Annotated in this window: 46 protein-coding genes; 22 read left to right on the top strand and 24 right to left on the bottom strand. The window is 71.8% G+C overall.

Features of this window, described 5'->3' with window-relative positions:
- The first annotated feature begins 1 nt into the window (after nt 1).
- Entirely contained in the window at nt 2-1,672 is a 1,671-nt protein-coding gene (ptsP, locus tag ACFVYN_RS30755; protein WP_390004368.1) for a phosphoenolpyruvate--protein phosphotransferase, read from the top strand.
- Nucleotides 1,673-1,743: 71 nt separating this feature from the next.
- Here the strand turns inward: ptsP and ACFVYN_RS30750 are convergent, their stop codons facing one another.
- Nucleotides 1,744-2,637: a hypothetical protein gene (locus ACFVYN_RS30750; protein ID WP_390004366.1), complete on the bottom strand. Its 894-nt coding sequence runs from the start codon at nt 2,635-2,637 to the stop codon at nt 1,744-1,746.
- 135 nt (nt 2,638-2,772) lie between these two features.
- Nucleotides 2,773-4,740: an acetoacetate--CoA ligase gene (locus ACFVYN_RS30745; RefSeq protein ID WP_390004363.1), complete on the bottom strand. Its 1,968-nt coding sequence runs from the start codon at nt 4,738-4,740 to the stop codon at nt 2,773-2,775.
- 212 nt (nt 4,741-4,952) lie between these two features.
- Between ACFVYN_RS30745 and ACFVYN_RS30740 the strand changes: the two genes are divergently transcribed.
- On the top strand, nt 4,953-7,319 hold the full coding sequence (locus ACFVYN_RS30740) for a glycoside hydrolase family 31 protein (RefSeq protein WP_390004361.1): 2,367 nt from the start codon (nt 4,953-4,955) through the stop codon (nt 7,317-7,319).
- Between the two features lie 3 nt (nt 7,320-7,322).
- Here ACFVYN_RS30740 and ACFVYN_RS30735 read toward each other — a convergent pair whose 3' ends face one another.
- Complete coding sequence (locus ACFVYN_RS30735; RefSeq protein ID WP_390004359.1) at nt 7,323-7,859, bottom strand: NUDIX domain-containing protein; 537 nt, start codon at nt 7,857-7,859, stop codon at nt 7,323-7,325.
- Nucleotides 7,860-7,994: 135 nt separating this feature from the next.
- Between ACFVYN_RS30735 and ACFVYN_RS30730 the strand changes: the two genes are divergently transcribed.
- The 4 genes from ACFVYN_RS30730 (at nt 7,995) to glpK (ending at nt 12,549) form a co-directional block, all read left to right on the top strand.
- The gene (locus ACFVYN_RS30730; protein WP_390004381.1) at nt 7,995-8,420 is read left to right on the top strand and encodes a Zn-ribbon domain-containing OB-fold protein; all 426 of its coding nucleotides are present in this window, start codon (nt 7,995-7,997) and stop codon (nt 8,418-8,420) included.
- Nucleotides 8,417-9,607, top strand: coding sequence for a lipid-transfer protein (locus ACFVYN_RS30725; RefSeq protein WP_390004378.1), 1,191 nt, complete (start codon nt 8,417-8,419; stop codon nt 9,605-9,607). The genes ACFVYN_RS30730 and ACFVYN_RS30725 overlap by 4 nt, the downstream gene beginning before the upstream one ends.
- A gap of 606 nt (nt 9,608-10,213) precedes the next feature.
- Nucleotides 10,214-10,939: an MIP/aquaporin family protein gene (locus ACFVYN_RS30720; RefSeq protein WP_390004356.1), complete on the top strand. Its 726-nt coding sequence runs from the start codon at nt 10,214-10,216 to the stop codon at nt 10,937-10,939.
- Between the two features lie 98 nt (nt 10,940-11,037).
- Nucleotides 11,038-12,549: a glycerol kinase GlpK gene (gene glpK / locus ACFVYN_RS30715; RefSeq protein WP_390004353.1), complete on the top strand. Its 1,512-nt coding sequence runs from the start codon at nt 11,038-11,040 to the stop codon at nt 12,547-12,549.
- A 71-nt stretch (nt 12,550-12,620) separates the two neighbouring features.
- Here the strand turns inward: glpK and ACFVYN_RS30710 are convergent, their stop codons facing one another.
- From ACFVYN_RS30710 to ACFVYN_RS30695, 4 genes are all read right to left on the bottom strand, one after another.
- Nucleotides 12,621-13,226: an ATP/GTP-binding protein gene (locus tag ACFVYN_RS30710; protein WP_390004350.1), complete on the bottom strand. Its 606-nt coding sequence runs from the start codon at nt 13,224-13,226 to the stop codon at nt 12,621-12,623.
- A gap of 169 nt (nt 13,227-13,395) precedes the next feature.
- Nucleotides 13,396-13,791, bottom strand: coding sequence for a DUF742 domain-containing protein (locus ACFVYN_RS30705; protein WP_390004348.1), 396 nt, complete (start codon nt 13,789-13,791; stop codon nt 13,396-13,398).
- A gap of 9 nt (nt 13,792-13,800) precedes the next feature.
- On the bottom strand, nt 13,801-14,223 hold the full coding sequence (locus tag ACFVYN_RS30700; RefSeq protein WP_390004345.1) for a roadblock/LC7 domain-containing protein: 423 nt from the start codon (nt 14,221-14,223) through the stop codon (nt 13,801-13,803).
- The gene (locus tag ACFVYN_RS30695; RefSeq protein ID WP_390004342.1) at nt 14,220-17,240 is read right to left on the bottom strand and encodes a nitrate- and nitrite sensing domain-containing protein; all 3,021 of its coding nucleotides are present in this window, start codon (nt 17,238-17,240) and stop codon (nt 14,220-14,222) included. The genes ACFVYN_RS30700 and ACFVYN_RS30695 overlap by 4 nt, the downstream gene beginning before the upstream one ends.
- A gap of 429 nt (nt 17,241-17,669) precedes the next feature.
- On the opposite strand from ACFVYN_RS30695, the gene ACFVYN_RS30690 reads away from it, so the two are divergent.
- On the top strand, nt 17,670-18,209 hold the full coding sequence (locus ACFVYN_RS30690; protein WP_390004340.1) for a hypothetical protein: 540 nt from the start codon (nt 17,670-17,672) through the stop codon (nt 18,207-18,209).
- Nucleotides 18,210-18,276: 67 nt separating this feature from the next.
- On the opposite strand, the gene ACFVYN_RS30685 is transcribed toward ACFVYN_RS30690, so the two are convergent.
- From ACFVYN_RS30685 to ACFVYN_RS30670, 4 genes are all read right to left on the bottom strand, one after another.
- On the bottom strand, nt 18,277-22,959 hold the full coding sequence (locus ACFVYN_RS30685; protein ID WP_390004337.1) for a hypothetical protein: 4,683 nt from the start codon (nt 22,957-22,959) through the stop codon (nt 18,277-18,279).
- A 37-nt stretch (nt 22,960-22,996) separates the two neighbouring features.
- Nucleotides 22,997-23,875, bottom strand: a complete 879-nt coding sequence (locus ACFVYN_RS30680; protein ID WP_390004333.1) for a hypothetical protein — start codon at nt 23,873-23,875, stop codon at nt 22,997-22,999.
- A 31-nt stretch (nt 23,876-23,906) separates the two neighbouring features.
- Nucleotides 23,907-25,436 (bottom strand): hypothetical protein, encoded by a 1,530-nt coding sequence (locus tag ACFVYN_RS30675; protein WP_390004331.1) that lies wholly within the window; start codon nt 25,434-25,436, stop codon nt 23,907-23,909.
- A 158-nt stretch (nt 25,437-25,594) separates the two neighbouring features.
- Nucleotides 25,595-26,287 (bottom strand): GntR family transcriptional regulator, encoded by a 693-nt coding sequence (locus ACFVYN_RS30670; RefSeq protein ID WP_390004328.1) that lies wholly within the window; start codon nt 26,285-26,287, stop codon nt 25,595-25,597.
- Nucleotides 26,288-26,417: 130 nt separating this feature from the next.
- On the opposite strand from ACFVYN_RS30670, the gene ACFVYN_RS30665 reads away from it, so the two are divergent.
- The 5 genes from ACFVYN_RS30665 (at nt 26,418) to ACFVYN_RS30645 (ending at nt 30,831) form a co-directional block, all read left to right on the top strand.
- Nucleotides 26,418-27,713 carry an MFS transporter gene (locus tag ACFVYN_RS30665; protein ID WP_390004325.1) on the top strand — a complete coding sequence of 432 codons (1,296 nt, stop codon included), beginning with the start codon at nt 26,418-26,420 and terminating at the stop codon, nt 27,711-27,713.
- On the top strand, nt 27,710-28,531 hold the full coding sequence (locus tag ACFVYN_RS30660; protein ID WP_390004323.1) for a putative hydro-lyase: 822 nt from the start codon (nt 27,710-27,712) through the stop codon (nt 28,529-28,531). The genes ACFVYN_RS30665 and ACFVYN_RS30660 overlap by 4 nt, the downstream gene beginning before the upstream one ends.
- Nucleotides 28,532-28,592: 61 nt before the next feature.
- Nucleotides 28,593-29,351: a LamB/YcsF family protein gene (locus tag ACFVYN_RS30655; RefSeq protein WP_390004320.1), complete on the top strand. Its 759-nt coding sequence runs from the start codon at nt 28,593-28,595 to the stop codon at nt 29,349-29,351.
- Nucleotides 29,348-29,965, top strand: a complete 618-nt coding sequence (locus ACFVYN_RS30650; RefSeq protein ID WP_390004318.1) for an allophanate hydrolase subunit 1 — start codon at nt 29,348-29,350, stop codon at nt 29,963-29,965. The genes ACFVYN_RS30655 and ACFVYN_RS30650 overlap by 4 nt, the downstream gene beginning before the upstream one ends.
- Nucleotides 29,962-30,831 (top strand): biotin-dependent carboxyltransferase family protein, encoded by an 870-nt coding sequence (locus ACFVYN_RS30645; RefSeq protein ID WP_390004315.1) that lies wholly within the window; start codon nt 29,962-29,964, stop codon nt 30,829-30,831. Before ACFVYN_RS30650 ends, ACFVYN_RS30645 begins: the two co-directional genes overlap by 4 nt.
- An 82-nt stretch (nt 30,832-30,913) precedes the next feature.
- On the opposite strand, the gene ACFVYN_RS30640 is transcribed toward ACFVYN_RS30645, so the two are convergent.
- The 4 genes from ACFVYN_RS30640 to ACFVYN_RS30625 all read right to left on the bottom strand — a co-directional run bounded on the left by ACFVYN_RS30640 (nt 30,914) and on the right by ACFVYN_RS30625 (nt 35,525).
- Nucleotides 30,914-32,077: a glycosyltransferase gene (locus tag ACFVYN_RS30640; protein ID WP_390004375.1), complete on the bottom strand. Its 1,164-nt coding sequence runs from the start codon at nt 32,075-32,077 to the stop codon at nt 30,914-30,916.
- Nucleotides 32,078-32,091: 14 nt separating this feature from the next.
- Nucleotides 32,092-33,225 carry a glycosyltransferase family 4 protein gene (locus tag ACFVYN_RS30635; protein ID WP_390004313.1) on the bottom strand — a complete coding sequence of 378 codons (1,134 nt, stop codon included), beginning with the start codon at nt 33,223-33,225 and terminating at the stop codon, nt 32,092-32,094.
- Nucleotides 33,226-33,413: 188 nt separating this feature from the next.
- A complete protein-coding gene (locus tag ACFVYN_RS30630; protein WP_390004311.1) occupies nt 33,414-34,832 on the bottom strand; it encodes a HEAT repeat domain-containing protein in 1,419 nt (472 codons plus the stop codon).
- Nucleotides 34,833-35,132: 300 nt separating this feature from the next.
- Nucleotides 35,133-35,525 carry an ankyrin repeat domain-containing protein gene (locus ACFVYN_RS30625; RefSeq protein WP_390004307.1) on the bottom strand — a complete coding sequence of 131 codons (393 nt, stop codon included), beginning with the start codon at nt 35,523-35,525 and terminating at the stop codon, nt 35,133-35,135.
- 229 nt (nt 35,526-35,754) lie between these two features.
- On the opposite strand from ACFVYN_RS30625, the gene ACFVYN_RS30620 reads away from it, so the two are divergent.
- Together ACFVYN_RS30620 and ACFVYN_RS30615 are read left to right on the top strand one after the other, a co-directional pair.
- Nucleotides 35,755-35,949: a hypothetical protein gene (locus tag ACFVYN_RS30620; protein ID WP_007380617.1), complete on the top strand. Its 195-nt coding sequence runs from the start codon at nt 35,755-35,757 to the stop codon at nt 35,947-35,949.
- 40 nt (nt 35,950-35,989) lie between these two features.
- Nucleotides 35,990-37,648 (top strand): hypothetical protein, encoded by a 1,659-nt coding sequence (locus tag ACFVYN_RS30615; protein ID WP_390004305.1) that lies wholly within the window; start codon nt 35,990-35,992, stop codon nt 37,646-37,648.
- A 133-nt stretch (nt 37,649-37,781) separates the two neighbouring features.
- On the opposite strand, the gene ACFVYN_RS30610 is transcribed toward ACFVYN_RS30615, so the two are convergent.
- Complete coding sequence (locus tag ACFVYN_RS30610) at nt 37,782-39,281, bottom strand: PLP-dependent aminotransferase family protein (RefSeq protein WP_390004302.1); 1,500 nt, start codon at nt 39,279-39,281, stop codon at nt 37,782-37,784.
- 64 nt (nt 39,282-39,345) lie between these two features.
- Here ACFVYN_RS30610 and ACFVYN_RS30605 point away from each other — a divergent pair, with 64 nt between their 5' ends.
- From ACFVYN_RS30605 to ACFVYN_RS30590, 4 genes are all read left to right on the top strand, one after another.
- Complete coding sequence (locus tag ACFVYN_RS30605) at nt 39,346-40,035, top strand: YitT family protein (RefSeq protein ID WP_390004299.1); 690 nt, start codon at nt 39,346-39,348, stop codon at nt 40,033-40,035.
- Nucleotides 40,032-40,799, top strand: coding sequence for a glycerophosphodiester phosphodiesterase (locus ACFVYN_RS30600; protein WP_390004296.1), 768 nt, complete (start codon nt 40,032-40,034; stop codon nt 40,797-40,799). The genes ACFVYN_RS30605 and ACFVYN_RS30600 overlap by 4 nt, the downstream gene beginning before the upstream one ends.
- A gap of 66 nt (nt 40,800-40,865) precedes the next feature.
- Entirely contained in the window at nt 40,866-42,212 is a 1,347-nt protein-coding gene (locus ACFVYN_RS30595; protein WP_390004293.1) for an MFS transporter, read from the top strand.
- A 268-nt stretch (nt 42,213-42,480) separates the two neighbouring features.
- A complete protein-coding gene (locus ACFVYN_RS30590; protein ID WP_009187548.1) occupies nt 42,481-42,855 on the top strand; it encodes an RNA polymerase-binding protein RbpA in 375 nt (124 codons plus the stop codon).
- Nucleotides 42,856-42,940: 85 nt separating this feature from the next.
- Here ACFVYN_RS30590 and fxsA read toward each other — a convergent pair whose 3' ends face one another.
- The 4 genes from fxsA to ACFVYN_RS30570 all read right to left on the bottom strand — a co-directional run bounded on the left by fxsA (nt 42,941) and on the right by ACFVYN_RS30570 (nt 47,101).
- On the bottom strand, nt 42,941-43,507 hold the full coding sequence (gene fxsA, locus ACFVYN_RS30585; protein WP_390004291.1) for an FxsA family membrane protein: 567 nt from the start codon (nt 43,505-43,507) through the stop codon (nt 42,941-42,943).
- A gap of 71 nt (nt 43,508-43,578) precedes the next feature.
- Complete coding sequence (locus ACFVYN_RS30580) at nt 43,579-44,373, bottom strand: polyprenol monophosphomannose synthase (protein WP_390004288.1); 795 nt, start codon at nt 44,371-44,373, stop codon at nt 43,579-43,581.
- 574 nt (nt 44,374-44,947) lie between these two features.
- Nucleotides 44,948-46,543 (bottom strand): amidohydrolase, encoded by a 1,596-nt coding sequence (locus tag ACFVYN_RS30575; RefSeq protein ID WP_390004286.1) that lies wholly within the window; start codon nt 46,541-46,543, stop codon nt 44,948-44,950.
- Nucleotides 46,544-46,660: 117 nt separating this feature from the next.
- The gene (locus ACFVYN_RS30570; RefSeq protein WP_006136660.1) at nt 46,661-47,101 is read right to left on the bottom strand and encodes an Lrp/AsnC family transcriptional regulator; all 441 of its coding nucleotides are present in this window, start codon (nt 47,099-47,101) and stop codon (nt 46,661-46,663) included.
- 268 nt (nt 47,102-47,369) lie between these two features.
- Here ACFVYN_RS30570 and ACFVYN_RS30565 point away from each other — a divergent pair, with 268 nt between their 5' ends.
- The gene (locus ACFVYN_RS30565; RefSeq protein ID WP_390004283.1) at nt 47,370-47,801 is read left to right on the top strand and encodes a hypothetical protein; all 432 of its coding nucleotides are present in this window, start codon (nt 47,370-47,372) and stop codon (nt 47,799-47,801) included.
- Between the two features lie 619 nt (nt 47,802-48,420).
- Here the strand turns inward: ACFVYN_RS30565 and ACFVYN_RS30560 are convergent.
- Nucleotides 48,421-49,593, bottom strand: a complete 1,173-nt coding sequence (locus ACFVYN_RS30560; RefSeq protein WP_390004280.1) for an acyl-CoA dehydrogenase — start codon at nt 49,591-49,593, stop codon at nt 48,421-48,423.
- A 342-nt stretch (nt 49,594-49,935) separates the two neighbouring features.
- Here ACFVYN_RS30560 and ACFVYN_RS30555 point away from each other — a divergent pair, with 342 nt between their 5' ends.
- Nucleotides 49,936-51,168: a glycoside hydrolase family 18 protein gene (locus ACFVYN_RS30555; RefSeq protein WP_390004278.1), complete on the top strand. Its 1,233-nt coding sequence runs from the start codon at nt 49,936-49,938 to the stop codon at nt 51,166-51,168.
- A 75-nt stretch (nt 51,169-51,243) separates the two neighbouring features.
- On the opposite strand, the gene ACFVYN_RS30550 is transcribed toward ACFVYN_RS30555, so the two are convergent.
- The 3 genes from ACFVYN_RS30550 to ACFVYN_RS30540 all read right to left on the bottom strand — a co-directional run bounded on the left by ACFVYN_RS30550 (nt 51,244) and on the right by ACFVYN_RS30540 (nt 53,609).
- A complete protein-coding gene (locus tag ACFVYN_RS30550; protein ID WP_390004276.1) occupies nt 51,244-51,906 on the bottom strand; it encodes a TetR/AcrR family transcriptional regulator in 663 nt (220 codons plus the stop codon).
- Nucleotides 51,907-51,972: 66 nt separating this feature from the next.
- Complete coding sequence (locus tag ACFVYN_RS30545) at nt 51,973-52,119, bottom strand: SCO1431 family membrane protein (RefSeq protein WP_390004273.1); 147 nt, start codon at nt 52,117-52,119, stop codon at nt 51,973-51,975.
- Between the two features lie 128 nt (nt 52,120-52,247).
- A complete protein-coding gene (locus ACFVYN_RS30540) occupies nt 52,248-53,609 on the bottom strand; it encodes a peptidase C39 family protein (RefSeq protein ID WP_390004270.1) in 1,362 nt (453 codons plus the stop codon).
- Between the two features lie 234 nt (nt 53,610-53,843).
- On the opposite strand from ACFVYN_RS30540, the gene ACFVYN_RS30535 reads away from it, so the two are divergent.
- Nucleotides 53,844-54,464 (top strand): uridine kinase, encoded by a 621-nt coding sequence (locus ACFVYN_RS30535; RefSeq protein ID WP_390004373.1) that lies wholly within the window; start codon nt 53,844-53,846, stop codon nt 54,462-54,464.
- A 431-nt stretch (nt 54,465-54,895) separates the two neighbouring features.
- Nucleotides 54,896-56,761, top strand: a complete 1,866-nt coding sequence (locus ACFVYN_RS30530; RefSeq protein WP_390004268.1) for an AAA family ATPase — start codon at nt 54,896-54,898, stop codon at nt 56,759-56,761.
- Nucleotides 56,762-56,869: the final 108 nt, after the last annotated feature.

Below are 56,869 nucleotides of genomic sequence, written 5' to 3'. Positions count from 1 at the left end.
GATGGACACAACGCTGCGAGGCGTCGGCGTGAGCCACGGTGTGGCGATCGGCGAGGTTCGGCACATGGGGACGGCGGTGCTTGAGCCGCCTGCCAAGCAGATTCCTGCGGAGGACGCGGAGCGCGCACAGGGGCGCGCCCGTAAGGCCGTGGAGGCTGTGGCGGCCGACCTGATGGCACGCGGCAATCTGGCGGGGGGCGAAGCCCAGGCCGTGCTCGAGGCACAGGCCATGATGGCCCAGGACCCCGAGCTGATGGCCGATGTGGACCGGCGTATCGCCGTCGGCAGCACCGCCGAGCGTGCCGTGTACGACGCGTTCGCCGCCTACCGCGAGCTTCTGGCGAACGCCGGTGAGTACCTGGCCGGTCGCGTCGCGGACCTCGACGACGTGCGGAATCGTATCGTCGCCCGCCTGCTCGGGGTGCCCATGCCGGGTGTCCCGGACAGTGACGAGCCCTATGTACTGGTGGCGCGTGATCTCGCGCCCGCCGACACGGCGCTTCTGGACCCGACGCTCGTTCTGGGTTTCGTCACCGAGGAGGGTGGACCGACCAGCCACAGCGCGATTCTGGCGCGGGCGCTCGGTGTGCCGGCCGTCGTGGCGCTGCCGGGTGCCGGTGAGCTCGCCGAGGGCACGGTCATCGCTGTCGACGGCAGCACCGGTGACATCTTCGTGAACCCGAGTGACGAGAAGAAGGCCGAGCTGGAGGCCGCTGCCGCCGAGCGGAAGGCCGCGCTCGCCGCGTCGACGGGCCCGGGTGCCACTGCCGACGGTCACAAGGTGCCGCTGCTGGCCAACGTGGGTGGTCCGGCGGACGTACCTGCCGCGGTCGAGGCGGGGGCCGAGGGTGTCGGTCTGTTCCGTACCGAGTTCCTCTTCCTGGACGACAGCAAGAACGCTCCGTCCGAGGAGAAGCAGGTCGAGGCGTATCGCCAGGTCCTTGAGGCGTTCCCCGAGGGGCGTGTGGTCGTCCGTGTGCTGGACGCGGGCGCGGACAAGCCACTGGACTTCCTGACGCCGTCCGACGAGCCGAACCCGGCGCTGGGTGTGCGTGGTCTGCGGACGCTGCTGGACCACCCTGACGTGCTGCGCACCCAGCTGACGGCGCTCGCGAAGGCCGCCGAGGGACTGCCGGTCTACCTCGAGGTCATGGCCCCGATGGTGGCGGACCGTGCGGATGCCAAGGCGTTCGCCGACGCGTGCCGTGCGGCCGGGCTGCGGGCGAAGTTCGGCGCGATGGTGGAGATTCCCTCGGCCGCGCTGCGGGCGCGGTCGATTCTGCAGGAGGTCGAGTTCCTGTCGCTGGGGACCAACGACCTCGCGCAGTACACCTTCGCCGCCGACCGTCAGGTGGGTGCGGTGTCTCGGCTGCAGAATCCGTGGCAGCCCGCGCTGCTCGACCTGGTCGCGCTGTCCGCCGAGGCGGCGAAGGCCGAGGGCAAGAGCTGTGGTGTCTGCGGTGAGGCCGCGTCCGACCCGCTGCTCGCCTGTGTGCTGACCGGTCTCGGTGTCACCTCCCTTTCCATGGGTGCGGCGTCCCTTCCCTACGTCCGGGCGTCGTTGGCCAAGTACACGCTGGCTCAGTGCGAGCGTGCTGCCGCAGCCGCGCGAGCCGCCGACAGTGCCGAAGAGGCGCGTGCCGCGGCTCAGGCGGTGCTGTCGGGCGAGTAGTCGGAACCGGGTCGGCCGGCTGACGGCTTCCGGAGGGCGCTCCACCTGTGGGTGGGGCGCCCTCCTTGTGTTCAGTGGCTGTGGCGCGGCTCCTGTCCTTCCGGTCCGAGGTCGGGGGGCACGCAGTAGTCGACGTCCGATTCCGGGGAGATCAGATCGCCGGATTCGATGTCGGTGCAGTAGGCGTCGAAGACTTCTCCGGCTGTGAGGGGTTCGAGGCCGTCACCGCGCAGGCGCCAGCCGTAGATGCGGTCGGTGGTTCCCGGAGCGCTGGTGCGCATGACGAGTCCGCCCGGGCACTGGGTGGCGATGCCGAGTGCGAGGACCGTGGTGAATTCGAGGGCCTCGGCCTCGTCGAGTTGTACGGCTCCGTCGGCGTTCTCCTCGGAGTGGAGGACGGCGACGAGGGTTTCCGGGGTGCCCGTGATGCTGCAGACGAGGTGGTGTTCGCCCGGCTGGGCTGTGTCGAGGATCCGGACGAGGAGGCGCGAGGCGCGGACGAAGGCCGCGCGGCCGATGTCCTCTCCGCAGGAACCGCAGGCGCCGAGGCGGGCGAGGAGGGTGGTCGCGTACTCCCAGGTGGCGTGGCGGACTGCCTCGTCGACGAGGGCGGGCACGAGGTCGGTGAGGGGCTGGCCCTCGTACGGGAGCGTCGGTCCGGTGTTGGCGAGTTCGGCGGTGAAGCGTGTGCGGCTGGACGGGACGTCCGGGTCGATGCCCGTCCCCTCGCAGAACTCGGCGTATTCCTGCGGGTCGAAGAGGGCCACGGTGGTGTGGCTGCCCTGGGCGGCACGGGTCTTCAGGAGCTCTTCGACCTGTTTGAGGTAGGTCGTGTGGTCGTCGAAGGTGAAGCTGCGGTAGCGCCGCATGGCACGGAAGTCGTGCTCGTCGGTGAGCAGGCCGATGGTGCCGGCGATTTCGCGGCGCAGAACGCGTCGCATCGTCTGGTGGTCGGTGTGCGCCATGTTTCCCCCTGTGCGCAGTCGATCAATTCTCACTCACAGTAACCGGAGGCACTGACAACGAGGGGTGCGTGGGGCGTCCTCGGGCGGCCGCGGTGACCGTAAGTGAGTCAGGGGCATGGGCGACGGCGAGCTCCGTCAGGCGCGTTTGCGGGCCAGGTCCTCGTAGAAGTGGAGCAGGTCGAGGTTGTCGATGGAGCCCGGGTTGACCGCCTTCTCCAGTGGGGTGCCCTGGAGGAGGCGCTTGACGGGGACCTCGATGCGCTTCCCGGTGAGGGTGTGCGGGATGCCGGGGACTTCGATGACCTCGTCCGGGATGTGGCGGGGTGAGAGGTTTTGTCGGATGGTCTGCTTGATGCGGTCGAGGAGTGCCTGGTCGAGGACGGCTCCCGGGGCCAATTGCACGAACAATGGCATCCAGTAGCCGCCGTCGGGTTGCTCGATGCCGATGACCAGGGACTCCTTGATGTCAGGGAGCCGCTCCACCGCCTCGTAGATGTCGGCCGAGCCCATGCGGACGCCCTGGCGGTTGAGCGTCGAGTCGGAGCGGCCGTGGATGACGACCGAGCCGCGTGAGGTGAGGGTGATCCAGTCTCCGTGCCGCCACACTCCGGGATAGGTGTCGAAGTAGCTGTCGTGATAGCGGCTTCCGTCGGGGTCGTTCCAGAAGTGGATCGGCATCGACGGCATGGGGTTGGTGACGACGAGCTCGCCGACCTCGTCGATGAGGGGCGTGCCGCTCGGGTCCCAGGACTGCAGGTCGGTGCCCAGGCTCGGCGCCTGGAGCTCGCCGATGTGGACGGGCAGGGTCGGTACGGCGCCCGCGAAGCACGAGCACACGTCCGTGCCGCCGCTGACGGAGGCGATCCAGAGGTCCTCGCGGACCTCGTCGTGCAGCCAACGGAAGCCGTCGGGCGGGAGCGGGGAGCCGGTGGTGGCCACGCACTGCACCTTGGAGAGGTCGAAGTCGCGTCCTGGGTGCACCTCGGCCTTGCGGCAGGCCATGACGTACGCGGCCGAGGTGCCGTAGAAGGTGGCGCCAGTCCGTTCGGCGACCCGCCACTGGGCGCCCGTGTCGGGATAGCCGGGGCTGCCGTCGTACAGGACGACGGTCGTGCCCGTGAGGAGGCCGGAGACGAGGAAGTTCCACATCATCCAGCCCGTGGAGGTGTACCAGAAGAAACGGTCCTCGGGGCCGAGGTCGCAGTGCAGGCCGAGCTGCTTGAGGTGCTCGACGAGGATGCCGCCCTGGGACTGGACGATCGCCTTGGGCAGGCCCGTGGTGCCAGAGGAGTAGAGCACCCACAAGGGGTGCGCGAACGGCACCTGTTCGAAGACCGGTTCCGTGTTCGCGCGCGTGAGGGCGTCCCACTCCAGGGCGCCTTCGGGAGCCTCGGTGCCGAGGAGGGGGATGTGGACGACAGCGCGCAGGGAGGGCAGTTCGCGGCGGAGTTCGGTGACCGTCTCGCGGCGGTCGTGCTCCTTGCCGCCGTAGCGATAGCCGTCGACGGTGAACAGGACGACCGGTTCGACCTGCTGGAAGCGGTCCAACACGCTGCGGGCGCCGAAGTCGGGGGCGCAGGAGGTCCAGACGGCGCCCACGGCGGCCGTGGCGAGGAGGGCGACGACGGCCTGCGGGAGGTTCGGGAGGTAGCCGCTCACGCGGTCTCCGGGCCGGACGCCGAGGGCGCGCAGCTCGGCGGCCAGGGAGCCCACCTGGCGGCGCAGCTCGGACCAGGTCACCGGGGCCGGCTCGTGGGTCTCGTCGACGTACAGGAGGGCGGGCTCGTCCGCGCGGGTCTCGGCCGCGCGCAGGGCGTGCTCGGCGTAGTTGAGGGTGGCGCCGGGGAACCAGTCGGCGCCGGGCATCGAGCGGTCGCCGAGCACGCGCGTGTAGGGCGTCGAGAACCGTACGTCGAACCATTGGGTGACGGCTTCCCAGAACGGCTCCAGCTCGTCCACCGACCAGCGGTGGAGTGCCGCGTAGCCGCCGTCGGCCGGGGCGTCGTGGTGTTCGGCCGCCCATGCCTGGAACCTGGTGATCTGCGATCGGACGATGCGCTGCGGATCTGGCTGCCAGAGCGGCTGGGGGTTCACGGTCGACATGGGGGCTCCCGGACTGTGCGCGTCGTGTGCGTCTCCCGCGCACGGGCCAGGGGTGTGCGCGTGACGCGGCTGACAGGGACGATGCCATGTGATCAACTTCTACGCCAGGGTGCGCCACACATAGTCCGTGTCGTGAAGATGTGGTCCCGGCCTGGGTGAACGGCAGCTGAACGGCACACGCGGGTGGGGCAGTGAGTGGCAGGGTGAGCAGCATGAACGGTCGTGACCTGGTGCGTTCGGTGAAGGCGGTCGTTACGGCGGGGGCTCCCCAGGGTTTGCGTACCGTGCGTGCCGCGTGGCGCAGGAGGCGCATCGACGCCGTCGGGCTGCCGGCGCGGGGGGTCGAGCGGGCGCGGGTGCCGGGGCCGGTACAGGACGCGGAGCCGGGTCCCGGCGGGGGTCTCGTCCGGTTCAGCCGCTCCGAGCTGCGGATCGTCGTCGCGGTGAACGGGGCGGTGTTCTGGGGGTGGGACGGCGCAGGACCGGAGCCGTCGTACGCGCTGGCGGGCCGCTGTCCGGAGCCGGATCCCCGGGCGGTTCTGGAGCCCGACAAGGACGGCGGCTGGCGGGTCGTGGCCGAGCGGGCGACCGTCGTGGTGTCGCGGCACGGGGCGGTCGAGGTGCGCACGCCCGGCGGCGTGACCCTGCGCCGGGATCTGCCGCCCCGCTGGTGGGAGCCGGTGGGCGGGGGCGAGGCGCGCTGGGTGCAACGGTCGGAGGTGGCCGCCGACGCCCGGTTCTTCGGGCTGGGAGGACGGGCCTCGGGACCTCGGCTGCGGGACGGAACGTATCGGCTGTGGAACACCGACCCCGGGCGGGCGTTCGGGCAGGGCGACGATCCGCTGTACGTCACGATGCCGGTGCAGTTGGTCGTGGCCGACGCCGCCACCCATCTCGTGTTCCACGACAACTCGTGGGACGGCACCGTGACCTTGCGGGAGGGCGAGGAGGGCGCCGGTTCCGGACACGACCGGGCGGGGGTGTCCGAGTTGCGGATGGCCGGCGGTCCGCTGCGCTGCTGGGTGGTGGTGGGCACTCCCGCGCGCGTGCTGCTCGCCTGGGCCTCGCTGACCGGTGCGCCCGCGCTGCCGCCGTCCTGGGCGCTCGGCCATCATCACGCCCGCTGGGGCTTCGGCAGTGAGCAGGAGGTGCGGCGGATCGTCGCCGGGTACCAGGAGCGCGGTCTGCCGCTCGACGCCGTGCACCTGGACATCGACCACTACGACGAGCACCAGGTGTTCACGGTCGACCAGGAGCGCTTCCCCAAGCTGCCCCAACTGGCCGAGGACCTGCGGCGGGACGGGATCCGGCTGGTGTCGATCGTCGACCCGGCGGTCAGGGCCGCGCCCGGCAACGCCGTCCATGACAGCGGTACGGCCGAGGACGCCTTCGTGCGGGACGCGTCGGGGCGGCTCGTGAAGGGGGTGGTGTGGCCGGGTGAGGCGGTCTTTCCAGACTTCACGCACGCGCGCGCGCGTGCCTGGTGGGGTCGCCTCTACCAGGAGCGGCTCACGGCGGGGTTCACGGGCTTCTGGCACGACATGAACGAGCCGACGTCCTTCAACGCGTTCGGCGAGTCCACCCTGCCGCGGTCGGCCAGGCACGCCCTGGAGGGCCGCGGCGGTGACCACCGGGAGGCGCACAACGTCTACGCGCTGTGCATGGCCCAGGCGGGATACCAGGGTCTGCGCGAACTGGTGCCGGACGAACGCCCCTTTTTGTTCTCGCGCTCGGGGTGGGCCGGCATGCAGCGATACGGCGGCACCTGGTCCGGGGACGTGGCCACCGGCTGGCCGGGCCTGCGGGCTTCGCTGTCGCTCGTGATGGGGCTCGGGCTGTGCGGGGTGCCGTACTCGGGGCCCGACGTGGGCGGTTACGACGGGCACCCGTCGCCCGAGCTGTATCTGCGCTGGTTCCAGCTCGGCGCCTATCTGCCGTTGTTCCGTACCCACGCGGGTCTGCGGGCTGGGCGCAGGGAGCCGTGGGAGTTCGGAGCCGAGGTGCTGGAGCACGCACGCGTGGCGCTCGTGGAACGCCGACGGCTGCTGCCGTACTTCATGACGCTCGCGCAGCTGGCCCGGCGTACCGGCGCGCCTTATGTACGGCCCTTGTGGTGGTCGTCGCCCGAGGACCGCGCCCTTCGGGACTGCGAGGACGCCTTCCTGCTCGGAGACTGCCTGCTGGTGGCACCGGTGCTCGATCCGGGCGGCGACCGGCGCGCGGTGCAGCTGCCGCGGGGGCGCTGGTACGACACGACCACGGAACGGGTGTACGAGGGGCCGGGGCAGGTCCTGGTCGACGCTCCGCTGTCGCGGATCCCGGTGCTCGCCCGCGCGGGCGCCGTCATTCCGGTGCGGGCGGAGGACGGCGGAATCGAACTGGAGGTGTGGGCGCCCGCCCGGGGACGGAGCGGGGGCGGGCTGGTCGTCGAGGATGCGGGCGACGGGTGGGCCGAACCGGAGATCGAACGCTACGTCGCCCGCTGGGAGGGTCGGAAAGTGGTCGTTCAGCGGGAGGGCGAGGACGGCCTGAGCGAGCCGTCCCACCCGGTGCGGCTGCGCGGGCTGGGAGCGCGCTGAGGCTCAGACGTAGCGGCCCTCGAACCAGGCCCGTACGGCCAGCGTGTGCAGCGGGAAGGCGAGCTCCTCCGGCCTGCGCAGGAGGTGCCAGCCCTCCGTCTCGTCGGTGGCCACGGACTGCGGGAGGCCGTCGGCGGGACGCTCCGGCAACGCCCCGAACAGCAGCAGGTGGCCATCGGACGAGCTCAGCGCGTCGACGAGCCGTACGTCGCGGCTCGCCGCCTCGATGCCGGTCTCTTCCTTGAGTTCACGGACCAGGGCGTGCCGCCAGTCCTCACGGTGATCGATGTAACCGCCGGGCAGCGCGATGCCTCCGCGCGCCGGAGCGATGGTTCGGGTGATGACGACCAGGGCCGCGCCCTGGGTGTCGTACACGGGCTGGAGTGCGACGGCGACCGGCAGGGGATTGCGGTACGCCACGGTGTTGCAGACGGGACAGGTGCGGGGCCAGCCCGCGACACCCTCTCCGTAGGGCGCTCCGCAGCTCGAACAGTGGCAGCCGGGTGCGGAGTTGGGGGTGGAGTGCTGAGTTTCGGACACGCCGCGGACTGTATCCGATCATCAGGACTCCGGTTCCGTTGGGTCCTCTGCCTCTTTGCGGCCGCCCGTGCCACACTTCTGACGTTCCGTCAGATTCCGCGCCGAGGAGGGGTTTTGCCGCGTACACGTACACCTGTGGTCGCCGGGTGGTTCGCTGGTGACGGAGACGACTTCACGCTTCTGGGAACCTGCTGCTCCGCCTGTGCCTCGGTCTTCTTCCCGCGCGAGGACGGCTGGTGCCGCAACCCCGGATGCGCCGGGGGCGATCTGGCGGAGATCCCCCTTTCGCGGCGCGGTCGCGTCTGGTCGTACACGGACAGCCGGTACCGGCCGCCGTCACCCTATGTGACCGACCCGGAACTCCCCTGGCAGCCGTACACGTTGATTGCTGTGGAGCTGGCCGCCGAGCGGATCGTGGTGCTGGGGCAGGCGGTTCCCGGGGTCACGGTCGCCGATCTGGCCGTGGGCGCGGAGGTGGAGGTCGTCCCCGGTGTGCTCCATGAGGACGGGGAGACGGTGTGGACGACGTGGCAGTGGCGGCCGACGGGGGTTGGGGCATGACGGGTGAGGTGGCGGTGCTCGGCGCGGGGATGCACCCGTGGGGCAAGTGGGGGCGCGGTTTCGTCGAGTACGGCGTGGCGGCGGCTCGCGCGGCGCTGGCCGACGCCGGCCTGGAGTGGCGGGACGTCGGATCGATCGTCGGCGCGGACACCGTGCGCGGCGGCTATCCCGGCTATGTGGCGGGGGCGACCTTCGCCAAGGCGCTGGGCTGGCAAGGTGCCCGTGTCGCCAGCGTGTACGCGGCGTGCGCGTCCGGGGCGCAGGCGGTGGCCACCGCGCGGGCGCAGATCCTGGCGGGGCTGGCCGACGTGGTGCTCGTGGTGGGGGCCGACGCCGCTCCCAAGGGGTTCTTCCGGCCTGCGGGCGGTGACCGGCCCGACGATCCGGACTGGCTACGGTTCCGGGTCCTCGGGGCGACCAATCCGACCTACTTCGGGCTGTACGCGCGTCGGCGCATGGCCGTACACGGAGACACGGTGGAGGATTTCGCGCAGGTCAAGGTGAAGAACTCGGCACTGGGCGCGCTGAATCCGTACGCGCGGTACCGGAAGCGGGTCAGCGCGGAAGAGGTCGCGGCCTCCGCCGTGGTGGCCGATCCGCTGCGGCTGCTCGACATCTGCGCCACCTCGGACGGCGGGGCGGCGCTGGTGCTCTCCAGCACGGAGTTCGCGCGTCGCAGGGGCGTGGCCGAGCCGGTGCGGATCAGGGCGGTGTCGACGGTGACGCCGACGTATCCGAACACGGTGCTGGATCTGCCGGACATCGCGACGGACTCCGCCGCCGTGGTCGAGCCCGCCGCCGAGACGTTCCGTGCGTCGATCGCGCGCGCGGCCTACGAGGAGGCGGGTGTCGGGCCCGAGGATCTCTCCCTCGCCGAGGTCTACGACCTGTCCACCGCCCTGGAGTTGCAGTGGTACGAGGACCTCGGGCTGTGCGGGGAGGGCGAGGGCGCGAAGCTCCTGCGCGAGGGGGCGACGGCGCCGGGCGGGCGCATACCCGTCAACATGAGCGGCGGCCTCGCCTCCTTCGGCGAGGCGGTGCCGGCCCAGGCGATCGCCCAGGTGTGTGAGCTCACCTGGCAGCTGCGGGGCGACGCGGGTGACCGGCAGGTCGAGCACGCGCGCGTGGGGATGACCGCGAACCAGGGGCTGTTCGGGCACGGGTCGGCGGTCATCGCCGTACGGTGACGGGCCCGGAGGAGCCGGCTCCGCCGATCGCCTCCGTACCGGGTGCACTCTGGTCCGCGGGCGGCGGGGACTACCGGAAGGCGGCCGCGTGTCCGGCGGCGTTGAAGAATGTCGCGGAGACGCTCAGAGGGGCCCGTCGGGGCGTGGCGTGGTCGGGGAGAGTCGCCGGGGCACGAGATCCGGCGTGGGACGGGGACACAGGCGGCTTCGACGAGGTATGCGGCGGCGGAGCCGGACGTGTATCCCGCAGGGCGCCGTCCGGCTCACATACGGCTCGGGCCGGCCTGCGCCCCGTTGATCCGGGCGGTTCGGCCGGCCGGCTCAACCGTTGTCGTCGGCGACCTTGACGCCCCCCGGGGCCCGGTGAACACTTCCGGTGTCGGTCGACATCGCCGTACATTCTCGGCGTTCCAGGCACCACGCCGCGCGGGCCCCCACGAGCCAAGGCCCATACCCCCACGGGCGATTCGGCTGCGACGGCACGCTCGTCGCGGACGCCGGGCGGGGCGCGGGATCCTCCTTGCCCTCGGCAGTTCGCCAAGGGAACCGCAACCCTGCACGGAGCACCGGGGCGGGAACGTCCCGGGCCAGGGCCTAGGAGCCGCCATGAGCAACGGAGACGTATTCCTCGGTGAGGTCATCGGTACGGCGATTCTGATCCTCTTCGGCGCCGGCGTGGTCGCCGCCGTCGTGCTCAACCACTCCAAGGCGAAGGACGCCGGCTGGGTCGTCATCGCGTTCGGCTGGGGCTTCGGCGTGCTCGCCGGGGCGTACACCGCCGCCCCGCTGTCCGGCGGGCATCTCAACCCCGCCGTGACCATCGGGATCGCCGTCGACACCGGGGACTGGGACCAGGTTCCCGTCTACATCGCCGGGCAGATGGTCGGCGCCATGCTCGGGGCGGTCCTGTGCTGGCTGGTCTACTACGCGCAGTTCCGGGCCAACGCCGAGGAGGAGCTCGCCCAGCCCACGCTCGGGATCTTCTCCACCGGGCCCGCGATCCGCAATCCCGTGGCGAACCTGGTCACGGAGATCATCGCGACCGTCGGTCTGGTCCTGCCGGTCCTCGCCTTCGGCCTCACCAAGGGCCTCGGCGAGTCCGGTACCGCGGTCCTCGTCGTCGCCTTCCTGGTGGTCGGCATCGGTCTGTCGCTCGGCGGGCCCACCGGATACGCCATCAACCCGGCCCGTGACCTGGGCCCGCGCATCGTCCACACCCTGCTGCCGATCCCCAACAAGGGCACCTCGGACTGGGGTTACGCGTGGATCCCGGTGGTGGGCCCCCTGATCGGCGGGGCGCTGTCCGGGGTGATCTTCAACGCAGCCTTCTGAACACGCTCTTGTGAATCTCAGCCCTCGTGAAACGCAGCCCTTGTGCAACGCAGCCCTCGTGAAACGCAGCTTGGGCAGGAACCGACGAAGGGGACGTCATGACGGACAAGTTCGTCGCCGCTATCGACCAGGGCACCACCTCGAGCCGCTGCATCATCTTCAACCAGGACGGCGCGATGGTGGCCGTCGACCAGCGCGAGCACCGCCAGATCTTCCCCAAGCCCGGCTGGGTGGAGCACGACGCCACCGAGATCTGGTCCAAGGTGCAGGCCGTGGTCGCCGGGGCGATCGCCAAGGCCGGGCTGCGCGCCGACCAACTCAGCGCGCTCGGCATCACCAACCAGCGCGAGACGACCGTCCTGTGGGATCGCGCGACGGGCAAGCCGGTGCACAACGCGATCGTGTGGCAGGACACCCGAACCGCGGCCCTGACCCACCAGCTCGGCGGCTCGGACGGGCAGGACCGTTTCCGCGAGCAGACCGGGCTGCCGCTGGCCACCTACTTCTCGGGACCGAAGGCGTCCTGGCTGCTCGACAACGTGCCGGGGCTGCGTGCGCGTGCCGAGAACGGCGAGATCGCCTTCGGCACCATCGACTCCTGGCTGATCTGGAACCTCACCGGCGGTACGGACGGCGGCCGGCACGTCACGGACGTGACCAACGCCGGACGGACCATGCTGATGAACCTGGAGACCCTCCAGTGGGACCAGTCCATCCTGTCCGCGATGAACGTGCCCGAAGCCGTCCTGCCCGAGATCAGGTCGTCCGCCGAGATCTACGGCACCGCGGTCGGCCAACTCGCGGGCGTGCCTGTGGCGTCGGCACTGGGCGACCAGCAGGCCGCCGTGTTCGGGCAGGCCTGCTACGACGTGGGTACGGCGAAGAACACGTACGGCACCGGGTCCTTCCTGCTGCTCAACACGGGCAACAGGCCGGTCCCGTCGAAGAACGGGCTGCTGACGACGATGGGCTACAAGATCGGCGGTGAGGCGCCGGTCTACTGCCTGGAGGGGTCCATCGCCATCACGGGCGCCCTGGTCCAGTGGTTCCGCGACCAGCTCGGCATCATCCGTACCGCCGACGAGATCGAGCCTCTCGCGGCCAGTGTCGAGGACAACGGTGGCGCGTACATCGTGCCCGCTTTCTCCGGCCTGTTCGCGCCCTATTGGCGCTCCGACGCACGCGGAGTCGTCACTGGCCTCACGCGATACGTCACCAAGGCGCACCTCGCGCGGGCCGTGCTGGAGGCGACGAGCTGGCAGACGCGTGAGGTCGTGGACGCCATGTACCAGGACTCCGGGGTGCGGATCACCACCCTGAAGGTGGACGGCGGCATGACCAGGAACAACCTGCTCATGCAGCACCAGGCGGATGTGCTCGACGTGCCGGTGGTCCGGCCGAAGGTCTCCGAGACCACGTGCCTGGGCGCCGCGTACGCGGCCGGGCTCGCCACGGGCGTGTGGAACGACCTCGACGAGCTGAAGTCCCACTGGCAGAAGGACGTCGAGTGGACGCCGAGCATGGAGGCGTCCGTCCGGGACCGCCAGTACCACAACTGGCACAAGGCCGTGAAGAAGAGCTTCGGCTGGGAGGAGGACGGCGACAACTAGGCACGCGCGCGTGGTGCCGTCGAGCCGCGGTCCGTACCCCTGTCGGCGGGGGTACGGGCCGCTCCCCCGCCTCAGGTGGTGACGGTCCGACGGTGGCGCGCCGAGTACGCCATCGCGTGCTGTACGACGCCTACGAGCACGTTCTTGACCGACTGCCTGTCCCGGGCGTCGCACAGCACGATGGGGACGTCCTCGTCGAGGTCGAGGGCCTGCCGTACGTCCTCCTCGGGATAACGGACGGCCCCCTCGAAGCAGTTGACGCCGACGATGAACGGTATGGATCGCCGCTCGAAGTAGTCGACGGCGGCGAAGCAGTCCTCCAGGCGGCGCGTGTCGGCGAGTACGACGGCTCCCAGGGCGCCCTCGGAGAGCTCGTCCCACATGAACCAGAACCGTTCCTGCCCGGGAGTGCCGAACAGGTACAGCACCAGGTCCTCGCGCAGGGTGATGCGCCCGAAGTCCATGGCGACGGTGGTGGTCCGCTTGCCCTCGACACCGCTCGTGTCGTCGACCGGGCGCCCTGCCTCGGTGAGCAGTTCCTCGGTGCGCAGCGGCCTGATCTCGCTGACCGCGCCCACGAACGTGGTCTTGCCCACGCCGAAGCCGCCGGCCACCAGGATCTTGAGCGTGACGGGCTCGACCGGGGGCTTGCCGCGCTCAGAACGCCCGAAGATCATTGGTCTCTTCTCCTGCTTGCTGGGGAGCCGTCCGGGCGGCGTACGGCAGCCGGCGTGTCGTCACGTCCGCCTCCGCGGAGGGTCGTCGACGATCGGTCAGATCATATCGGCAGGCGTGTTCCGGCCTTCGCCGCGCTCACGGACGGGCCCGGATGGGCGGGACTGCCGGTCACAGGGCCCGGAGTCCGCTGATCACGTCGCGCAGGATGCTCTCGTCCGGAAGGTCGGCGGGGGGCACCGGCCGGTTCACATGGACCCACTCCGAGGCGACGAGGTCACCTATGAGGACCCGTACGACCCCGATGGGCAGGTCGAGTTCGGAGGACAGCTCGGCGACCGACTGCGGGGTGTCCCGGCACAGGTCGACGATGTCCACGTGCTCGGGGGACAGCGAGTGGTCCCCCTCGGGGTCGTCCGTGTGGGGTTCGGCCACGACGACCGCGATCAGGTCGAGACGGTGCTGACCGGCACTTGTGGTGCGGCCACGCGTCATGGCGTACGGACGGACCACCGGTCCGGCCTCGTCGTCGAACCAGTGGCTTCTTCCCTGACCGTCTGTGCTCATGCCATCTCACTACCCGCCCTGAGGCAGATCGGTGCGCGGTGCGGCACCGAGATGCACACCGACCCGCTTGACCAGGAGCGTCATCTCGTACGCGACGAGACCCACGTCCGAGTCGGCGTCCGAGAGGACGGCCAGGCAGCTGCCGTCACCCGCGGCCGTCACGAACAGGAACGCGTCGTCCAGTTCCACGACCGTCTGCCGGACGTTGCCCGCCTCGAAATGCCGGCCCACGCCCTTGGCGAGGCTGTGGAAGCCGGACGCCACGGCGGCGAGGTGCTCGCTGTCCTCGCGGGTCAGGTCCCTGGACACGCCGGTCGGGAGGCCGTCGCCGGAGAGCACCAGGGCCTTGCGGATGCTCGCGACGCGGTCCACCAGGTCGTCGAGGAGCCAGTTGAGCTCGCCGGACTTGTCGGTCGCCTTCGGTGCGGTCATCGACCGTCCCCCTTAGTCGTTCGTTGTGGTGCTGTGCCGCCGGACGTGTCGTCGCCCTCGGCGTTCTCCTCACGGCCGCGCTGCCAGCCCCGTTGGAGCGAGGCCATACGGCTGCGTACCTCGTCGGCGTCCCGCTCGGCGGGCTCCGCCTGCTTCTGGGGGCGCCGCTCGGGGGCCTGCTTGAGCTGCGGGGCCAGGTTGGCCTGTCGTACGCGGCGGGGCAGCGGTGCGCTGCCGGTGCCCGCGTCGACGGGTCCGCGGGCGGCGCCGAGGGGCGGCCTGTCCGAGCCGGATGCTCCGGAGGAATCGCGGGCGGACTCGCCCCAACCGGGCCGTACGGGGCCGCCCGGGGTCGTGTCGTCCCTCCCGAGGGCGTCCACAGCCGGACCTGCGGCGCCGTGAGCGGACGTACCCGAGTCCGGGCCGCCGACGGCGGCGTCGTCCGCGGCCGGGCCGCTCGACGCGATCTCGGCACGCCGGGTGCGCCGGGGCAGGGCGGGGGCTTCGGGGGCCCCGCCGAGTTCACGGCTCGGGAATGCCGAGGAGGCCGGTGTCTGGGTCAGCTCGTCGAGGCGGTCGGCCACGTCTGTGCTGCGCCGCAGGGCCGCGGCACGGCGGCGGCTCGGCAGGGTCGGGGGTTCGGAGCGCGCGGGTCCCGGTCCTGCCGAGGGGGTGGTCTGCGACCGGGAGGTGCCCGGACCGACCGCCGGTGGCCGGTCGGTCTCCTCGCGTCCCGTCCGCTCGTCGGTGACCGGCCGTCCGTGGGAGCTGACCAGCTTGGGGGTTCGGCGGCGGGACAGTGACACCGGGGCGTCCGGACCGTCGTCGCCGAGGTCCGCCACCTCGGTTCCGGGGGCTTCGTCGTCGACCTGGGCCAGGGAGCGGCGCGGCCGGAACAGTCCGCCGCGCTCGCTGTCCTCGGATTCGAGTACGTCCGGGAGGTCGCTCAGGGTGTCCAGGTCGACGGGGGCCTCCAGTTCGACCGGACCGTCCAGGATCGCGGGCGGCATGCCCGGCAGCTGGGCGGGTCCCCGGGTGAGCGCGACGCGCCGCGACTGCTCCAGTTCGGTCTCCTTCGGCGGCCGGGGGCGGTCGAGGCGGAAGCCGATGCCGTTGGTGTCGGGAACGTCGTCGGTCAGCAGCGCTTCGGGGATGAAGACGACGGCCGTGGTGCCGCCGTACGGCGAGGGCTGCAGCGAGACCCTGACGTTCTGCCGCTGGGCGAGCCGGCTGACCACGAACAGCCCCAGCCGGTCGGTGTCGGACAGCTCGAACTCCGGGGTCTCGGCGAGCCGGAGGTTGGCGTCCAGCAAGGCGTCGGCGGCCATGCCGAGTCCGCGGTCGTGGATCTCCAGGGTGAAGCCGTTGGCGACGCGCTCGCCCAGGACCTGGACGGCGGTGTGCGGCGGGGAGAACACCGTGGCGTTCTCCAGGAGTTCGGCCACGAGATGTGTGAGGTCCGCGACGGCGGGGCCGGTCACGGCGACCCGCGGCAGCCTGCGGACTTCGATGCGCTCGTAGTCCTCGACCTCGGCGACGGCGGCGCGGACGACGTCCATGAGCTGGACGGGTTTGCGCCACTGCCGGGAGGGCGCAGCGCCGGAGAGGATGACCAGACCTTCGGCGTGCCGGCGCATACGGGTCGTCAGGTGGTCGAGGCGGAACAGGTCGGCGAGTTCGTCGGTGTCCTCGGTGCGGCGCTCCATGGTGTCGAGCAGGGTGAGCTGCTTGTGGAGCAGGACCTGACTGCGACGGGCGAGGTTGACGAAGACCTCGGAGACGCCGGCGCGCAGCTCGGCCTGCTTGACGGCGGCTTCGACGGCGGCGCGCTGGAGGGTGTTGAGGGCCTGGCCGACCTCGCCCATCTCGTTCTTGTCGTACTCCAGGCGTGGGACCTCGGTCTCGATGTCGACCTGTTCGCCCACGGAGAGGCGGCGTATCACGCTGGGCAGCCGCACGCCGGAGGCCTCGTGGGCTTCCAGACGCAGTTGCCTCAGGTCGCGGATCAGGCCGCGGCCGACACGCACGGAGAGCACGAGTGAGAAGAGCAGGGCGATCAGACCGAGGACGCCGACGGCGGCCGCCTTGATGATGACGCCCATCGCGTCCGGCCGGACGCGGTCCTGGAGGCGGTCGCCCGCCTGGTCGTCGAGCTTGGCGAGTTCGTCCAGCGCGGGGCCCGCGGCGGCGTCCCAGTTCTTGGCGCTGACGTTGCCGGTGGTGTCGGGCTCCGCCTTGGAGACGGCCTGTTCGGCGGAGCGCAGCGGAGCGGTGCCGGCGTTCTTCCAGAAGTCCTCGTAGCGCTCGCCCTCGGAGGACGGCAGCACTCCCAGGCTGATGTCGTACATCAGGTTCCGCTGGGCGACGAGGTCGGAGACCTCACGGATCTCGTCACGGGTGAGCTTGCCCACCACGAGGGCGGAGCCGAGAAGGGCGTCCTCACGGGAGAGCAGTTCGCGGGCCCGGGTGATGTTGACCAACGCCCGTGACTGCTTGTCCAGTTCCACGTTGTCGATGCCGTCGAGGGTGGCGAGGAGGGCGTAGGCGGGGTCGACCAGGCGGTTGTACTGGTCGAGTGCCTGGAGCCTTGAGACGGTGCCGTCCTCGACGCTCCGGCGCAGCGCGTCGATGCCGTCGAACGCGTCCAGGACGGCGGTGAGGCGCTCGTCGTCGTCCTGGTCCATGCCGTCGCGGACGTCGGGATCGTGTGCGTTGCGGCGGAATTTGGCGATGGCCGCGTCCGAGGCGGTCCTGGTGTCGCGCAGCGCGGACAGGGCGTCCGACGCACGCGGGTCGGCCAGGTAGACGAGCGTCTGGCGGCGTTCCTGCTGGAGCACGCGCACGGCGTCCTCGGTGGGGTAACCGATCTTCTCCGTGACGGTGGACACCTGGAAGAGCTGGGCGACTTCACGTCCCGTCAGCACGGTGGCGAAGCCCCACACCGCGATCAGGGACACCAGCGGCACGAGAAGCAGCGCCACGATCTTCCGGCGGATGGACTTCCCGCGAAAGCGCATGGCCTCCCCCAGCTCGAACCCCCGCCGGCCGGGGGTACACATGTACGTCAACAAACGGCGCGAGCCTACTACTGACGCACGTGTAACTCGAAGTTGCGTCCGGAACCAGAACTTCCGCCCCCGTGTCGGGACGTGGGGCGTTGTCCTCCCATTGCGGGAGATTGCCTCCTGCGACCAGGTGCGTCGTGTCTGACCGGAACCGATCGCCCAGAGCGGGTGGTTGGCTGAATTTTTTCGTTTCTTTGACGTCGCGGGGGAATCTTGAAGGAGTCTTGTTCGTCCTTCTCTTCGGGAAATGGCGGCGGATTCGGCCACAGGAGCCGCATCTGCAACTGGGCGGCGTAAAGCAGCGCAAGCCGGGCAGCCACCTTGAAGCCGGTTTACGAAGACCGGGACGAGGGATCTGCCGGCGGTGGGGAGTGACACGTGATGGGCACGGTGGAACGGCAGGAGGCGCCGGGAATCGGCGTGGGGACAGCGAGTCCGGCGGCGCCGCGGCGCCCCGAGCCGCGGGTTCTCGACATACCGGCGGAGCCGGACGTGCCCAGGAGGCGCGCCGCGGCCCTGGACGAGCCGTACCGGCCATTGTGGGTCGAGGAACCCGCCCGCAGGCGCCGGCTGCCGGATCCGGTGAGGACCTCCGCGGTGCGGGCGGTGATCGTCATCGCGGTGACGCTGCTTCAGGCGATGGTGGCCTTCCTGTGCACCATGGCCGGGTCCTGGCTGGCGTTCCCGATGGTGCTGAGCAGTGTGGCCAGCACCGTGGTGGCCACCTGGGCCGCACTGGACGTCTGGGTGACCCGCCAGGTGTGGAACCAGCGCCACGGCGTGGTGTCGACCCCGAGCAGCACGGCGCGTGCGCTGCGGCGTGAGCGGCGCAAGGCCCGGAGGCACGTGCGGGTCACCGCTCGGGCGCAGGCGCGGATACGGCGGCAGGGCGGCGGCGCGGGGCAGCTGTCCCACCCCTGAGCGCCGGCCTTCCGAGCGGCTGAGCCTCCGTCTCCCGGGCGGCTGACTCCCTTACGGACTTGCAGACTTACGGAGACATCGGCGCCGGACGCTTGAACATGCGCGTCGCCGTGATCTCGCTGTGCCCCGCCTCGCTCGCCTGGGGCGGTTGCGGCAGGCCCGGCCGGAGGTGTTCCTCCACACTGATGTACTTCAGGCCGGCCCTGAGGTCCGCGTCATTGCGCAGGCGGATGACGAGAGGGAACTCGGCGAGTGCCGTGGTGTCGAACAAGCCTGTGGTGTAGAGGAGTTGGACGCCGAGCGCGTCCGACACCGCCCGTTGGAGCTCCAGCAGATACGTCGCGTTGGCGCGGCCGATCGGGTTGTCCAGGAACAGCGTGCCGGCGTGCCGGTGCTTGTCCCGGCCCCGGTCGTTGGAGCGCAGGGCCGCCATCGTGCAGTACAGCGCGATGGCCGCCGTCAGCAACTGGCCACCGGAGAACACGTCACCCATCTGTCCGACGGGCACCCGCTCGGCGCGCAGCACGGCGTCCGGTTTGAGGATCTCCACGGCCACGCCCCTGGGCTGGAGGGCCGCCCCGACTCCCCGCAGCAGCAGGGACATTCCGTCACGCCGCAGGTCGGAGTTCTTCTTGACCGCGGCCCTGGTCGCCTCGTCGACGACCTCGCCGAGCCGCTCGGTCAGCGTCGCCTGGTCGGGCTCCTCGAAGCGGATCCGCAGGAACTCCTGCCCGGACCACTCGCCGAGCCCCTCGGGCAGCCGGGAGAGCCGCTGGGCGGACCTGAGCGTGGCGAGCGCGGACTCCACGAGCCCCCGCAGCCGGTCCACGATCGAGTCCCGGTTCCGCTCAAGCTGTGCCAACTCGTCGGTCAGCACCCGCAGTCGGGGCGCGAAGGCGTCCGCCCACTTCTGCGCGTGCTCGGGCAGCGCGGACGCGGGCAGCTCCCGGATCTGCTGCCGCGCGGGGGTACGCACCTGCTCGTAGCGCGTGGAGTTGGCGTGCCGGACCAGCACGTCGCTCGCCTCGCGTACGGCGGCCTCGGCGGCGGACAGGTCGGCGGCGCAGCCACGCAGCGACCGGCGGGCCTCGGCGGCGGCCTGCCGGGCCTCCTCGGGGCTGCCCGGGTACGGATCCGACTCGTCCTGCTCGTCCTCCATGGCGTGCTCGCGCAGCAGGTCGCGGAGCATCGCGGCGATCTCGTCGAAACCGCCCGCCGCGTCCTCGGCGGCCCGGTGGGCGCCGAGCAGCTCCGCGTGTGCCTCCCCGGCCTGCGCCAACGCCTCGGTACGGGAGGCGAGTTCGGCGGTGGCCGTACGCAGCAGCGCCTGGGCGTGCTCGGCGTCGCGCGGCTCGAGCTCCGGCGACAGCTCGGTGTGCGCCTCGCCGTCCTCGGGAGCGTGCCGCTCGGCCTCGCCGCGCAGCCGTCCGAGCTGCTCGCTCGCGGTCGACACGCGGGTCTCCAGGAGCTGTACCAGTTCCTCCGCACGGGTGGCGGCGGCCTGCCGGGAGGGCCCGTCGGACCCGTCGGGCGACTGGAGCAACTGCGCCGCGCGCGTGCGGACCTTGTTGCTCAGCCGGTCCAGTTCGGCCAGGGCCGCGCTCTCGTCGCTCTCCGCCCGGGCCTGCTCGGCCCGCAGGTCGGCGCCGACACCCACCTTCTCGTACAGCTGGGAGGCGGCCCGGTAGGCCTCTCGGAGCGCGGGCAACGACGCCTTGGAAGCATCCGGGGCACTGTCCGGTACGTCGTCGGGGGCGCCGGCGATCTCGGCGCGCTCGGCGCGCAGGGCACGGGCGGTGCGGCGGGCGTCGTCGGCGGCCCGCTGGGCACCGCGCCGGTCCTCGTCGGCGGCCCGGGCGCGGTCCAGACAGGTCTGGGCGCGGGCTTCCGACTCGGTGGCCTCGTCGGCCAGTTCGCGCAGCTGGGCCTGCCAGCCGGCCCTTTCGCGCAGCCGGTAGGCCAGTCCGGCGAGGGCATCGGCGGCTCGCCGGGCCTTCTGTGCGGCCTCCTGCCGCTCGTCGCGCGTCCCCGCGGCCTCGGCGGCGGCTTCGTCGGCCTCGGACCGCACAGTGCGCGCCTCGGCCAGCTCGGCCTCCGCCTCGTCGGCGAACACACGCGTGTCCCGGGCGGCCTGCGCCAGCTCGACGAGCCGGCCGGCCGGACAGCCGGTGCGCCAGGAGGCGAGCCGGGCAGTCAGTTCACGGTCCTTGCCGAGGCGGGCGGCGAGCGACCGGATCTCCTCGTCCCGCTCGCCGGCCCGCGCGCGCAGCGCCTGGCGCTCCTCGTCGGCGGCGTGCTCGTCGTGCATGGCCGGGTTCGGCGGTACGAGGAAGACATCGGCGCTCTGGGAGTCAGTGGCCGGGGTCGGCGCCAGCAGGGCGGCGGCCGTACCGACGGCGACGGCGGAGCGCGGGAGCAGGGCCGCGTCGTTCAGTGCCTCGCGGGCACGCGCGTGGGTGTCCGGGTCGGTGATGATCACGCCGTCGACCAGTTCGGGCCGGGCGGCCAGCACGCGCGCGTGGTCGGCGGGGTCGACTGCCTGGGCCAGGTAGCGCCAGCCGGGCAGGGCGGGGATGCCGTTCTCGCCGAGGAACTCGACCGTGGCCAGCACGTCCGGCCCCGGTGGCAGGAGTCCGCCGTCACCGAGCGCGCCGAGGATCCGGGAGTCGTCGGCGGCGGCCGTACGCAGCTCGAACAGCTGGCGTTCGGCCGAGGAGACGGAGTCGTCGAGCAGCTCGCGCAGTTCGTCGGCGAACCGGTCGAGGTCCTCGGGGGTCAGGCCGCCGTCGGTGTGAGCATCCATGGAGCCGGTGCGCGGATCGGCCCCCGAACTGTCGCGCCCGGCCGTGCCGTTCGTCCTCGTGCCCTCGGTCGCCGCGCGCGGGCCCGGCACTGCGCCGGAGGTTCCGGTCAGGCTGAGCAGCTCCGCGAGCCGCTCCTCGCCCGCCAGCCCCTCGGCCAGGCGTCGCTCGGCCTCGTAGGAGCGCGCGGCCGCCGTGGCCGCGTCCTCCGCGCGGGCGGCCGTGAGTTCCGCCCGGGATTCGGCGGCGGCCGCTTCGCGCGCGTGCTCGGCGGCCCGGTGCGACGCCTCGCGGGCGGTGTCCCAGGCAGCGACCGCCGTCTTCTCTGCGTCGCTCGCGGCGAGGGCCGCGCGGGCGGGGTCGGCGTCGGGGGCGCTGTCGTCGAGCCAGCCCGCGCGCACTGCCTCGGCGGTCTCCTGCTCGACCTCACTCAGCCGCTGGCGCAGATGGCCGATCTCGCTGCGGGCGCGCTGCGCCTCGGTGGCGGCGGACGTGGAGTCCTGGTAGGCGGACTGACTCACGTCCTGGAGGGCGGCGGACCGCTCCTCCTCCTCGTTGGCGAGCGTCTCAGCCCTTTCGGCGGCCGCGTGCAGGGCCCGGACGAGTTCGACGGCGGCCTTGGAGCGGGCGGCGAGCGCGGGGGCCGCGTCCCGCTCGGCCTCCTGGATGGCGGCGGCCACGCGCGCGCCCCGGTCGGCGGCGGCACGGTGGCGCAGTACGGCCTCGGCGGCCTGCCAGGCGGAGTGCAGCGTGCGGGCTTCGGCGAGCTCGCGCTTCTGGGCCGCGGCCGACTTCTCGGCGGCGGCGAGCGCCAGGGAGGCGTGCCGGTAGGCGAGTTCGGCGGCGATGAGCGCACTGCGCTCCCGGCCCGCCTCGGCGTGTGTGACGGCGTACGCGGCCGCGGTGACCCGCTGGGCGAGGTCGGTGGCCCGCACCCGCTCCTGGACGCCCCGCGCGGACAGCCGTCGGGCCAGCGTCCGGGTACGGCGCTCGGCGCCCGCGTGGATGTCACGCGCGCGTGCGCGCGCCTCGGCGGCCTCGACGATCCGGCCCAGCAGGTCCACCGACCCCGCGGTGAACTCCCGTTCGGCGATGAGCTCGGCGCGGCGGCCCAGCTTGTTGCCGAACCCGCTGACCAGGTCGGCGAGCCCGTCGGTGTCGCGGGTGTCGGTCACGGCCCGCAGCAGCAGGTCGGTGAAGTCGGAGTCCTTCTTCACCGCGAACAGGCCGGCGGCCTCGCCCTCGTCGGCGTTCATCTCCCGCTGGTAGCGGAAGAGTTCGGGGTCCAGGCCGAGGTCGCCGAGGTGCTCGATCCACCGGTCGTGGATCTCCTCCCAGTGCACCTCCAGATGCGGATACGCCTTGCCCGCCTCGGTGAGGGCGTCCCGGAAGCCCTTCATGGTGCGGCGACGGCCCTGCGCGGCCGACTGGCCCTCGGCGGGCGGCCGTACGGCGGTGGACTCGGCGACGGGCAGGCTGTCGAGGCTGAGCCCCGGTCCGGGCCGGAACGAGTACCAGGCCTCGGCGAACTTCCGCGGGTCGTTGGAGACCTGGCGCCCGCGCCACTCGCTGACCTTGCCGACGACCACACACTCACCGGTGAGGGTGTGCTGCCACTCCAGGGCCACGTGCCCGCAGTCGTCCGCCAGCAGGAACTTCCGCAGCACACCGGAGCTGGCGCCGCCGAGGGTGTTGCGGTGGCCCGGCAGCATCACCGAGAAGATCAGCTTGAGCAGGACGGACTTGCCGCCGCCGTTCTCCAGGAAGAGCACGCCCGCGGGCGCGGGCCGGCGCGGCGGGCCGACGGGCTCCTCCTCGAAGAACTCCGCCTGGGTGGGCGCGGGGTCGGGCACTTCCGCGCCGACGCCGCGCAGGTCGAGCACGGTGTCGGCGTAGCGCGCACCGGCGGGGCCGATGGAGTAGAGGCGGATCCGGGACAGCTCGTACATGGCGGACTCTCGTAAGTCTTCGGCAGATCAGGGAAGTTCAGGAGTGGAACGGCAGCCCGGCATCGGCCGCCAGCTCCACGTCGTCGCCGTCCTCGGGCGGCAGCAGCGTCGGTGTGCCGTCGGTGACCGGGACGACTCCCAGTTCCAGGAGTTCGGCCATGGCGGCGCTTCCGGCCATGTCCCGCACCTGGAGCTGGTAACGAGCCGTGGTCCGGTAGGTGCCGCCGTTGTCGTCCCCGGTGCGCTGGAGGAAACCGGAGTCGGTGAGGAAGGCGGCGGCCTTGCCGACGATGCCGGTCGTGGACCCGGCGAGCCGGCGCGCGTCCTTGGTCGCACCGGCCGCGCTGCGTCTGGCCCAGATCCGCCAAGCCGCCTCGAGGCCCGGAGCGTCGGTGGCCGGGTCGGTGTTCTCGCCGACCTCCTCGGCCCGCTCCTCAAGACGACGACAGGCCTGCCGTACGAAGGCATCGACGCCGTTGACCGAGACGCGCCCGATGTATCCGTCGTCGGCGAGGTCCTCGGGCCGCGGGAAAGCCATGGCGGCCACGGCGAGATGGGCGAGGCCGTGCAGGAAGCGGTCGCCGCCGTCGGCGGACGTACGACGCGCGTAGTCCCCCATGCGGACGGCGAACACGGAGTCCTCGGCGGCGGTCACGGCCATGCCCGCGCGGGGGGACACTTCGAGGACGACCAGGCCGAGTCCGGCGGCGACGGCGTCGGCGAGCCGCGCGAACGGCGGGTCCTCCCGGTAGCGCCGCAGCAGTTCGGCGTACTCCTGGTCCCGCGCGGGCTGCAGTTTGGGCTGCAGCCCGAAGGCGACGAGCCGAGCGGCGTCGGCGGCGTCGGCAGGGGTGACGGCGGCGGGCGCCGACGGGGTCGCGACCTCCGTGTCACTCCACTCGACATGCTCACTCACGGCTGGGGCTCCTTGTCACGCTGTTGCTCACTCACGCTGCTTCCGTCCGGCCCGCCGCCATCCCCACGGCGTCCAGCAGGGCGGTGCCGACGATGAGGTCGGCACCACCGAAGTCCGGGTCGTCCAGTTCCGTCCCGTCGTCCACGGCGAACAGGAGCTTCTGCTCGCCCTGGCGGTAGGCGGTGCCGACGGCGGGGCTGGCCGCGTGGATCGCCAACAGGGCCACCAGGTAGGCGAGATCGAACCCGCCGGTCCCGCGTGCCTGCGCGAGCAGTCCCGAGAGCCGTCGCGGAGCGTCCGCCGGCAGGTCGAGGAGCTCCTTCGCGGACGCCAGCTGCTCCTCGCTGAAGCGGCTGTCGTCCGGTGTGGCGATGAGGTCCGGCTCGGGCATCTCCGCGCCCAGGTGCTCCCGTTCCATCGGCGGGGTCAGCAGTATGTCGACGAGGTCGCCCACCCGGACCGACACCGGTGTGCGCAGGCCGGTCCCGCGCACGAAGAACGCGTCGGTGACCCGGGTGGCCTGCTGCAACGGCAGGGGCAGCACCGGCGCGACGAGATGGCCGTACAGGTCGATCCCCGATGTCGTCATGGGGGTGGCGAAGGCCTGCCGGTCCTGCTCGGCGCGGAACAGCGGGCCTGCCTCCAGGAGCCGGGACTGCAGCAGGGTGTGGCGCCGGATGCAGTCCTTGACGATGTCGACGAGTTCGGCGGCGCGCCGCTTCTGCTCGGGGTCCTCGGACTCGTCGCGCGCCTTGCGGATGTTGGTCAGGATCGCGTTCTCGTGGCGGTACCGGTCGGCGACGTGGTCGAGCGCCTCGGCGATCATGTCGGGCACGGAGTTGAGCCAGTCGACGGCCCGGACATTGCGCCGGGTGGCGTCCAGCGCCCTGCGCAGGGTCTCGGAGTACTGCACGGTCCGGTAGCGGGCCTGCTCCGCGGCTAGTTGGGCGTCGGCGAGGCGGCCGCGGCTGATCAGCACCTCCAGTTTGACCTCGGCGGCGATCTGGGCGCTGGTGACGTCGGTGTCGAGGGCGCCGACGAGGACATTGACCGCCTCGTCGGTCGTCCGGAGATACACCGAACCGCCGGGCCCCGGCACCTCCTCGATCAGCTTGAAGTCGTAGTCACGCCGGACATAGGTGCCGTCCGGTGCGAAAGTGCCGTAGACCGCGCGGAAACCGCGGTCGACGCTGCCGACGTTGATCAGGTTCTCCAGGACCCAGCGGGCCACGCGCTCGTGCTCGGCGACGGGCCGCTGCGGGGCCTGGGCGGCGATGCGCGGGATGAGGCGGGCGACGATCTCGTCGTGGTCGGCGCCGGTGTCGAAGTCCATGTTCAGGGTGACCAGGTCGATGGCGGCAAGGGCCACCTCCGCCATGCCGTACACCGAGTACTCGCCCGCGAGATTGGCCTTGCGTGCGTCGAGGTCGTGCAGCGGCGCGGTGCAGGCGAGCGCGCGCAGCCGACGCGCCAGTCCCTCGTCGGCGGCCGGGCCCGGTGCGGGGCGCGGCCCCGCGCTGAACTGGGGCGGAACGCTGTCCGTCGTCGCAGGCGAAGTCACGGTGCACAGACTAGGTGCTAGGTCTGACAACTCCCCAAACGGCGCGGATCGGCTCCGGCTGTTGGACGGGGGGCCACCGGTTGTGTCTGCGTCGGCTGGCCGGTGGGGGGCTGTCGCGCCCGCGCGGCGGAGCCGCGTATCGATACAGCCCCGCGCCCCTACGGGGCGCTCACCCTGCGCCGGTAGACATCGACCACTCGTTCCAGCGAGTCGCGCAGATACACCGCCAGCAGCTTTTCGGCCGCGCCCTTGTCACCGGCCTGAAGCGCTCCGAGGATCTTCTGGTTGCGGGCCAGGTACGGCTCGTGCAGGGCCTTGGGGTCGTCCACGACGTGGAAGGCCAGGCGGAGTTCGGCGAAGACGCTGCGCATCAGTTCGTCGGTGCGGTCGCTGCCCGCGAGGGCGACGAGTTCGCGGTGGAAGTGGATGTTGGCCGTGCCCAGCGTTTTCCAGTCACCTTCGCGCACCGCCCGCTGTCCCTCCCCGACCGCTTCGGCGAGCGCGGCCAGGGCGTACGGCGGTTCACCCAGTCCGCGGACGACGGCGCACTCCACGAGCGCGCGGGTGCGGTAGATGTCCTCCACGTCCTCGACCGCCAGGACCCGGACGAACACGCCCCGGTTCAGCTCGTGGACGAGCAGCCGTTCATGTGTGAGCAGCCGGAACGCCTCACGCAGGGTGTTGCGGGACACCCCCAGCGCCCCGCCGATGCTGTCCTCCGACAGCCGCGTCCCCGGCGGGAAGTAGCCCTCCGCGATACGGCTCCTGAGGATGTCCGAGACCCGCTCGGCCGTGCTGGTACGGCCCAGGAGGGCACGGTCGTCGGCCAGTCCGCTCAACTGCTCTGCCATGCCCGGAATTCAACCGCAGACACGAGAACGAAACAACAGGGGTATTGAAGGATCGTTGAACGATCCTCTACGTTTCTCTCCACCGCACGGCTCAGCTCCGCATCCTCCGTCCTCCCATTGCGAGGTGCCCATGAGCACGACCCCGCCCCCACAGGCCCTGACCGATCACCCCACAGCGACCGAACATCCCGCCGAAGACGGGGCGTTGGGCTGGTACCGCGCCCTCGGTCCGCGCGGCCGACGTGCCTTCGCCGGTGCGTTCGGGGGCTACGCCCTCGATTCCTACGACTACTTCACGCTCCCGCTGAGCATGGTCGCGCTGGCCGCCTCCTTCGGCCTGAACAGCGGCCAGACCGGCCTCTTCACCACCGTCACCCTGCTGGCCTCCGGTATCGGCGGGGCTCTGGCGGGGGTGCTGGCCGACCGGGCCGGCCGGGTCAGGGCGCTGATGATCACAGTGGTCACCTACGCGATCTTCACCGTCGCCTGCGGCTTCGCGCCCGACTTCGAGTCGCTGCTGGTCTTCCGCGCCCTGCAGGGCCTCGGCTTCGGCGGCGAATGGGCGGTCGGCGCGATCCTGGTCGCCGAGTACGCGAGCGCCAAGCACCGGGGACGGACTCTTGGCGCGATCCAGAGCTCCTGGGCCGTGGGCTGGGCCCTGGCCGCGATCATCTACACGCTGGTCTTCTCGGTCTTCGACGACGGCACGGCCTGGCGCGTGATGTTCTGGACCGGTGCACTGCCGGCGCTGCTGGTCGTCTGGATGCGGCGCCGGGTCCAGGACGCCCCGGAGGCGGTCGCGGTGCGCGAGAAGAGCGCCGGCAAGGGCTCCTTCGCGGCGATCTTCAAACCGGACCTGCTGCGTACGACGATCTTCGCGGGGCTGCTGTCCACCGGCGTCCAGGGCGGCTATTACACGCTCGCCACCTGGGTGCCGACGTATCTGAAGAGCGACCGCGGACTGTCGGTCGTGGGCACCGGCGGCTATCTGACCTTCCTGATCTCCGGGGCCTTCCTCGGCTATCTGACCGGCGGCTACCTCACCGACCGGCTGGGCCGGCGGCGCAACATCTGGCTCTTCGCCCTGCTGTCGGCCGTCTGCATCGTGGCCTACGGCAACATCCCGAGCGGAGCCGACACCTGGCTCCTGATCCTCGGCTTCCCTCTCGGGTTCTGCATGTCGGCGATCTTCAGCGGCTTCGGGTCCTATCTGAGCGAGCTGTACCCGACGGCGGTGCGCGGCTCGGGTCAGGGCTTCACGTACAACGCGGGCCGCGCGGTCGGCGCGGTCTTCCCGACCACCGTCGGCTTCCTGGCCGACAGCTGGGGCGTGGGCGGGGCGCTGGTCTTCGGCGCCATCGGCTACGGCATCGCCGCCCTGGCCCTGCTCGGACTGCCGGAGACCCGCGGGAAGGAACTCGCATGAACCGCACGGAGGACCGTCCTCTGCTCCTCGCCGACGAGCACGCGCACGCGTGGAGCCCGGCCCAGGCACGCACCCGCTTCCGCGCGGGCCTGACCGGCCCCACCGCCGGGGTCTCGGCCGGCCACACCCAGGTCAACCTGATCTCGGTGCCCGCCGACTGGGCGTACGACATGCTGCTGTTCTGCCAGCGCAACCCCAAGCCCTGCCCGGTCCTCGACGTCACGGACGCCGGCGACCCGACCACCGTCCTCGCCGAGGGCGCCGATCTGCGCACCGACCTCCCCCGCTACCGGGTGTGGGAGGACGGCCGGCTGGTGGACGAGCCGACGGACGTGCGCGCACACTGGCGGGACGACCTCGTTTCGTTCCTGATCGGATGCAGTTTCACCTTCGAGTGGGCACTTTCGGAGGCGGGCGTCCCGATCCGGCACATCGAGCAGGGCCGGAACGTTCCCATGTACGTGACCAGTCGACAGTGCCGTCCCGCGGGGCGGCTGCACGGACCGATGGTGGTGTCCATGCGCCCGGTGCCGCCGCAGCACCTGGCCGCCGCCCTGAGGGAGAGCAGTCTGCTCCCGGCCGTGCACGGCAGCCCGGTCCACTGCGGCGATCCCTCCGCACTCGGCATCGCCGACCTCGGCCGCCCCGACTTCGGTGACCCGGTGGTCGCCGAGCCGGACGACATCCCGGTGTTCTGGGCCTGCGGAGTGACCCCGCAGGCCGCGGTGATGGCCTCGCGTCCGCCGTTCGCCATCACCCACGCACCGGGGCAGATGTTCCTGACGGACGCCCGCGACGAGCAGTACAGAGTGGCCTGAGACCCACTGGAGCCCCTTGGACAACTCAGAGAAAACCGCTGGAAGGAGATACGGGACCGCCATGACCTCGATCGATCTGAACGCCGACCTCGGCGAGGGCTTCGGCCGCTGGCAGCTGACCGACGACGAGCAACTGCTGTCCGTCGTCACCAGCGCCAACGTGGCCTGCGGGTTCCACGCCGGGGACCCGGTCACCATGCGCCGGGTGTGCGAGCTGGCGGCCGCGCGCGGGGTGCGGATCGGCGCCCAGGTCTCCTACCGCGACCTCGCGGGGTTCGGGCGGCGCGCGATGGACGTGCCGTCCGCCGAGCTGACGGCCGAGGTGGCCTATCAGATCGGCGCCCTGGAGGTCTTCGCCCGGGCGGCGGGCACACGCGTGTCCTACGTCAAGCCGCACGGCGCGCTCTACAACCGTTGCGTCCACGACGAGGAGCAGGCCACCGCGGTCGTCGACGGCGTGCTCCTCGCCGACGCCACGCTGCCCGTGCTGGGCCTGCCCGGCTCGCGTCTTCTGGAGGCGGCCCGGAAAGCGGGCCTGGAGGCCGTCACCGAGGCCTTCGCGGACCGCGCCTACACCGACGAGGGCACGCTGGTGCCACGCGGCCAGGAGGGTGCGGTGGTCACCGATCCCGAGGCGGTCGTGGAGCGCTCGCTGGGCCTGGCCCGGGACCACGCGGTCACCACCCGCTCCGGTGCCGCCATCGAGGTCGAGGCCCGCTCCCTGTGCCTGCACGGCGACACCCCGGGCGCGGTGGAACTGGCCCGACGGGTGAGAGAGCGCCTGGAGTCCTCGGGCGTCCGGGTGGAGGCCTTCGCATGAGGGCGCTGCGCGTCGGGGACGACGCCCTGCTCGTCGAGGTGTCCTCGGGCGAGGAGGCCCAGGCCCTGCACGCCGAGCTGGTGCGTCGCCGCGCGGAGGGCTCGCTGTCGGTCCGCGAGATCGTGCCCGCGGCCCGCACGGTCCTCCTCGACGGTCTCGCCGACCCCGCCCGCCTGACCACCGAACTCACCGACTCCGAGGTGCCGCCCGCTCCCCCACGCGCGCGTGAGGTGATCGAACTCCGGGTGCGTTACGACGGCCCGGACCTGGCCGACGTGGCCGCACACTGGGGCGTCTCACCCGAGGAGGTGGCCCGCGTCCACGCCGGCACCGAGTTCACCGTCGCCTTCTGCGGATTCGCCCCCGGTTTCGCCTACCTCACCGGCCTGCCCGACCGCTACGACGTCCCGCGCCGGGTCACGCCGCGCACGGCCGTCCCGGCCGGTTCGGTCGCGCTCGCGGGCCCGTACACCGGCGTCTACCCGCGCTCGTCGCCGGGCGGCTGGCAGCTCATCGGCACCACGGACGCCGTTCTGTGGGACCACACGCGCGTGCCGGCCGCACTGCTCTCGCCGGGTGCGCGGGTGCGGTTCGTGCCGATGGGGGCGGCATGACGGACCGCGCCCTCTCCGTCGTCAGGGCCGGAGCACTGACCACCGTCCAGGACCGGGGCCGCCCGGGCCACGCCCACCTCGGCGTCCCCCGCTCGGGCGCCCTGGACGGTCCCGCGGCCGACCTCGCCAACCGTCTGGTCGGCAACCGCCCTGAGGCGGCCGTCCTGGAGACCACGATCAACGGCTGTGCGCTGCGCCCCCGTTCGGCGGTCACCGTGGCCGTCACGGGCGCTCCCTGCCCGATCACGGTGGACGGCCGTCCGGCGGCCTGGGGCGCACCGGTGCGCGTGCCGGCCGGAGCACTGCTGACCGTCGGGACGGCCGTTTCAGGGCTGCGCAGTTATGTGGCCGTCTCCGGCGGAATCGCCGTGGAGCCGGTCCTGGGCAGCCGCTCCACGGACCTGCTGTCCGGCCTGGGCCCGACGCCCCTCACGGACGGTGCGGTACTCCGACTGGGCACACCGAACTCCCTCCACACACGCGTGGACACGGCACCACAGCCGGCGCCCCCGGCAGAACTCGTCCTCCGCGTCACGCTGGGCCCCCGGGACGACTGGTTCACCCCGGAAGCGGTACGAACCTTCACCTCCCGCGCCTTCCAGGTGTCCTCGGCGAGCAACCGCATCGGCCTGCGCACGGAGGGGCCGGCCCTGGAGCGGGCCCGGCCGGGCGAACTCCCCAGCGAGGGAATGGTCCTGGGCGCGGTCCAGGTCCCGCCGAACGGCAGGCCGGTGGTCTTCCTCGCGGACCACCCGACCACCGGTGGCTACCCGGTGATCGGAGTGGTCCGCGAGACGGATCTCCCAGCGGCGGCCCAGGCGGTACCGGGAACCCGGGTGCGCTTCGTGAAGGCACATCGCCGATGACCGGCCGAGGACGACGAAGCGCGGGCCTCTCATGACACACCCCCGACTCATGACACACCCCGGGCTCATGACGCGCCCCCGCTCACGCCACGCCTCCCGGCACGGAACGCGGTACGAGGACCTCCGCGTCGTGCGCGGCGAGGAACGCACGGACCGCCGCGTCCCACCCGAAGCACTCCGCACGCGCGCGTGCGGTCCCGCGACGCTCCGCCTCGGGCCGTTCGAGGAGCACGTCCACGGCGTCCGCGAAGGCCTCCCCGCGGTCGGCGGCGACGCCCCCAGCAGATCCGATGACCTCCGGCAGCGCGGAGGAGGCGCTCACCACCACCGGCGTTCCGCACGCCATGGCCTCCAGCGCGGCCAGCCCAAAGGTCTCGGCCGGCCCGGGGGCCAGGCACACGTCGGCGGATGCCTGGAGGGCGCCGAGCAGGCCGCCGTCGGAGAGGTGCCCGAGGAAGGTGACCGGCAGCCCGCGCTCCCGCGCCCGCTGCTCCAGACGTGACCGCAGCGGCCCGTCCCCGGCCACCACGAGCACCGCCCGTCGCCCGCGCCGTACCAGCGCCTCCACGGCGTCCAGCGCGGTGCCGGGCCGCTTCTCCACGGACAGCCGGGTGCACGTCACGAGGAGTGTCTCGTCCTCGCGCGCGTACCGGGCGCGCAGTCCCGCGTTGCGCAGCGCCGGGCGCCGCTCGACCAGATCGACGCCGAGTGGGGCGCGTACGACATTGCGGGCGCCGATCCGCACGAACTCCCGCTCGGCGAACTCGGTGGTGCACACCACGCGCGCGTACGTGTGCGCCGTACGCACGTTGAGGGCGTCGGCGGCACGCCGGGCCGCGCGCTCCGACAGGCCCCAGGTGCGCAGCACACCGTCGGCGGTCTCGTGGGAGACCATCACGGCGGGGACGCGAGCACGCCGGGCCCATGTGCCGGTCCACCTGAGGGTCGTACGGTCGCAGACCTCCAGGCGGTCGGGGGCGAGCTTCTCCAGGAGCCGGGCCACGCGCCGCTTGTCGGCGAGGACGCGGTACCCGCCGGTGCCGGGGAGCAGGAGCCCTGGCAGGGTGATGATCCGTCCCTGCTCGGTCAGGCGGTCGCTCGCGCGGTCGCCGGGGACGATGAGCACGGGATCGTGTCCGGCCGCCCGGTAGCCCTTGCCGAGTTCGCGCAGGGCGGTGCGCAGGCCGCCCGAGGCGGGGGCGACGAAGTTGGCGAGACGGACGATCCGCAGCGACCGGCCGCTCATGCCGCCATGTCCACTCATGCCGCCACCGCCGTCTTCCGGCCGGTGAGCACGGCGGCGTAGTGGCCGATCAGCTGGTCGCCGACGGCCGCCCAGGTACGCCCCTCGACCATGGCCCGCGCGGTGACGCCGAACGAGGCACGCAGCCGGGGGTCGGCGGTCAGGGACCACACCGCGTCCCGTAGGGCCGCCGGGTCGCGCGGCGGGACGAGGAACCCGGTCCGTCCGTGGGCGACCAGGTCCAGCGGACCGCCGGCGGCGGGCGCGACGACGGGCACGCCGCTCGCCATGGCCTCCTGCACGGTCTGGCAGAAGGTCTCGAAGGGGCCGGTGTGCGCGAAGACGTCGAAGGAGGCGAAGATCCGGGCCAGTTCGTCGCCCATACGGCGGCCCAGGAAAACCGCGCCGGGCAGTGTCTGCTCGAGAGCGGGCAGGCTCGGCCCGTCTCCGACCACCACGACCTTGACGCCCTCCAGTCGGCAGGTGTCGGCCAGCAGCTCGATGTGCTTCTCAGCGGCGAGCCGTCCGACGTATCCGACGATCACCTCCCCGTTCGGGGCGAGTCGGCGGCGCAGCGCCTCGTCGCGCAGGTCGGGCCGGAAACGGACGGTGTCCACGCCCCGCGGCCACAGCTCGACCCGGGGCACGCCGTGTGCCTCCAGGTCGCGTAGGGAGGCGCTGGACGGGGCGAGGGTGAGGTCGGCGGCGGCATGGACGGAGCGGATACGGCGCCAGGCGGCGGCTTCTCCCGCGTGCACGTAGGTGCGGGCGTATCCGGCGAGGTCGGTCTGGTAGACGGCAACGGCGGGGATGCCGAGCCGGGCGGCGACGGCCATGCCGCGGACGCCGAGGACGAAGGGGCCGGCCAGGTGGACGACGTCGGCACGGTGCGCGGCGATCGCCGCGGCCACGCGCCTGCTGGGAAGGGCGACGCGGACCTGGGGGTAGCCCGGGAGGGGGAGGGAGGGGACACGGACGACGGGGCACGGCGCGAGGGCGTCCACGCCGGGTCCGGGGCCGGACGCGGTGGCCGGCGCGACGACGAGCGGAAGGTGACCGCGGTCCACGAGGTGCCGGGCGGTCTGGAGCGCGCAGTGGGCCACGCCGTTCACATCGGGGGGAAAGGACTCGGTCACGATGACGACACGCATGGGGTTGTTCTCGCCGCCCTGGACGTGCCCGCGTCAACGGGGATCTTTCCTGACGAGGAACGTCCCATGAGCGTTGCGCTGCGCACCCGAGCAGGTCAGGCCACGTTCGTGCGGACCTGACCGGCGGGTCGCCCCGAGTTCACCCGGCGGGTGTGACAGGACCCGGAGGTTCACACCCGGGAGTGGTTTCACATGGCCGCGGTGTCCGGTTCGATACGGCTGCGGACGGCCGTCTGGACCTCGGCCTCCTCGGCCGGGTCGGCGGCCAGCCGGCGCAGTCGCTCCACCACCCGGGCGTCGCCGGTCTCGGCGTGCCGGGCGGCGATCTCGCGGGTGGTCTCCTCGCAGTCCCAGAGGCATTCGACGGCGAAGCCGGTGGCGAAGGAGGGGTCGGTGGCGGCGAGCGCACGGGCGGCGCGGCCGCGGAGATGGGAGGAGGCGGTCTCCCGGTAGATGTGGCGCAGCACGGGGGCGGCGCACACGATGCCGAGGCGTCCGGTGCCGTCGACGAGGGTCCACAGGGTGGCCGCGTCGGGCCCCTCGCCCCGTACGGCCTCCCGGAGGGCCGCGAGCACGAGGTCCCGGTCCTGGGCTCCGCCCAGGCAGGCGAGCATGCGTCCGGAGGCGGCGCCCAGCGGATCGGGCCGGCGGGCCCAGCCACGGGCGCGGTCGACGGCGGCGATGCTGCGCATGCGTTCGAACGAGTCGAGGGCGGCCTCCACGACGGCCGGTGAGCCGGTGACGGCGGCCAACTCGATCAGGTCGAAGGCGTCGGGGTCGTTGCTGTCGGAGAGATACCGCAGAGCTGTGGCCCGGGCCCCGTCGGTGCCGTCCTTGGCGACCGCGATGATCTCTGGCCGGTCCTCCGGGCCCGCGACGGCGGCCAGGCAGCGGGCGGCAGGCACATGAAGGGCGGCCCCGCGCTCGACGCCCTGCTGGGCCCATTCGAAGACGGCCTGCACGCTCCACCCCGGGCGGGGCCCGGCGGGTCGCATCTGACGTTGCCAGCGGTCGAAACAGCCGGCCTCCTGAGCGGCACGCACACGCGTAGAGACGGACGCACGGGGATCGTCGGCCCACAGCCGCCATGGCCTCGGTTCGAAGGCGTCCCTGACGACGGCGGCCAGCTCGGCCTCGCCCTCGGGGTCGGTCCCGAACCGGGCGAGGACGGGCGCGGCAAGAGCGCGCAGACCGGCGTCGTCGTCCCGCAGCGCCAGCTCGTCCAGCGCCCAGGCCCAGTTGGAGCCCGAGGCGGCGTACCTGCGCAGCAGTTCGAGCGCGTCGCGCCGGCCGTAGGAGGCGAGATGGCCGAGGACGGCCAGAGCGAGGCCGGTGCGTGACTCCTCGGTGTCGAAGACGTCGTCCACCTCGAAGAGGTGCGCCTCGATCTCGTCCAGCTCGCCGTTGAGGTCGAGGAAGAGACGGGCGTAGTACAGCGAGCGGTTCTCCACCTGCCAGTCGTGGCGGGGATCGCGCAGCACGCAGTGGTTCAGGGCCGCGAGCGCCTCGGCGCGCGGGGCGGTGAGCGCGTGCAGTGTGCCGTCGCCGCGGCCCCGCTGGAGCAGGCCGAGCAGCGTACCGCTGGGCGCTATGACCGGATCGAACATGGGAAACAGCCTCACATCAAGCGTCGACGCAACCGGGGACGTGCATTACCTGGCCGCGTGACAACACGTCGGGGCGCCCGCCGTTTCCTGCTTGCTGTAAGCCATCTTCCTCTGCCTCTCGTCGGTGGCCCATACGGACCGTGTCACGGTCCGCGCGGTGCGGCGTCAGCTGCCCGGCCATCACGTCCGTGAACCACGAGGTCATGATGACTCGGCACTTCCATCTGCCGCGACCGAAATTTCGGCGGCCTTGTACCGCCTCCCCCGTTGTGAGTGTTTTCGCTGGTCAGAACATGCGGATCAGTGTGCGGCGAACAGTTCGAGCAGTTCCGTCCTGCCGAACATCCGGGCGGTGTCGAGGGCCGAGGGGGTGCCCTCGGCCGGATCGGCGCCGCCTTCCAGCAGGGCCTCGATGACGTCCATGGAGCCCTTGAAGACGGCTCCGGCAAGCGGCGTCTGTCCCCGGTCGTTGACCCCGCCGGCCGCCGCCCCGCGGCCGACGAGCGCGCGGACCGCGTCCGCGTGACCGTGGTACGCGGCGAGCATCACGAGCGAGTCCCCGCAGTCGTTGGTGAGGCCCGCCGGAACACCCGCGTCGACGTACGCCACGAGCGCCTCGGTCTGACCCTGCCGGGCCAGATCGAAGATCTTGGTCGCCAGCTCCACGACCTCGGGGTCGGGGGCTTCAGTCATCGGCCGGACCGCCTCTCATACAACCGTTCATACGACCGTTCAGGTGAATCGCAAGGGTACTGGCTCGCGCCGCAGATGACCCGAAGTGCCGGAGGTAAAGATCACCACAGCTCTGCCAACTCGGTGAAATCGCGAAAATTTCATTCATTTGCACCTTTTGTCGTATGGATACATGCTGTGATCCTGGAAGTACTCATGGTGACTGTCCCCACGAACCAGGAGCACCACAATGATCCTCTCCATCTCGGGTGTCGTACTGCTCGGCATCGTCGTCTTCATCTTCTTCCGCAAGGACGGGCTCAAGGCCTCGCACGCCCTGATCTCGGCGCTGTTCGGCTTCTACCTCGCCAGCACGGCCATCGCGCCGAGCATCAAGGCCGGCGGCGAGAGCCTGGCGAGCCTCCTCGGCGGCATCAAGTTCTGACGCCGCCCCTCCCGTCCGTACGCACCTCCAGGAGACAGCAGTGGCCCGCCGCCCCCTCCCCCGCATCCTGAGCACAGGCAGCGCCCAGATCGCCCGGAGCCGGGAGCTGGCCCGGACGGCGGCCGACAGTGCCACCGACGTCCTCCACCCGCTGATCACGATCACCCGCGGGCTGCGCCGGCTGGCCTCGGCCGGGCGGCGCAGGTGGGCCGACACCCCCAAGGACAGGCGTGGACCGCTGCTGTTCCTGGTGGCCTCGGTGGTCCTGGTCGTGGCGCTCGTTCCGTACGGCCCGCTGCTCGCCGTCATCAGCCTGATGGCGGCGGCAGCCCGGCAGGGCCGGGACCGCAGCCCGTCGGAGCCGGAAGGGCCGGACGAGACGCAGACACAGCGCCTGCAGTCGCTGTACGAAGCGCTCGTCCCGTACTTCTCGGCGGCCGAGGACCCGGCCCCGCTGTACACGCACGGCGGCGAGTGGGAGAAGGCCTTCCCCGCGTACGACTTCGACGGCACCGGCCGCATCACCCACCTGCTGGTCCGCTACCCGGCCTACTTCACCGACGGCGAGGCCGAGTCCCGGGCCCGCATCGAGCAGTTGCTGCACGCCAAGTCGGGCCGCGGTCGCGAGTACCACTTCACCTGGGACGAGGAGGGCAACGAGCTCACGGTCACCGTCCTCGCCCCGCTGCCCACCGACATCGCCGCCCAGCGTTTCGTCACGGCCCCGGGCGAGACGGTCCTCGGCTTCACCGACCCCACCCAGGTCCAGCGCACGCTTCCGCTCGGCTTCGGCGACGGGCAGCGCGACGTCCCGCCGGTCGTCTGGCGCACCGGCATCCGCTCCACGGAGCCGCACCTGCTGGTCATGGGGCAGCCGGGCAGCGGCACCTCGACCCTGCTGCGTTCCATCGCGCTCCAGGCCCTTCAGTACGGCGATGTCGTCATCGTCGAGGGCGGCGGCACCGGCGAGTACGCGTGCCTGACCGGGCGGGACGGGGTCCTCGCGGTCGAGTGCGGGCTCGCGGGGGCGCTGGCGAGCCTGGAGTGGGCGGCCACCGAGACCGAGCGCCGCCTGATCGCGACCAACCGTGCCCGGCAGGCCGGCCATCCGCCGCCGGAGGACACCAAGCGTCCGCTGTGGATCCTCCTGGACCGTCCGAGCGCCTTCACCCACCTGGCCGCCGCGGACGGCCGCAAGGATCCGCAGTCCCTGCTCCAGGTCCCCCTGCGGCACGGGCGCGCGGCGAACGTCACGGTGGTGGTGGCCGACCAGTTCGACAGCGCGGAGGCGCTGAGCGAGCCGGTACGGCAGCACACGCGCGCGCGTGTCGTGCTGGGCCCCGCGACGCCGGACCAGTTGGAGGCCTTCCTCGGGGCGCCTCCGCACACGACCCCGGTGTCCGAGGTCCCGCCGGGCCGCGGGTACGCCCGCCTCGGATCGGGCCCGGTGCATCGCCTCCAGGTCCCGGCGACTCCGGATCCCTACGACGACGCGACGAGCGAGGCGGACCGGCAGGCGGTGGTGGCCCTGCTGCCGGCACGGACGACTCCGGCCGATGCGGAGACGGTCCCCTCGGGAGCGGAAGCGGTGCCCTCGGAAGCGGAGGTTGTCCCTTCGGGAGCGAAGGTTCTCGCTTCGGGAGCGGAGGCTGTCCCCTCGGAAGCGGAGCAGGAGGCGGTGGCCGCAGAAGCGCCGTAGCCGTCAGCGGTGGTCGTGCGGCTGCGGGTGCGTGGGGGCTGGTCGCGCAGTTCCCCGCACCCCTGGGCAGGTCCCGTCGCCGTCAGTCGCACTGCGCCGCGGCCGCCCCCGATCCGCCGCCCGCCCACTCCGTTCACGCCACGAACGTACGCGGCGCCTCCCCGCCCCCGGATCCTCCGCTCTCCACGACCCGCGCCGCGGCAGCCAGCCGCGCCGCAGCCTCGTCGGCCACCGCGCCTCCGACGGTGAACGGCAGTCGCACATAGCCCTCGAAGGCACCGTCGACCCCGAACCGCGGCCCCGACGGAACCCGTACGCCCACCCGCTCACCGACCTCCGCCAGCCGGGACCCCGACAAGCCCCCGGCCTTCACCCACAGCGTCAGGCCGCCCTGCGGCACCTCGAACTCCCAGGACGGCAGTTCCCTGCGCATCGCCGTCACCAGCGCGTCCCGGTTCTCCCGGGCCTGACTTCGCCGCAGCTCGACCGCCTGCTCCCATCCCCCGGTGCTGAACAGCCAGTTCACGGCCAGCTGCTCGAGAACCGGCGTCCCGAGGTCGGCGTAGGCCCGCGCGGCGACCAGGCTGCGGATCACGTCCGGTGCCCCCCGGACCCACCCGATCCGCATCCCCGCCCAGAACGCCTTGCTGGCGGAGCCGACGGTGACCACGGTGGAGCCGGCCGGGTCGAAGGCGCACACCGGCCGTGGCATCGAGACGTCGTCGTCCAGCCACAGTTCGGTCATCGTCTCGTCCGCCACCAGCACGGTCCCCGCCGACCGCGCCGCCTCCACCAGCTGCCGCCGCTGGTCCTCGCCGGCCAGCGCACCGGTCGGGTTGTGGAAATCGGCCACGACGTAGGCGATCCGCGGCGCCGCGTCCCGCAGAACCTGACGCCAGCGGTCGATGTCCCAGCCCGTCAGCCCCTCCGCCATCGCGACGGGTACGAGCCGGGCGCCGGCCTCCCGCATCAGCTGAAGGATGTTCGCGTAGGACGGCGACTCCACCGCGATCCGCTCACCCCGGCCCCCGAACAGATGACAGATCGCGTCGATCGCGCCCATCGCGCCGGTCGTGACCATGATCTGCTCGGGCATGGTGGGGATCCCGCGCCTGGTGTACCGCTCGGCGATCATCGCGCGCAGAGCCGGCAGACCCGCCGGGTAGTCCCCGTGCGTGTGGGCGTACGGCGGCAGTTCCTCCAGGGCGCCCTGCACCGCACGGGTCAGCCACGGCTCGGGGGCGGGCAGTGCCGCGCAACCGAGGTCGATCATCGAACCCAGAGCTTCGGGCGGGAGGGGTTCGAGACCGCGTGCGGGGAGGGGGTTCCCGGCGGGTACGGCGGTCCAGCTGCCCGCGCCGCGCCGGGACTCCAGGAATCCCTCGGCCCGCAGCGCCTCGTAGGCCGCCGCCACGGTCGTACGGCTGACGGACAGGGAGAGGGCCAGCTCACGTTCCGCGGGCAGGCGTGCGGCCACCGGGACCCGGCCCTCCAGGACCAGCAGGCGGATGCCGTCGGCGAGTGCGCGGTAGGCCGGCGGCCGGCGTGTTCCGGGGCCCGCGGGACGGTCCTGCTGGGAGTTGAGCAGGCGGGCGAGCTGCGCCGCGCCCACCGCCGAGGTCCACTGCGCCACTGAAATCAGTCCACCTTCCCCGAATTGGCCATGGATGGCGTGCCACCCCAAGCCACAGGGTGTCATGTGTCAGGCCACTACCACCACAGGGGGACCCACCTTGTCCACGCAGAGCCGTCCGGTACGACGGTTGACCCAGCTGTACGTCGGACTCGCTCTGTACGGGGCCAGCTCCGCCCTGCTCGTCGAGGCGGGCCTGGGCCTGGAGCCCTGGGGCGTGCTGCACCAGGGGCTCGCCGAACTCACCGGGGTGTCGATCGGTGTCGTGTCGATCGTCGTGGGCGCGGCGGTGCTGCTCCTGTGGATCCCGCTGCGCCAGCGGCCGGGTCTCGGCACCGTCTCCAACGTCTTCGTGGTCGGCATCGCCATGGACGCGACCCTCGCCGCGGTCCCGGACGTGCACGGTCTCGCCGTACGGATTCCGCTCCTGCTGGCCGGGATCGTGCTCAACGGTGTGGCCACCGGTCTCTATATCGCCGCCGGCTTCGGCCCGGGCCCGAGGGACGGTCTGATGACCGGGCTGCACCGGCGGACGGGACGCTCCATCCGGCTGATGCGGACCGCGGTCGAAGTGGCCGTCGTGGTCACGGGATTCGTGCTCGGCGGCACCCTCGGCGTCGGAACCGTCCTGTACGCGGTGTCCATCGGCCCGCTCGCCCAGGTCTTCCTGCGTATGTTCGCCGTTCCCCCGGCGTCCGACGGCAGCACGGTCGTTGCCACCGGGCGACCGCGGGGAGCGATACTGCGTCCGTGACCCCGCGGATACGCCACCCCTACCTCGACCATCCCGGCCCCATCCCCTTCGCCCACCGGGGCGGGGCGGCGGACGGCCTGGAGAACACGGCGTTCCAGTTCCGGCGGGCGGTCGAGGCGGGCTACCGGTACCTGGAGACCGACGTCCACGCGACCGCGGACGGCAAGCTGGTCGCCTTCCACGACGCGACGCTGGACCGGATGACCGACGGGGCGGGCCGGATAGCGGACCTGCGCTGGGCCGAGGTGCGGCACGCGCGCGTGGCGGGCAAGGAACCGGTGCCGCTCTTCGAGGAGCTCCTGGAGGTCTTCCCCGAGGCGCGCTGGAACGTCGACCTCAAGGACGAGCCGGCCCTGCAGCCCCTCCTTGACCTCGTCGAGCGCACCGGAACCTGGGACCGGATCTGCGTCGGCTCCTTCTCGGAGGCGCGGGTGATGCGCGCCCAGCGGCTCGCCGGACCCCGCCTGGCGACGTCGTACGGCACCCGGGGCGTGCTGAACCTGCGGCTGCGCTCGTGGGGCGTCCCGGCGGCACTGCGCCGCTCCGCCGTCGCCGCCCAGGTGCCCGAGTCCCAGTCCGGCATCCAGGTGGTCGACCACCGCTTCGTGCGCGCCGCCCACGCGCGCGGGCTCCAGGTGCACGTGTGGACGATCAACGAGCCCGCTCGCATGCACCGGCTCCTGGACCTGGGAGTCGATGGCATCATGACCGATCACATCGACACACTGCGCAAGGTCATGGAGGACCGCGGCGTCTGGGTCTGACCCATGTCCGACCGGCCCGTTCCCCGGCCGGCGCACGGCACCTTTCACGGGGAAGCGAGGGCACGGGTGGGCACCGACACCGTGCGGGCGGGCGCGGCGGACGAGGCCGCCGACCGGCGGCGTGAACAACGCGGCTGGTACTTCTACGACTGGGCGTGCTCCGTCTACTCGACGAGCGTGCTCACCGTGTTCCTGGGCCCCTATCTGACGTCGGTCGCCAAGCGCGCGGCGGACGCGGACGGATACGTCCACCCCCTGGGCATCCCGGTGCGTGCCGGTTCCTTCTTCGCGTACTCGGTGTCCCTGTCGGTGATCGTGGCCGTCCTGGTGATGCCCCTGGTGGGCGCCGCCGCCGACCGCAGTGGCCGCAAGAAGCCGCTCCTGGCGGCCGCCGCCTACACCGGGGCCGCCGCGACGACCGGCATGTTCTTCCTCGGCGGCGACCGCTATCTGCTCGGCGGCGTCCTCCTGGTCGTCGCGAACGCGGCGCAGTCCGTGGGGTCGATGCTCTACAACTCCTACCTCCCGCAGATCGCCCCGCCCGAGGAGCGCGACGCCGTCTCTTCCAAGGGCTGGGCCTTCGGCTACGCGGCGGGCGCCCTGGTGCTGGTGGCGAACCTCGTTCTCTACACGGGCCACGACTCCTTCGGCCTCTCCGAGAGCGCCGCGGTCCGCATCTGTCTGGCCTCGGCCGGGCTGTGGTGGGGCGCCTTCGCGCTGATCCCGCTACGCCGGCTGCGCGACCGGAGTTCCCCGACGAAGGAGCCGACGGCCCCGGGCCTGCGGCAGCTCACCGCCACCGTCCGCGACATGCGCCGCCACCCGCTCACGCTCGCCTTCCTGCTGGCGTACCTGATCTACAACGACGGCATCCAGACGGTGATCTCCCAGGCGTCGGTCTACGGCTCCGAGGAACTGGGTCTCGGGCAGTCGACGCTCATCGCGGCCGTGCTCCTGGTCCAGGTGCTCGCGGTGGCGGGGGCGCTGGCACTGGGCCGGCTCGCCCGCACCTACGGGGCCAAGCGCACGATCCTCGGCTCGCTGATGGCCTGGGCGGTGGTCCTGGGCGCCGGGTTCTTCCTGCCCGCTGGCGCGCCCGGGTGGTTCTTCGTCCTGGCCGCCGGCATCGGGCTCGTCCTCGGCGGCAGCCAGGCCCTGTCCCGCTCCCTGTTCTCCCACATGGTCCCGCCCGGCAAGGAGGCCGAATACTTCTCGGCGTACGAGATGAGCGACCGCGGGATGAGCTGGCTGGGCCCCCTGCTGTTCGGGATCACCTACCAGCTGACGGGAAGTTATCGGGACGCGATCATCTCGCTGGTGGCCTTCTTCGTCATCGGGTTCGCCCTGCTCGCACGGGTCCCGGTGCGGCGGGCGATCAGCGACGCGGGCAATCCCGTACCCGAAAGGATTTAGCGTTCAACACGAAAGCGCTGTAGTGTACGCGTTTGGCCTGCCAGGCGTACCGTTACTGCGCGTCAAAGATGTCGCAACGCTCCGTGACATCTGCTAGCAGATGTGACAAACCGGGCGCTGGTGGGTACAACAAGGGGCGGCTACGACGGCGACGCAATGCCCGGGACGGGACCCGGAACGGGAATCTTTACCGCCGACCGGACGTTGACCGGTATGACGACGACAGCGACACCTGTCCTGTGGGCGACAAGCCCGGGAGGCACGATTCATGAGTGAGCGAGCTCTTCGCGGCACGCGCCTCGTGGTGACCAGCTACGAGACGGACCGCGGCATCGACCTGGCCCCGCGCCAGGCCGTGGAGTACGCATGCGAGAAGGGGCACCGCTTCGAGATGCCCTTCTCGGTCGAGGCGGAGATTCCGCCGGAGTGGGAGTGCAAGGTCTGCGGGGCCCCAGCACTCCTCGTGGACGGCGACGGCCCTGAAGAGAAGAAGGCCAAGCCCGCGCGTACGCATTGGGACATGCTGATGGAACGACGCACCCGAGAGGAACTCGAAGAGGTCCTCGAGGAGCGTCTGGCGGTTCTGCGTTCCGGCGCGATGAACATCGCAGTTCATCCCCGGGACAGCCGCAAGTCGGCCTGAGCGGGAACACAGCGCATACAAGTAACCGCGGGCGCGGTACGTGACTCACGTACCGCGCCCGCGGTTTGTGCTGCCCCGCTTCGGCTCAGCGGGTGAGCGGCGGGCGCGGTTCCTTGGGGGTGCCGTCGCCCGGCTCGTCCCGGACGATCACCTCGCCCTGGACCACCTTGCCGTCCGGGCGCTGCATACGGGCCTGCTGGAACGCGTCGCCCAGGGTGCCGGGGGCGGCGGCGCGGATCCTGCGGTCGAAGGTGCGCTCGGCGTAACGGCCGACGGCCTTCTGGACCGGCGGGATCAGCAGGAGCAGCCCCACCGCGTCGGAGAGCAGGCCGGGGATCATCAGGAGCAGGCCGCCCAGCATCATCAGGCCGTTGCCACCGCTGCCGGAGCTCGACGGGGCGCCGCCCCGCTGGAGCGCCTCGTTCAGGTTCTGGAAGGCACGGCGGCCGGCCCGCTTGATGACCACCGAGCCGAGCACGAAGCCGGCGACCAGCAGCAGGAACACCGCGAACCCGCTCGCCGCGCCCGCGACCACGGTCAGCAGCCAGATCTCCAGCACCAGCCAGGCGGCGACGCCCAGCGGCAGGAAGGTGCGCATACGGGAGCGGCGGGGCCGGGCGGGGTACGTGGGGGTCGGAGCGCCTGTCGTCATACGTCCAGTGTGCCTGGGCGCGGCTCAACACGGCATAAGGGACGATCAGCCAGGCCTGTGAGGTCGTAGAACTACGACCGTGGGCGCTTTGCCCGGGCTGTGATCCTGCCGACCCGCTCCCCCACGCCCCAGGTGGTGACCCGCCACAGGGCCTCCACGAGGATGTCGCGGCTCATCTTGGAGTCGCCGAGTTCGCGCTCGACGAAGGTGATCGGCACCTCGACGACGTGGTAACCGGCCTTGACCGCGCGGCGGGCGAGGTCGACCTGGAAGCAGTAGCCCTGGGAGGCGACGTCGTCGAGGCCGAGGCCTTCGAGGGTCTCGCGGCGGAAGGCGCGGTAGCCGCCGGTGATGTCACGGAGGGGGAGGTCGAGGGCGACGCGCGAGTAGAGGCTGCCGCCGCGGGAGATGATCTCGCGGGACCTGGGCCAGTTCACGACCCGGCCGCCGGGCACCCAGCGGGAGCCGAGGACCAGGTCGGCGCTCTTGAGGGCGGTCAGCAGCCGGGGCAGTTCCTCGGGCTGGTGGGAGCCGTCGGCGTCCATCTCGACCACGACGCCGTAGTCGTGGTCCAGGCCCCAGCGGAAGCCCGCGAGATAGGCGGCGCCGAGACCCTCCTTGCCCTTGCGGTGCAGGACGTGGACGTGGTCGTCCTCGACGGCCAGTTCGTCGGCGAGCTTGCCGGTGCCGTCGGGGCTGTTGTCGTCGGCCACGAGGACGTGCGCCTCCGGGACGGCCTTGCGCACCCGGCGGACGATGGCCTTGATGTTCTCCGCCTCGTTATAGGTCGGAATGATCACCAACGCCGTGCCGAGCGGGCCGAATCGCCTCTCCTGGCCCGTGTGGGTCCCGTCGCCGTCGTTCACCGCTACCCCTTCGAGTCAATGCGCAGGCGTCCACCATAGTGCGCACGGCCTGCGATGACGTGACAAGGCGTTCGTATGTTGGTGTCGTTTCCGCAAGATCGGGGTAAGAATACTGTTTTCGGCCGCGATGGCCGACCAGCTGCATAGCCGAATGCCTGCATGCCCGCCCTCGCTGCGGATGGGGGCCCGGCGCCCTTCGGGCCGACCTGGGGCCCGCTGGCTGCGGGTCGACCGAAAGCCGTTGTCTACTGAACGCCCGGGCCCCACCCGGGTCACACCTCCCCGGCCGGACGGAACGTTCCCTCGCCGTGCCGCGAGCGCTGAGCCTGGCTCCCAGTGGCGGTGTTCCGGTGCGGCACACCGTCCCTGACCCAGCGGCGCTGCGACGACTGGGCGGAGGTTCCCCGGTCGGGCGTCCGGTGGTGGACCCGGCCGAACCTACCGGCCTCCTGCCGTCGGCTGTCAACAGCCGTTCGACCTGCGCATCTTCCGGCAATGCCCTGGTCAGGGCCGAGGATGCGCAGGTCGAGCGACAGCGGGGCGGCGGGCGATCGGTACCGCGCCACCCCGGAGATCACTCGCCCGGCCGTACGAAGACCGTCCGTCCGCCGACCACGGTGCGCAGGCAGACGGGCAGGTCACGGCCCGGCGTCAGGTCGGGCAGGCCGGGGGTGCCGGAGCGGGGGTCGGTGGACCAGCGGGCGACCCGGTCGTCGGGGGCCTGCACGACGAGTTCGCCGGTGCGCCACACGGCGTAGTCGGCGGGGGCGCCGGGCACCAGGACGCCCGCGTCGTCCCGGCCGACCGCACGCCAGCCGCCGCGGGTGTGCGCGGTGAAGGCGGCGCGCACGGAGACGCGGTGCTCGGGCGTGCGGTGGAAGGCGGCCGCGCGGACCGTGCCCCACGGGTCGAGGGGGGTCACGGGGCTGTCGGAGCCGAAGGCGAGCGGGACACCGGCGCGCAGGAGGGCCGCGAAGGGGTTCAGGCGGCTCGCACGCTCCCCGCCCAGGCGCCGGGCGTACATGCCGTCCTCGCCGCCCCACAGGGCGTCGAAGGCGGGCTGGACGGACGCGGTGAGGCCGAGCTCGGCGAAGGCGGCGATGGCCTCGGGGGTGAGCATCTCGGCGTGCTCGACGCGGTGCCGGGCGGCACGGACGCGGGCGAGGCCGAGTTTCTCCGCCACGGCGCGGACGCCTTCGACGACCGCGGTCACCGCCGCGTCGCCGATCGCGTGGAAGCCGGCCTGGAGGCCCGCCTCGGTGCAGGCCGCGACATGGTCGGCCACGGCGGCGGCGTCCAGGTAGGCGAGACCGGAGTGGTCGGCGTCGGCGTACGGCTCGTGCAGGCACGCGGTGTGGGAGCCGAGGGCCCCGTCGACGAAGAGGTCTCCGGCGGCGCCGAGCGCGCCGAGCTCGCGCGCCTTGGCAACGCCTTCGTAGCCCTGCTCGGCCCAGTAGCCGACCACCCTCGGGCCCGGCTCCTCGCCGGCGAGCCGCAGCAGCCCGGTGAAGTCGTCCTCGGAGGAGATCTCGGGGCCTGCGCATTCGTGAAGGGTGCCGATGCCGAGGGAGGCGGCGTGGGCGAGGGCGGCCCGCTGGGCCTCGACGCGCTGGGCGGCCGTGACGGAGCCGAGCGCGGTGGCGCGGACCGCGTGGTGGGCGTCGGCGGTGAGGGGGCCCTCCAGGCGGCCCAGGGACGTCATGTCGAGCAGGGCCGTCGTCACGACCGCCGAGTGGACGTCGATACGGCTGAGGTAGAGCGGACGGCCGCCGGACGCCTCGTCGAGTTCCGCGCGCGTGGGCGGGCGGCCGCCGGGCCAGCGGGAGGCGTCCCAGCCGTGGCCGAGCAGCACGCGGTCGTGCGGTCGGGCGGTCGCGAAGTCCCGTACGAGGGTCAGGGCCGCGTCCAGGGAAGGGGCGTCGGACAGGTCGAGGCCCGTCAGTGCGAGGCCCGTCGCGGTCGTGTGCACATGCGCATCCGTGAACGCGGGGGTGACCAGAGCGCCGTCCAGGTCCACGATCTCGTCGACGCCGTCCGCGAAGGCGTCGGCCGCACCCTCGGAACCGACCCAGGCGACCTGGCCCCGCTCCACGACCATCGCTGTCGCGAACGGGTCGGCGGGGCTGTGGACCTCGCCGCGGCGGAGGAGGAGGGTCTTCGGTTCACTCATGGGGACAGTTTCGCAGGGAGCTTCGGGCCGTAGCCGGGGCGGGTCGCGTTTCGGGTCCCGCGCGTTGTGGCTGCTTGCGCAGTTCGCCGCGCCCCCGAAAAGGTCGGCCCAGTCCCGTCAGATCCTCGGCGGCCTTGCCTCGTACGGGGTCGACAGGACCACCGTCGTACGCGTGGAGACCCCCGCCAGTGACCTCACACGGGCCAGCAGCTCCTCCAGCTCGTGGGGCGTCGCCACCCGCACCTTGAGGATGTAGTTCTCGTCGCCCGCCACACTGTGGCACGCCTCGATCTCGGGGACGCCGGCCAGCCGGTCCGCGATGTCGTCGGGGGCGCTGGGGTCGAACGGTTTGACCGAGATGAAGGCGGTCATGGGCAGGCCCACCGCCTCGGGGTCGACCACCGCGGCGTACCCGCGGATGACACCACGCTGCTCCAGCCGCCGCACCCGCTGGTGCACGGCCGAGGTGGACAGGCCCGTGGCCTTGCCCAGGTCCGTGTAACTCATCCGCCCGTCCTTGACGAGCAGCTGCACGATTTGTCGGTCCAGCTCCTCCATGGCGCAAGAACCTACAGTGCGGCTGATCTCCTCGGATACCTGAGCGCCCCAGGTCATGCCCGGTTCGTGATGTGACCGAGAGGCGCCTGTGAGCCGCCTGAGGGACAAAGCGACCGCCGCGGGCATCTGCGAGCGGCATGTGACGAAGGCCACACCGCTGCGAGGACCTCCGTGATGTCCTCGTGATTACCGCCGTGACGGGACGGGAAGTGCTTGCTGTGGTCGAGGCCGCAGCGCCTTCACGGCCCAGTCCGAGGGGGAGAACCCAATGCAGAGTCTTCAGCGTCCTGGTCGCACCGCGCCCAAGCGCCTCCAGGCGGTTGTCGAGTTCGAGCCGGAGGGCGTCGAACTCGACGCCCTCGACGACGAGTTCGACGCGTACGACACCTTCGAGATGTACCGGGTGGTCTGCCCGGACTGCGCGCAGCCCATCGCCCTGCTGGCGGACGAGGAGGTGCTGCCGGAGCACGCGCTGTGCGCCTCGCCGTGGAACCCGTTCGGCCTCACGGTCTGCGCCGGTACGGGCCGCAAGGCCGCCGAGGCCCGGTCCGCGGACGAGTCGGCGGAGCCCCAGGAGCAGGACACCGCCCTGCTGTTGACGCTCCCTCAGGGACTCGACTGGCGGACCCAGCCGTTCTCGCACATCGCGGGCCCCGGTTCGCGCCCCATGCGCGTACCGGTGCTGCGCCGGGCCGCCTGAGCGACCGCACTCGATCCCAGTAGCTGCCCTGCACCATGGTTCGCAGGCCGCCGTGGTGCAGGATCAGTGCGTCCCGATCCGCCGGAAGGGCCACCTGCCGAGGAACACCTGGCGGTGGGCGATGCGCAGCATGACGATCGCGTGCCGCGGCGCGTGCAGCCTCGAGAACTCCATGTGGGCGGTCCGCGGCCGGCGGGTTCGGCGTAGCGGGCCTCGATCCGCCCTCGTGGTGCGCGAAGTCCGGCAGTCCGCGCCGACCGCGGTACGGGCCGTCGTCGGCCATGGCCGACCTCCGTGCCGGCGGTCGGCTGACGACAGGTCAGGCCGCCGTAGGTGACCAGATGTTCGGCCGCACTCCCGTGAACTCACGCGCGATTGCGGACACCGTGACCCGGCTGCGCACTTCCGCGTTGCCCTGGTATGACCCGTACGTATGCGCCGGTCGCAGAATCGGTTCCGACGGCCCCGTCCGCCTTTCGGCCGGCCCCGCCGCCGCTCCAGGACCCGCCCATCTACCGTGACCTGGTGCGCACCTGGGCGAGCGGGGGCCGCACCTTGCCGGGGCGCCACGACCCGGAGTGGGTACGGCTCGCGGCGCCGCAGGTCAGGCCGGGGCAGTTCAGCGCGTCTCCGGACCTGCCAGGTGACGGGCGATGACCATCCGCTGGATCTGGTTGGTGCCCTCGACGATCTGCAGGACCTTGGCCTCGCGCATGTACCGCTCGGCCGGGAAGTCCGCGGTGTAGCCATAGCCGCCGAGGACCTGGACGGCGTCGGTGGTGACCTTCATCGCGGTGTCGGTGCAGTGCAGTTTGGCCATGGCGGCCTGCTTGGCGAAGGGCCGCCCGGCGTCCCGCAGCCGCGCCGCCGCGAGGTACAGCGCACGGCCCGCCTCGATCTGGGTCGCCATGTCGGCGAGCATGAAGCGCAGCCCCTGGAAGTCGGCGATCGGCCGCCCGAACTGCTGTCGCCCGGTCGCATAGCCGACCGCCTCGTCGAGGGCCGCCTGGGCCACTCCGATTGCGCAGGCCGCGATGCCGAGCCGTCCCGAGTCGAGCGCGGACAGGGCGATCGCGAAGCCCTGCCCCTCGTCGCCGATGCGCCGTCCGTCCGGGACGCGCACCCCGTCGAAGTGGACCTGGGCGGTGGGCGAGCCCTTCATGCCCATCTTCTTCTCCGGCGCCGCGGCGCTCACGCCCTCCGCGTCCGCGGGCACCAGGAACGCGGTGATGCCGCGCGGGCCCTCCTCGCCGGTGCGCGCCATGACGGTGTAGAAGTCGGCGACCCCGCCGTGGGTGATCCAGGCCTTGGTTCCGGTGATCACCCAGTCCTCGCCGTCCCGGACCGCTCGGGTGCGCAGCGAGGCCGCGTCCGAGCCGGACGAGGGCTCGGAGAGGCAGTAGGCGCCGAGCAGTCCGCCGCCGAGCATCGCGGGCAGGTGCTCGACCTGCTGCTCCTTGGTGCCGTAGGTGGCGAGCGCGTAGGAGGCGAGGGTGTGCACGCTGACGCCGAGGCCGACGGTGAGGCGGGCGGCGGCGAGCTCTTCGAGGACCTGTAGGTAGACCTCGTACGGCTGGTCGGCCCCGCCGTGCTCGGAGGCGTAGGGCAGGCCGAGCAGGCCGGTGCGGGAGAGCAGGGTGAAGACCTCGCGCGGGAAGTGCCCGGCGTCCTCCTCCTCGGCCGCCTTCGGGACGATCTCGTGCTGCGCGATGTCGCGGACGAGCGAGATCAGCTCCCGGGCCTCGTCCGTGGGCAGTTGCCGGTCCACCGGCTGCGGGGCGCGGTCGGGCATGGCGACGCTCTCCTCCCTGTAGGGCGCTGGCGGGCGCACGCCGTGGGGTGGGGCGGCTCCGCCGGTCTCACTGGACGCCGGTCGCTGCTCGCGTCTCCCGGGTCACGGAAGCTGCTGACCAGCCGCTGCGCCCTGTGAGTATGCCCGAAAGGAGACCCCTGGTCACTGGTTAACGACCGCTTACTTCAAGATAGCCCAGCCCACCGACAGCCGGCCTCGAATCGGCCCGGGATTGGTCCGAACCATTGACGAGGTGGTCTAGTCCTCCTACTGTTCCGGCAACGCTTCACCGCGTTCATGCCAATCGGCTGGCGTTCCCCTCTCCCCCACGAGGAGACACCGATGCACCTTCCCCACCGCGCCCGCTTCCGGGCGCTGATCTCCGCCGCGTGCTGCGCGGTCCTCGGCGCGGGCCTGCTTGCCGGCGCGAGCAGCGCGACCGCGACCCCCGAGGCTCCCCACGTGAAGGCCGCCGGCTCCAAGGTCGTCGGCTACTTCACCGAATGGGGCACCTACGACCGCAAGTACTACGTCAAGAACATCGAGACCTCCGGCTCGGCGGCGAGGCTGACCCACATCAACTACGCCTTCGGCAACGTCACCGGCGGCAAGTGCGCGATGGGCGACGCCTACGCCGCGACCGACCGGGCCTACACGGCGGCCGAGTCCGTGGACGGGGTCGCGGACACGTGGGACCAGCCGCTGCGGGGCAACTTCAACCAGCTGCGCGAGCTGAAGAAGAAGCACCCGGGCCTGAAGGTCCTCTGGTCGTTCGGCGGCTGGACCTGGTCCAGCGGTTTCGGCGAGGCCGCCCGCAACCCGGCCGCGTTCGCGAAGTCCTGCTACGACCTGGTCGAGAACTCCAAGTGGGCCGACGTCTTCGACGGCATCGACATCGACTGGGAGTACCCGAACGCCTGCGGCAACACCTGTGACACCAGCGGCAGGGAGGCGTTCAAGAACCTGATGGCGGCGCTGCGTTCGAAGTTCGGGAGCGGTTCGCTGGTCACCGCCGCGATCACCGCGGACGCCACGGCCGGCGGCAAGATCGACGCGGCGAACTACGCCGGCGCCGCCCAGTACGTCGACTGGTACAACCCGATGACGTACGACTACTTCGGCGCCTGGGACGCGTCAGGACCGACGGCCCCGCACTCCCCGCTGAACTCCTACTCCGGCATCCCGAAGGCGGGCTTCCACACCTCGGCGACCATCGCCAAGCTCAGGGGCCTCGGCGTCCCGGCCTCGAAGCTGCTGCTCGGCATCGGCTTCTACGGCCGCGGCTGGACCGGCGTGACCCAGTCGGCGCCGGGCGGCACCGCGACGGGCCCGGCGGCGGGCACCTACGAGCAGGGCATCGACGACTACAAGGTGCTCAAGGCCAAGTGCCCGGCGACGGGGACGGTCGGCGGCACCGCGTACGCCAAGTGCGGCAACAACTGGTGGAGTTACGACACCCCCGCGACCATCGCGACGAAGATGACGTACAAGAACCAGCAGGGCCTCGGCGGCACCTTCTTCTGGGAGCTGAGCGGGGACACCTCGGGCGGCGAACTGATCAAGGCGATCAGCTAGCCGGGACCAGGTCATGAACTGACGGGTCCCACGGGGGACTTGGGGCGGGGGACCACGAGCCTCCGCCCCTTGCCGTCAGCCGTCCCGGCGAGCGGGCTCGGGCGCCGGGTAGGAGGGGTCCAGCTCCTCGATGGCGCGCATGGAGGCGCCGAGTGTCTTCACGAGGAGGGAGCACAGGGTGTCGCGGGAGAGCTGGGGCGGGCGGTCGATCCAGTCGAGGGTGGCGCCCTCGACACTGCACACCCAGGCGAGCAGGCCCATGCGCGCAAGCGGGGCGATGTCGGTACGGCCGTACGCCCCTTCGGCGATGGTCGCGACGATCGCCTCGCGCACCCCGTCCCGGATGGCGTGCACCTCGGCGTCGAAACCGACACCGCCGCTGACGACGGTGCGGTAGGCCGCCTGGTTGTGCTCGGCGTAGCGCAGATAGCTGTCCAGGGTGCGCTGGACGCGGTCCACCTGCTCCATCTCCAGACCGCTGGCCGCGTAGGTGACCAGGTCGGCGACGGAGTCCTGGATGATCGCCAGGTAGTAGCCCCGCTTGGACTGGAAGTAGTAGTAGATCAGCCCCTTGGCGACATGCGCCTGCTTGGCGATGTCGTCCATGGAGAGCGCGTCGTAGGACGTGTCCGCGAACAACTTCCGCCCGATGGAGATGAGTTCGGCGCGGCGCGCGACCGAGCGCTCGGTGCCGCGAGCCCGCGGCCGGGCGGCTTCACGCTGCTCACTGATATTCACGTATCGACCCTGGTCTCGGGCTGGCGGCGGGACATCCGCAGTATGTCAGGTCACCTATGGATCAGGTCACAGCAGACCGAGCTGCGTGACGAGCATCGCGATCACCGCGACAAGGACCCAGCCCGCGATGTGTTCGACGACCTTCGGGCCGTCGTCCTGGGGGCCGCCGGTACGGGTGCGGGCGGCGGCGGCGGCGGCTGACTGTGCGGTCATGGTGTCTCGCTGATCTCGGGCGACTGGGTGGACTCCCCCCACCGTTGCGTCCACTTTGCCACCGGCAGCGGCTTTTGCGGCAGAGACCTTGGTCACAGGGCCCCGGTCGCCCGGGGCCCTGAGCGGCCTCAGCGCACGCCCACCGCCGCGAGCGCCTTGCGCTGGCGCGCGGTCGGACAGGCGGGGAAGTACAGGTAGCAGACGCCTCCGGTGCCGGAGACGACCTTGCCGCTGGCGTTGTATCGCTTGGTACGCAGCCAGATGTTCTCCCACTCGCGCCGCTTGTACACGCGCCGCACCGCCTCGTCGCTCGGCGAGGCCGGGTCGTTGGCGATCACATCGCCCTCGGCGGTGAAGCCGATCACGGTCATGAGGTGGCCGGAGGTGCCGTAGCCGGCCCCGGTCAGCTCCTCCTTGAGGAACGACTGGGACGTTATGGCCGGGATGCCGGCCGCGATCAGGGTCTCCAGGTCGGTGAGCGAGCCCAGCCGGGTCACCACCCCCTGGAGATCCTTGAAGGTGGCCGCGTAGGCCGCGTTGAACGGCCAGTTGCCGCAGCCCGCGTACTGGTAGTCGTAGGTGTACCGGGCCGCGTGGCAGACCTGCGGGTCGGCGTACGACGGGTCGACCCAGGCCAGCTGCTCCTCGGTGAGCCGGCCGCCCCAGTACTCGATGATCATCTGCGAGGAGGTGGGGCTGCACCAGGCCTCGCCGCCGTTGTCGTACTCCGGGTACTGGCCCTTGTGGATCTCCTGCGAGTAGCGCGGGACGATCAGCTCTTTGGCGAGACCGGGCGTGGAGGCGGGGACGGTGAAGCGGTCCGGGACGTCCGAGCCCATCGCGCCCAGCCGCCGGACGGTCGGCGTGTTCTTCGCCCCGGGCTTGCGGTACAGGGTCAGCCGCAGCCGGTACGAGGCCAGCCGCAGTCCGGTCGACGGGTCGTCGATCGCGAAGGTGTCCGTCCAGATCGTGCTCTTGCCGTCGGTCTGGTCGTCGACCGAGGTCCGCTTGATGTCCCCGTCACCGGCCGCCCAGCGGCCCATCACGTACCAGGGGGTGGCCGTGCCGTCGGAGTATGTCCCCTGGAGTTCGATCTGGATCCAGGTGCCGGCCGGGGTGTGGGCGTTCCAGGAGGCGATCACCTCCGTCGAGGGGACGGTGAGCTGGTGGACCGGGGCGGTCCAGGTCGCGTACTCCCAGGTGGCGGTGGTCCCGGTGTGCGGGTCGGTGTACTCGGTGGTGCCCACGGGGGCGTCGATCACGAGGCCGGGGCGTTTACCGGCGACGGCACGGGTGCCGTTGGCGGTGCCGCCGCGCCAGTCGCTGTAGGTGGTCCAGGCGTGGTTGTCGACCGGGCGGGCGGCAGTCTCGTCGGACTCCGCGGCGACCGTGTTGCCTGCGGCGGTCGCGGGGCCCGCGCCGCCTGCCACCGCGGCGGCGACCGCGACGGCCAGAACGGTTCTGCGGGACGGCTGTTCGGCTCTGCTCATGGGTGGGAAAACCCCCAGGTGTCCGTGTCGGGGCGGGTCCAATGCACGGTTGTGCGCCAACTATGGATGAGGCGGCATGCTCCTGCCAGCACTTCGGCCCATGCCACGCCCACGAATATTGGTCTCGTCCACTGGCGTGACCTGGGAAGCTGCGGTTCCGGCGGCGATCACAGGCCCCTCACTAGACTGGACGGGCCCGACCGCCCATCCGTATGAGCACCTCAGGAACTCCTCATCCACTTCCTCGCCTCCCGGCTCCGCCGGCTGCCCCCGTCCTGCGGCCCGGTCCGTCTGATCGGCGTCGACGGACACGCCGGTTCCGGGAAGTCCACGTTCGCCGGGCAGTTGGCCGAGGCGCTCGACGGCGCTCCGGTGCTGCACCTCGACGACATCGCGAGCCACGACGAACTGTTCGACTGGACCGGACGGCTGCTGCGCGAGGTGATCGCTCCGCTCGGCCGTGGCGAGAACGCGCACTACGCGCCCTACGACTGGCACTCCCGCCGCTTCGGACCGCCCCTCGCCCTGCCGCCCGCGCCGGTGATCCTGCTGGAGGGGGTCGGCGCGGGCCGGCGCGCGCTGCGGCCGTACCTGGCGCGACTGCTGTGGCTGGAGCTGCCGCGCGAGGAGTCCTGGGCACGCGGCCGCTCCCGGGACGGGACGGAGCTGCGGGAGTTCTGGGACCGGTGGGTCCTGGCGGAACAGCGGCATTTCGCCGAAGACCCCTCCCGCCCCTTCGCCGACCTCCTGGTACGGCAGTGTCAGAAGGGATATGCGGTCACACGAGGGCCTCATGTGACCGTTGGACCGGACCACGATGTCACCCACGGTGACGGCCCGGCGGCGATGTGTTGAACCTGTGAAGACCCGTCGACAGGAACTTTCCCGAGTCGCCCAACTCCGCTTGACCGGGGGGCCGTACAGGTCTTACGTTCTGGATGTGCGGCCGTTCGAGGTCGCCCGCAGTCGCGAAGCCCCCGGTTGTTCCCCCGTGATCGGGGGCTTCGTTCTGCCCTCACCCGGATTTCCGGACGCTGTGAGGCGCGATTCGCTCACCCTCGGTCACCATTCGCGGTGCGCCTCATCTGCTCCCACCTCGCCAAACGGCCTGTGCGGCACCCTACGGCGGGCGACACCACCGCAGGTACGATGCCCTCGGTGCGACCTACGGACGACTGCTCTGCGCACCGTCGCAACTCCGGTCCGCGGCACAGCGGTTGACGAAGGCGGCCACCGGGCGTCGGCCCGGTGGTGAAACCACGGGGGCACGGTTTGTGGGGGACGTGATGGATTTCGGCACGCAGGGCCCCGAGGCCCCGGCCGACCTGGCCTGGCTGCGAGGTGTGGACGCCTACACGATGGGCGCCTATCCACAGGCGGAGGAGGAGTTCCGGACCGCGGTGCGGATCGATCCCGGGATGGCCGACGGCTGGCTCGGACTGCACGCGCTGCGCGTCGACACGACGACCGCGCTGCTCAGGATGTTCCGGCACCGCGAGCGGTTCGGCGAACAGCGCGCCCGGCACCGGCGCACCCTCAACTCCTGGTACTGGCTGGGCTGGTGGGTGCAACCGGTGCTGGAGAGCCCGCGTGACCTGCTCCTCGCGCACGCCTCGCACTGGCTGGACGGCCGCCATGTCCCCGAGCTCGACCGGGCCCTCGCGGGCCTGCCCCCGGTGGACACCGACCACCAGGTCCGCTTCCTGCACGCCTGCCGTGCCTATCTCGTCAAGGACTGGGAGCAACTGGTCCGGCACACCGACCCGCTGATCGACGACGCCATGCTCGGCATCGAGGCGGGACTGTTCGGCGGCATGGCCCGGGTCCGCCTGGAGATGTACGGCCAGGCCGAGCCGCTGCTCTCGGCGGCCCTGATGCGCTGTCGCAGCGAACAGCCCCAGCGCAAGGAGCTGCGGTACTGGCTGGCCCGGGCGCACGAGGGGACGGGCCGGTCCGCGGCCGCGCTCCCCCTCTACCGGGCCGTGCACCGCGTCGACCCCGCCTTCATGGACACCTCGGCCCGGCTCGCCGCGATCGCCGAGGGCGACGGGTACGACGACCCCGCCGACCTCGCGGCGATCACCCTCACCGGGTTCGGCCAGGACGCGCTGGAGGGGCCCGACGGGATCGACCCGCTGTTCGGCGGCGAGGGGCGGGAGCTGAGGCTCTCCGATCCGGAGCCGCCGCCCACCGGTCCGCTGCCCTCGATGACCGACCCGGCCGGACGCGAGAGGTCCGGCGTACCGGTGGGGCCGCTGCCCGCAGGGCCCACCGATCCCGGCTTACTGGAGGAGGCGCTCACCGAGCTGGAGCGCATGGTGGGACTGGAGCCTGTGAAACGCCAGGTCAAGGCCCTGTCCGCCCAGTTGAACATGGCCCGTCTGCGCGCCGGGCAGGGCCTGCCGGTGCAGCCGCCCAAACGTCACTTCGTCTTCTCGGGCCCCTCCGGCACCGGCAAGACCACGGTGGCCCGCATCCTGGGCCGCGTCTTCTACGCCCTCGGACTGCTCGGCGGCGACCATCTCGTGGAGGCGCAGCGGGCCGATCTGGTCGGGGAGTACCTCGGCCAGACGGCGGTCAAGGCGAACGAACTGATCGACTCGGCCCTCGGCGGGGTGCTCTTCGTCGACGAGGCCTACTCGCTCTCCAACTCCGGTTACGGCAAGGGGGACGCGTACGGCGACGAGGCGCTCCAGGTCCTGCTGAAGCGGGCCGAGGACAACCGGGACCACCTGGTGGTGATCCTGGCGGGTTACCCGGAGGGCATGGACCGTCTGCTGGCCGCGAACCCGGGGTTGTCGTCCCGCTTCACGACCCGGGTGGACTTCCCGTCGTACCGCCCCCTCGAACTCACCTCCATCGGCGAGGTGCTGGCGGCGGACAACGGCGACGTCTGGGACGAGGAGGCGTTGGACGAGCTGCGCTCCATCGCCGGACACGTGGTGGACCAGGGCTGGATCGACGAGCTGGGCAACGGGCGGTTCCTGCGGACGCTGTACGAGAAGAGCTGCGCGTACCGGGATCTCCGGTTGTCCGTGTATCCGGGGACGTTGACCCGGGACGACTTGTCGACGTTGCGGTTGCCGGACCTGATGCAGGCGTACGGGGAGGTTCTGTCGGGGCGGGGGCCGCAGGATCCGTCGACGATGTAGTGCGTCGGCTGCGGGCCGGTGGGGGCTTGTCGCGCAGTTCCCCGCGCCCCTGAAAGCGGTGGGTACAGCTGGGCATGCATCGACTGCACCCACCCAGGGGCGCGGGGA

Origin of the sequence: Streptomyces sp. NPDC058307 (assembly GCF_042880295.1) — a bacterium.
Classification (GTDB): Bacteria; Actinomycetota; Actinomycetes; order Streptomycetales; family Streptomycetaceae; genus Streptomyces.
The sequence above is the reverse complement of the archived record's forward strand: the minus strand, read 5'-3'. Positions and strand labels throughout refer to the sequence as shown.

Bases quoted from the DNA above. Each gene is read 5' to 3' on its own strand.
- ptsP (WP_390004368.1), top strand. From the start codon at position 2: ATGGACACAACGCTGCGAGGCGTCGGCGTGAGCCACGGTGTGGCGATC.
- ACFVYN_RS30750 (WP_390004366.1), bottom strand. From the start codon at position 2,637: ATGGCGCACACCGACCACCAGACGATGCGACGCGTTCTGCGCCGCGAA.
- ACFVYN_RS30745 (WP_390004363.1), bottom strand. From the start codon at position 4,740: ATGTCGACCGTGAACCCCCAGCCGCTCTGGCAGCCAGATCCGCAGCGC.
- ACFVYN_RS30740 (WP_390004361.1), top strand. From the start codon at position 4,953: ATGAACGGTCGTGACCTGGTGCGTTCGGTGAAGGCGGTCGTTACGGCG.
- ACFVYN_RS30725 (WP_390004378.1), top strand. From the start codon at position 8,417: ATGACGGGTGAGGTGGCGGTGCTCGGCGCGGGGATGCACCCGTGGGGC.
- ACFVYN_RS30720 (WP_390004356.1), top strand. From the start codon at position 10,214: ATGAGCAACGGAGACGTATTCCTCGGTGAGGTCATCGGTACGGCGATT.
- glpK (WP_390004353.1), top strand. From the start codon at position 11,038: ATGACGGACAAGTTCGTCGCCGCTATCGACCAGGGCACCACCTCGAGC.
- ACFVYN_RS30710 (WP_390004350.1), bottom strand. From the start codon at position 13,226: ATGATCTTCGGGCGTTCTGAGCGCGGCAAGCCCCCGGTCGAGCCCGTC.
- ACFVYN_RS30705 (WP_390004348.1), bottom strand. From the start codon at position 13,791: ATGAGCACAGACGGTCAGGGAAGAAGCCACTGGTTCGACGACGAGGCC.
- ACFVYN_RS30700 (WP_390004345.1), bottom strand. From the start codon at position 14,223: ATGACCGCACCGAAGGCGACCGACAAGTCCGGCGAGCTCAACTGGCTC.
- ACFVYN_RS30695 (WP_390004342.1), bottom strand. From the start codon at position 17,240: ATGCGCTTTCGCGGGAAGTCCATCCGCCGGAAGATCGTGGCGCTGCTT.
- ACFVYN_RS30690 (WP_390004340.1), top strand. From the start codon at position 17,670: ATGGGCACGGTGGAACGGCAGGAGGCGCCGGGAATCGGCGTGGGGACA.
- ACFVYN_RS30685 (WP_390004337.1), bottom strand. From the start codon at position 22,959: ATGTACGAGCTGTCCCGGATCCGCCTCTACTCCATCGGCCCCGCCGGT.
- ACFVYN_RS30670 (WP_390004328.1), bottom strand. From the start codon at position 26,287: ATGGCAGAGCAGTTGAGCGGACTGGCCGACGACCGTGCCCTCCTGGGC.
- ACFVYN_RS30665 (WP_390004325.1), top strand. From the start codon at position 26,418: ATGAGCACGACCCCGCCCCCACAGGCCCTGACCGATCACCCCACAGCG.
- ACFVYN_RS30660 (WP_390004323.1), top strand. From the start codon at position 27,710: ATGAACCGCACGGAGGACCGTCCTCTGCTCCTCGCCGACGAGCACGCG.
- ACFVYN_RS30655 (WP_390004320.1), top strand. From the start codon at position 28,593: ATGACCTCGATCGATCTGAACGCCGACCTCGGCGAGGGCTTCGGCCGC.
- ACFVYN_RS30650 (WP_390004318.1), top strand. From the start codon at position 29,348: ATGAGGGCGCTGCGCGTCGGGGACGACGCCCTGCTCGTCGAGGTGTCC.
- ACFVYN_RS30645 (WP_390004315.1), top strand. From the start codon at position 29,962: ATGACGGACCGCGCCCTCTCCGTCGTCAGGGCCGGAGCACTGACCACC.
- ACFVYN_RS30640 (WP_390004375.1), bottom strand. From the start codon at position 32,077: ATGAGCGGCCGGTCGCTGCGGATCGTCCGTCTCGCCAACTTCGTCGCC.
- ACFVYN_RS30635 (WP_390004313.1), bottom strand. From the start codon at position 33,225: ATGCGTGTCGTCATCGTGACCGAGTCCTTTCCCCCCGATGTGAACGGC.
- ACFVYN_RS30630 (WP_390004311.1), bottom strand. From the start codon at position 34,832: ATGTTCGATCCGGTCATAGCGCCCAGCGGTACGCTGCTCGGCCTGCTC.
- ACFVYN_RS30625 (WP_390004307.1), bottom strand. From the start codon at position 35,525: ATGACTGAAGCCCCCGACCCCGAGGTCGTGGAGCTGGCGACCAAGATC.
- ACFVYN_RS30620 (WP_007380617.1), top strand. From the start codon at position 35,755: ATGATCCTCTCCATCTCGGGTGTCGTACTGCTCGGCATCGTCGTCTTC.
- ACFVYN_RS30605 (WP_390004299.1), top strand. From the start codon at position 39,346: ATGTGTCAGGCCACTACCACCACAGGGGGACCCACCTTGTCCACGCAG.
- ACFVYN_RS30590 (WP_009187548.1), top strand. From the start codon at position 42,481: ATGAGTGAGCGAGCTCTTCGCGGCACGCGCCTCGTGGTGACCAGCTAC.
- fxsA (WP_390004291.1), bottom strand. From the start codon at position 43,507: ATGACGACAGGCGCTCCGACCCCCACGTACCCCGCCCGGCCCCGCCGC.
- ACFVYN_RS30575 (WP_390004286.1), bottom strand. From the start codon at position 46,543: ATGAGTGAACCGAAGACCCTCCTCCTCCGCCGCGGCGAGGTCCACAGC.
- ACFVYN_RS30570 (WP_006136660.1), bottom strand. From the start codon at position 47,101: ATGGAGGAGCTGGACCGACAAATCGTGCAGCTGCTCGTCAAGGACGGG.
- ACFVYN_RS30565 (WP_390004283.1), top strand. From the start codon at position 47,370: ATGCAGAGTCTTCAGCGTCCTGGTCGCACCGCGCCCAAGCGCCTCCAG.
- ACFVYN_RS30560 (WP_390004280.1), bottom strand. From the start codon at position 49,593: ATGCCCGACCGCGCCCCGCAGCCGGTGGACCGGCAACTGCCCACGGAC.
- ACFVYN_RS30555 (WP_390004278.1), top strand. From the start codon at position 49,936: ATGCACCTTCCCCACCGCGCCCGCTTCCGGGCGCTGATCTCCGCCGCG.
- ACFVYN_RS30545 (WP_390004273.1), bottom strand. From the start codon at position 52,119: ATGACCGCACAGTCAGCCGCCGCCGCCGCCGCCCGCACCCGTACCGGC.
- ACFVYN_RS30540 (WP_390004270.1), bottom strand. From the start codon at position 53,609: ATGAGCAGAGCCGAACAGCCGTCCCGCAGAACCGTTCTGGCCGTCGCG.
- ACFVYN_RS30530 (WP_390004268.1), top strand. From the start codon at position 54,896: ATGGATTTCGGCACGCAGGGCCCCGAGGCCCCGGCCGACCTGGCCTGG.